We start from the raw sequence: 55,649 nt of genomic DNA, 5'->3' as shown, positions 1-55,649 counted from the left end.
TCGCGGTCTTCCGGCTCGCGGCTGCGGGCCAGGGCAAGAAGCTCGGCGGTCTGTACGGCTTGGCTCACGACCCTCCTCGGGCGCCAAACGAGACTTTGGCTACCTTGGTGTTCCCAGATGAAAACATGCTTAAACAGGTCAAGCCACGGAACCCGGAGACTAGCGGCGCTCTGTCGCAGGTGAATCCGGGGATGTGAAAGAGGAAACGCGTATGGGGCGAGCACTGATCCTGGCTCTGGACCAGGGAACGACCAGCACCCGAGCCATCCTGTTCGACCACGAGGGCCGGGCGGTCGCCGAAGCCGGGCGTCCGCTGCGCCAGAGCTATCCCCATGACGGATGGGTCGAGCACGACGCCGAGGAGATCGCCGCCGCCTGCGTGGCGGTTATCCGTGAGGCGGTCGAAAAGTCCGGCGCGGACTTGGGCGATGTCGCGGCCCTGGGCATCACCAACCAGCGCGAGACGGTGGTGGTTTGGGACAAGGTCACCGGTCGTCCGATTCACCCGGCCATCGTCTGGCAGGACCGCCGCACCGCCGAGGCCTGCGAAAAGCTGCGCAATGAGGGCAAGGAAGCCCAGGTGACGGCGGTCACCGGCCTGCTGCTGGATCCGTACTTCTCGGCCACCAAGATCGCCTGGCTGCTGGACAACGTGCCCGGTGCCAGGGCTCGCGCGCAGGCGGGCCAGCTGCTGGCCGGCACCATGGACACCTGGACGATCTGGAAGCTGACGGGCGGCGCGCGCCACGTGACGGACGCCACCAACGCCTCGCGCACCCTGCTGTTCGACATCCAGGCCCAGGACTGGTCGGACGAGATGCTGGAGCTTTTCGGCGTGCCGCGCTCGCTGCTTCCCGAGGTGCTCGACTGCGCCGCCGACTTCGGCGAGGTCGGCGCGCAGGTGCTGGGTCGGCCGCTGCCGATCCGCGGCGTGGCGGGCGACCAGCAGGCGGCGCTGATGGGGCAGGGCTGCATCCGCCCCGGCGAGATGAAGGCCACCTACGGCACCGGCTGCTTCATGCTGCTGAACACGGGCGCGACGCGTCCGGTGTCGGCCTCGCGCCTGCTGACCACGGTGGCCGCGCGGGTGGGCGGCCAGGCGACCTACGCCCTGGAAGGCTCGATCTTCGTGGCCGGCGCGGCGATCCAGTGGCTGGGGGAGGGGCTGGGGATCACCGGCGGTCCGCGCGCGGCCGAGGCCCTGGCGCGCGCGGCCAAGGCCGACCACGGCGTCGTCGTCGTGCCGGCCTTCACCGGCCTCGGCGCGCCCTGGTGGGACGCCAAGGCGCGGGGCGCGATCTTCGGCCTGACCCGGGACGCCGGCCTGCCCGAGATCGCCGCGGCCACCTACGACGCCTGCGCCCTGCAGAGCCGCGACCTGATCGAGGCGATGCGCGCCGACGCGCCCGACGCCTTCCTCGGCGAGGCCCAGCTGCGCATCGATGGCGGCATGTCAAAGAGCGCCTGGTTCAGCCAGCGCCTGGCCGACCTGACCGGCCTGCCGGTGGCCCGCTCCAGCTACCAGGAGACCACGGCCCTGGGCGCGGCCCTGTTCGCGGGGCTGGGGGCGGGGCTCTACGACTCGCTGGAGGCGGCCGCCCAGGCGCGCCCGTCCGCCGAGGACCTGAAGCCCGCCATGGCCGTCCACGCCCGCGAGGCGGCCTACGCCCGCTGGCTGGACGCGGTGCCGCGCGTCCGCTCCTGAAATCTCAAATCGCGTTGCACGTCGCCGAAGACGTCTCGCCAACCTGGGCGGGCATTGCTATGACATCGCTGTCATAAGCAAGAACCACAAGCGAGGCCTCAACGCATGACCGCGACGCGCCGCACCGTCACGCTGGCTCTGGGAGCCGGCGCCGCCATTGCCGCCGGAGGCCTTTCCATGTCCGCTCAAGCCGCCATCCAGACCCTGGGCTCAATCCGCCGCCTGTCGCCCGCGCTGGACGCGGTGATCGCCCCCGACGCCAAGATCGAGAAGCTGGCCGACGGCTTTACCTGGTCGGAAGGGCCGGTGTGGGTGAAGAACGGCCAGTACCTGGTCTTCTCCGACGTGCCGGCCAACATCATGTACCGCTGGAGCCAGAAGGACGGCAAAAGCGTCTTCCTTTCGCCCTCCGGCTACGACGGCCCGCCGACCAAGGTCTTTCGCGAGCCGGGCTCGAACGGCATGGCCCTGGACGCCAAGGGCGACCTGCTGGTCTGCAATCACGGCTATCGGGCGATCACGAAACTCGATTTGAAGACCAAGGCCCGCTCGGTCGTCGTCGACCGCTACCAGGGCAAGCGCTTCAACAGCCCCAACGACCTGGCCGTCGCCAGGTCGGGCGCGATCTACTTCACCGACCCGCCGTACGGCCTGGAGGGCCTGGACGCCTCGCCGGTCAAGGAACTGGCCTTCAACGGCGTCTATCTGCTGGCCGCCGACGGCTCGCTGGCGGTGGTCGACGACAAACTGACCTTCCCCAACGGCGTGGCCCTGAGCCCCGACGAGAAGCACTTGTACGTGGCGGTCTCCGATCCGAGCGGGCCGGTGATCATGGCCTATGACCTGGGCGCGGACGGCCTGCCGACCTCGCGCAAGGTGTTCTTCGACGCGGCCGCCCTGCACAAGGCCGGCGGTCCTGGCCTGCCCGACGGCATGTGCCTGGACACCGAGGGGCGGCTCTACGCCACCGGCCCGGGCGGCGTGCTGGTGATCACCCCTGCGGGCGAGCTGATCGGCGTCATCGAGACGGGCGGTCCGATCGCCAACTGCGCTTTCGGCGAGGACGGCAAGACGCTGTTCCTGACCGCCGACAAGACCCTGGCGGGGGTGCGGCTGAAGACGACCGGACTGGTCTGGTAGCAGGACAGGGAGAGGCGAGGGTGATGAACAAGCGCACGTTCATGCAGGCCGGCCTCGCGGCCGGCGCCATGGCCGCCACGGCCCCAGCGGCCGCGCTGGCCCAGGCCAAGGCCGAAGGCCGCAAGCTCGGCTACGCGATGCTGGGTCTGGGCTACTACGCCACCCAGATCATCATGCCGCGCTTTTCCGAATGCGAGCACTCCAAGCTGACCGCCCTGGTCAGCGGCACGCCCGAGAAGCTGGCCAAGTATGGCGCCCAATACGGGATCCCGGAAAAGAGCCGCTATTCCTACGACACCTTCGACAGGATCATCGACGATCCGACCGTCGACATCGTCTATGTGGTCACGCCCAACAGCCTGCACCGCACCTTCACCGAGCGGGCGGCCCGCGCGGGCAAGCACGTGATGTGCGAAAAGCCGATGGCGACTTCGGTCGCCGACGGCGAGGCGATGATCGCCGCCTGCAAGGCCGCGAAGCGCAAGCTGATGATCGGCTATCGCAGCCGCTTCGAGCCGCACAACCTGGACGCCATCGCCCTGGCGCGGGGCGGGGCGCTGGGGCCGGTGGCCACCATCGTCGCCGACCACGGCTGGACCGCCAGCGATCCGAACATGTGGCGGGTGAAGAAGGCGCTGTCGGGCGGAGGCAGCCTGATGGACATCGGCATCTACAGCCTCAACGCCGCGCGCTACCTGACCGGCGAGGAGCCGATCGCGGTCAACGCCATGGAGTCGACCGATCGCTCCAACCCGGTGTTCGCCGAGGTCGAGGACACCATCAATTTCCAGCTGCTGTTCCCGTCGGGGGCGACGGCAAACTGCGTCTCGACCTACAGCGCCAACTGCAACCGCTACCGCGTGTCCGGCCCCAAGGGCTGGGTCGAGATCGATCCGGCCACCAGCTATGGCGGCCAGGCGATGCGGGCCAATCTCGACGGCCAGGCCAAGCCCCGCACGCCGCCGGCGGTAAAGAAGAGCCAGTTCGCTGGCCAGCTCGACCACCTGTCGGAGTGCATCCTCACCGGCCGCGACCCGATCGTGCCGGGCGAGGAAGGGCTGAAGGACCTGCGGATCATCGAGGCCATCTACCAGGCCGCCCGCGAGGGGCGGACGGTGAAGCTCTAGAGGCTTTGCGTCCTTCGAGGCTTGCCTGCGGCTCGCACCTCAGGATGAGGACGATAGTTGCTCTGATTTCCTCATCCTGAGGCGCCCGCGTAGCGGGCCTCGCAGGACGCACAACGACAACAGCAGAACGGAAACGCTATGACCCGTAGGCTTGCCCTCGTTCTTGCCGCCGCCCTGACCCTGCCCGCGCTGGCCCAGGCCCAGCAGCGCGTGGCCCTGTGGCCCAACGGCGCGCCGGGCTTCGAGGCTCGCAAGGCCATCCCCGAGCAGTCGGCCGAATACTGGGCCAAGTCGATCAACGATCCGTCGGTGATCGCCTACCTGCCGCCGGCCGACAAGGCCACGGGCGCAGCGGTGATCGTGCTGCCGGGCGGCGGCCACAAGATGCTGGTCATCCACCCGGAGGGGACCGACGTCGCCAAGGTGCTCAACCCCATGGGCGTGGCGGTGTTCGTGCTGAAGTACCGCCTCAGCCAGGAGGAGCGCTCGCCCTACACGATCGACCATGCTCGCCAGGACGCGGTGCGGGCCGTTCGCGTCGTCCGCTCGCGCGCCGCCGAGTTCGGCGTGGACCCCAAGAAGATCGGCCTGATGGGCTTTTCCGGCGGCGGCGAGGTCGTCGACCTGGCGGTCTACGGCTCGACCGCCAGGGATCCCAAGGTCGACGCTGTCGACCGGGTCAGCGGCCGGCCGGACTTCCAGGTGCTGATCTATCCCGGCCCGACGGGCATTCCCGACAAGATCCCGGCGGATGCGCCGCCGGCCTTCATCCTGGCGGCCGACGACGACGAGTGCTGCTCGGCCCCGCCGGTGGAGCTGCTCGCGAAGTTCCGCGCCGCCAAGGTCCCGGTCGAGTTCCACCTGTTCCAGAGCGGCGGCCACGCCTTCAACATGGGCTTCCGCACGGAAAAGGCCGCGATCAAGGTCTGGCCGGAGCGGCTGCGCGACTGGCTGGCCGACAACGGTTGGCTGGGGAAGCGGTAAAACCCGCCTCGGCTTTCTTTCATTCGCCTCCCTGGGCCCTCGCCACAGGGGCGAGGGGAGGCGGTTACAAGGTGGGGCGCGGCGTCTCAGTCCGCCGCGTCCACATAGGCCCGCACTCGCGCGAACAGTTCCTCGAACATCGGCGTCGTCAGCCGCCCGGTGTTCGTGTTGAGGCGCGAGCAGTGATAGCTGTTGAAGATGCGGTAGGGACCGGCCTGGAACTCCGAGCCGTGGCCGGGAATGCCGGCCGAGGCCTTCAGGCCCAGGGTCTTGAGCACATTGCGGCGCGAGACGTCGCCCAGGGTGACGATGGCCTTGAGGTTGGGGAACATGTCCAGCCGCGCCTTCAGGAACGGGCGGCAGGTGTTCTCCTCGCTGGTCTCGGGCTTGTTGCCGGGTGGGGCGCAGCGCACGGCGTTGGTCACCGCGCTGCCGACCAGTTGCAGGGAGTCGTCGATGCGGGCCTCGAACCTGCCCGTGGCGAAGCCGTACTTGATCAGCGTCTCATAGAGCAGGGTGCCGGCGTAGTCGCCGGTGAAAGGGCGGCCGGTGCGGTTGGCGCCCTTGCGGCCGGGGGCCAGGCCCACGACCAGCAGGCGGGCGTCCTTGTCGCCGAACGACGGCGCGGGCCCGTTGAAATAGTCGGGATAGAGGTCCTGGTTCTCGCGGCGATAGGCCACCAGGCGCGGGCACAGCGGGCAGTCGCGCGGCGGCTCGGCCGGGGAGGGGACGACCTCGCCGGCGATGTTGGAATGCTGCATGTCGTCGGCCCTTAGTATTCGTCTTCGGCTTCGCGCTCGGCCGGGGTGCGCTGGTCGGCCGAGGTGTAGCGCTGTTGCGGCGCGCGTTGCGGGCGGCCGATGATGTTTCCCAGGTCGTTGAGGTCGACGAAGTTGTCGGCCTGGCGGCGCAGGTCGTCGCTGGTCATCGGCGGCTGGCTCTTCATGGTCGAGACGACGGTGACGCGGCGACCCTTGCGCTGCACGGCCTCGACCAGGGCGCGGAAGTCGCCGTCGCCCGAGAACAGCACCAGATGGTCGACAGTGTCGGCCATCTGCAGCATGTCGACCGCGATCTCGATGTCCATGTCGCCGCGCCAGCGCTTGCGGCCCTGGCTGTCGGTGTATTCGCGCGCCGGCTTGGTCACCAGGGTGAAGCCGTTGTAGTCCAGCCAGTCCACCAGCGGACGGATCGGCGAGTAGTCGTCGTTCTCGGCGATGGCGGTGTAGTAGTAGGCGCGCACGAGCAGGCCGCGCTTCTTGAACTCGTCGAGGAGCTTTCGATAGTCGATGTCGAAGCCCAGCGCCTTGGCGGCGGAATAGAGGTTGGCGCCGTCGATGAAAAGCGCCAGCCGCTCGGTCGGATAGAAGGTCACGGATCAAATTCCTTGAAAAATCGGCTGGATAAAAATGGTCGGGACGCGGCCGTGGTCGTCGCCCTGGGCTGTAATCTGCCGGGAGCCTACACGAGTCGCGAGGCTCTGTTGGAGGCGGCCGTGGCGGCGCTGGCGGGCGAGGGGCTGGCGGTGGTCGCCCGCTCGGGCTGGTGGACCTCGGCCGCCTGGCCCGATCCCGCGGGGCCGGCCTACCTGAACGGCGTCGCGCTGGTGGAGACCGACCTTTCGCCTGCCGAGACGCTGGCGGCCCTGCATCGCATCGAGGCCGAGTTCGGACGGGCCAGGTCCGAGCGCAACGCCGCCCGCACCCTCGATCTGGACCTGATCGCCCATGGGCGGACGGTGACGGACGGAAACCTCGTCCTGCCTCATCCTCGGGCCCACGAGCGCCTGTTCGTCATGGGGCCGCTGGCCGAAGTGGCGCCGGACTGGGCCCATCCGCTGCTCGGGGAGAGCGCCGCGGCGCTGGCGGCCAGCGCCAGCGTGGGGGCGGATGCAAAGCCCCACCACCCGTAAAATCCCCGCGAAGGCGGGGATTTTACGGAAGGGTGGTGTAAGGCCCGTTCGCCGAACCAAGCCTTTCCCTTGTTCCGACTGGACTTTGCCTCCTGGAGAAGGCATACACGCCGCCTCGCGAAAGCTGGGTGACAACCGAAGCGGCGTTGCGTGACGCCGCACGGAGCCCTATTTTGCAAGAGCCAACGCTCAGACCGAGGAATTCATGGCCCGCGTCACCGTCGAAGATTGCGTCGAGAAGGTTCCGAACCGCTTCGCGCTCGTCCTGCTGTCGGCGCACCGCGCTCGCGGCATCTCGGCCGGCGCGGCCCTGATGGTCGACCGCGACAACGACAAGAACCCGGTCGTCGCCCTGCGCGAGATCGCTGACGACGTGATCGATCACGAGGGGCTCAAGGAGCACCTGATCACCACGCTGCAGCGCGTCGACGAGCACTCGGAAGCCGAGGAAGAGGCTGAAACCCTCGCCCTGCTGGCCGATCCGACCCACATGCAGATGAGCGAACTGGAACTCGTTCGCGCGCTGCAAAGCGACCGCGACGGTGGTCAGGAGGAGCGGTACTGAGCCCCGACGGCGCAGACCCTCTAGCTATCGAAGCGGCGTTCGCCGCCGCTCCGTCCGAACGCGCGCCCGAATCCTCTCCTTCGCCTGGGGGGGAATCGGGCGCGTCTTCATCTGAGCCCCAGGCCCAACCGGCGCCCGAGGCTCCGCCGGCTCCCAAGCCGCGCAAGTTCCTTCGCCAGTACGAGCTGATCGAGCGGGTCCACGCCTACGACCCGACGGCCGACGAGGCCTTGCTCAACCGCGCCTACGTCTTCGCCATGCGCATGCACGGCAGCCAGACGCGCGCCAGCGGCGACCCCTACTACGCCCACCCGATCGAGGTGGCGGGCATCCTCACCGAGTACCGGCTGGACACCGCGACCATCGTCACGGCGCTGCTGCACGACGTCATCGAGGACACGCCGGTCACCAAGGAGGAGATCGGCAAGCTGTTTGGCGAGGAGATCGCCGAGCTGGTCGAGGGCGTCACCAAGCTCTCGAAGCTGGAGCTTCAGGCCGAGCACACCCGCCAGGCCGAGAACCTGCGCAAGTTCATCCTGGCCATCTCCAAGGACGTCCGCGTCCTGCTGGTCAAGCTGGCCGACCGTCTGCACAACATGCGGACGCTGCACTTCATCAAGAACCAGGCCAAGCGCGAGCGCATCGCCCGCGAGACGCGCGACATCTACGCGCCGCTGGCTCGGAACATCGGCTGCCATCGCATCTGCACCGAGCTGGAGGAACTGTCCTTCCAGCACACCAATCCGGTCGCCCGCGACGCCATCGTCCGGCGCCTGGACGCCCTGCGTGTCGAGCAGGGCGGGGCCGTGACCCTGGTGAATCAAGAGATCATGGCCCGTCTGGAGACGGCCAACCTGCCGGCCCGGGTCTTCGGCCGGGAAAAGTCGCCCTACTCGATCTGGCGCAAATTGCAGCGCAAATCGATCGGCTTCTCGCAGATGTCCGACATCTACGCCTTCCGCGTGATCGTCGACAGCGAGGAGGACTGCTACCGCGCCCTGGGCGTCGTGCACCGGGCCTGGTCCAGCGTGCCCGACCGCTTCAAGGACTTCATCTCGACGCCCAAGCGCAACAACTACCGCTCGCTGCACACCACGGTGGTGGGGCCGCGCGGCATGCGTATCGAGATGCAGATCCGCACCGAGGCCATGGACCGGGTCAACGAAGAGGGCGTGGCCGCCCACTTCCGCTACAAGGACGCCTCCTACGGGCTCGACCTGGAAGGCATGGAAGCGGCCGGCGGCCGCGACCCGCTGGCCAACCTGCGCCAGCTGGTGCAGGTGCTCGAGCATGGCGGCGACAGCGAAGAGCTGGTCGAGCACGCCAAGCTCGAGATGTTCCTCGACCAGGTGTTCGTGTTCACCCCCAAGGGCAAGCTGGTCAGCCTGCCGCGCGGGGCCATGCCTCTCGACTTCGCCTACGCCGTCCACACCAGCGTCGGCGACACCTGCATCGGCGTGAAGATCAACGGCGAGCTGAAGCCCCTGCGCACGATCCTGACCAACGGCGACGTGGTCGAGGTGATCCGCGGCTCCAAGCCGGTGGTGCCGCCTGACTGGCGCTCGCTGACGGTGACGGGGCGCGCGCGCTCGGCCATCCGCCGTCACATCCGCCAGACCGAGAAGGAAGAGTTCCTGCGCCTGGGCCGGGTGTCGGTCGAGCAGACCTTCGAGCGCGCCGGCAAGAACCTCAAGGACGTGTCGCTGCGGCCGATCCTCGAACGCTTCGCGCTGGAGAGCGAGGAGACCCTGTTCGACGCCGTCGGCCGTGGTCGCGTGACGCCCAGCCAGGTGCTGGAGACGGCGTTCCCCGGCATGGTCGACGCCGATCGCGAGGCCGCCACGGCCCGCCGCAAGATCGAGGGCGGCAAGGGCGCGCGGCTTTATGTGCGCGGCGGCGGCCTGACCCCCGGCGTCTCGCTGCACTTCGCCCACTGCTGCAGCCCGGTGCCGGGCGACCGCATCGTCGGCATCCTGCGCGAAGACGGCGCCAAGGAGCAGGACGGGGGCCTGGACGTCCACACCATCGACTGTCCGAAGCTGGCCGAATACGAGGACCGCGAGGATCTCTGGCGCGACCTCAACTGGACGCCCGAGGCCGAGCGCGACACCGTCTCGCTGGCCCGCCTGCACGCCACCATCGGCAATGCGCCGGGCGTGCTGGGCCAGGTCTGCACGATCATCGGCGAGGCGGGCGGCAACATCGTCAATCTGCGCATGCACCATCGGCAGAGCGACTTCTTCGACACCGACATCGACGTCGAGGTGCGCGACGCCAAGCACCTGACCAACATCTCGGCGGCGCTGCGCACCTGCCCGTCGGTCGAGACGGTGGATCGGACGCGGGGGTAGAACCCCTCTCCCGGAGGGGAGAGGGAGGGGCCCATGCGAAGCATGGGATGGTGAGGGGTTACCACCTCACCACATTGATTTAGGCTGTGCCGGCACACCGGCTGACCTCGTAGCCCCTCATCCTCCCGCGCCTGCGGCGCGGGCCCCTCCTTCTCCCTATGGGAGAAGGAACGTTTAAGCCGCCGCCTTCGCCGGCTGTTCGATCCAGAGGCCAAAGCCCACCGCCAGGCGGTTCCAGCCGTTGATGACGTTGATCATCAGGGTCAGCTTGACCTGTTCTTCTTCCGTGAACTCGGCCGCCAGCGCGGCATGGGCGGCTTCGTGCGTATGGCCTTCCGACAGGCGGGTCAGGGCCTCGGTCCAGGCCAGGGCGGCGCGTTCACGCGGGGTGTAGCAGGGCGCCTCGCGCCAGGCCGACAGCAGGTAGATGCGCTGCTCGGTCTCGCCCTGGGCGCGGGCTTCGACCGTGTGCATGTTGATGCAGTTGGCGCAGGCGTTGATCTGCGAGGCGCGGATCTTGACCAGTTCGACGAGGCTGGGTTCGAGGCTGGCGGCGATGGCGGTCGAGGCGGCGAACCAGGGCTTCATCACGGCCGGAGCGGCGGCGAAGGGATCGAGCTTGGCGGTCATGGCGGGTCTCCTTTGAGAGGGTTGCGCCGACATGACGAGGCAGGGGCCGCATGTGTGACGCGGCCCGCCGAAAAAAGTTCAGCTCTCGCCGCGCAGGGCCGCCACGGCGTCTTGCGTCGCCTGGGTCAGGGGCGAGGGCAGGGCGTCCAGCGCGAACCAGCCCCAGTCGGCGATGGCGTCGGGCTCCTGGATGGCCGGCTCGCCCACGCAGCCGTCGGCGCGATAGGTGACGGCCAGCCAGTGGCTGTCGGCGGCGATCATGTCGGTCACCGCCAGCACCGGGCCGGCGACGATCTCGATGCCCAACTCCTCGCGGATCTCGCGCTCGGCGCAGGTCCGGCCCGGCTCGCCCCAGTCGAGCTTGCCGCCCGGCTGGCCCCAATGGCCGGCTTCCGGCTGGCGGCGGCGCTGGACCAGCAGGATGCGGCCCTGGCCGTCGATGATGGCCGCGCCGCAGCCGACACGAGGGCGGGGAGGGGAGTCGTTCATGGCCGCTGTCCTACGCCCCTTTGAGGGTGGTTTGTAGACTCGCCGCGCTGGTCTATATCCACGCCTCATGACCAACGACGACGTCCTCGAAGAATTCCGCGCCGCCGGCGCCCTGCGCGAAGGCCACTTCGTGCTCTCCAGCGGCCTGCACAGCCCGGTCTTCCTGCAGAAGAACCTGGTGTTCATGCGCCCCGAGCGCTGCGAGCGCCTGTGCAAGGCCCTGGCCGACAAGATCGTGGCCACGGTGGGCCATGTCGACGTGGCGGTTTCGCCCGCCGTCGGCGGCATCATCCCCGGCTACGAGACCGCCCGTCACCTGAACGTGCCGTCGATCTATGTCGAGCGCGAGGGCGGCGGCTTCAAGTTCCGTCGCGGCTTCCACATCGAGCCGGGCCAGAAGGTCGTGATGGTCGAGGACATCGTCACCACCGGCCTGTCGTCGCGCGAATGCATCCAGGCGATCAAGGACGCCGGCGGCGATGTCGTGGCCGCGGCCTGCATCGTCGACCGCTCTGGCGGCAAGGTCGATGTCGGCGTGCCGCTGATCGCCCTGGCCAGCCTGGAAGTCCCGGCCTATCCGGCCGACGCCCTGCCGCCCGAACTGGCCGCGATCCCGATCGAGGATCCGGGCAGCCGCCGGCTGAAGGGCTGAGCCCCATGCTCCGGCTCGGCGTCAACATCGACCACGTGGCCACGATCCGCAACGCGCGCGGGTCGAGCTATCCCGAGCCGGTGCGCGCCGCCGAGCTGGCGCTCGCGGCGGGGGCCGACGGCATCACCGCGCACCTGCGCGAGGACCGCCGCCACATCAGCGACGCCGACATCGCCGTCCTCACCGACCTCTGCCTCAAACGCGGCAAGCCGCTGAACTTCGAGATGGCGGTCACCGACGAGATGGTCGGCATCGCCATGAACGCCAGGCCGCACGCCGCCTGCCTGGTGCCCGAGCGACGCGAGGAGGTGACCACCGAGGGCGGCCTCGACGTGGTCAAGGGCGGCAATCGCATCGCCGACGCCACGGCCCGCCTGCGCACCGTCGGCGCGCGGGTCTCGCTGTTCATCGAGCCGGACCACGCCCAGATCCAGGCCTCGGCCGATGTCGGGGCGCAGGTGGTCGAGCTGCACACCGGCGCCTATTGCGACGCCGCCCGCGCGGGCGAGACGGAGCGCGCCGCCGCCATCCTGGAGCGCCTGAAGTCGGGCGCGGCCTTCGCCGCCTCGCTGGGCCTGGAAGTCCACGCCGGCCACGGCATCGACTACGCCACGGTCAAGCCGGTGGCGGCGATCCCGCAGATCGTCGAGCTGAACATCGGCCACTTCCTGATCGGCGAGGCGATCTTCGTGGGCCTGCCCCAGGCCATCCTGCGCATGCGGACCCTGATGGACGCCGCACGGTTGGAGACAGCGGCGTGATCATCGGCATCGGTTCGGACCTCAGCGACATCCGCCGGATCGAGAAGACCCTCGAACGGTTCGGCGAGCGCTTCACCAACAAGGTCTTCACCGAGATCGAGCGCAAGCGGTCCGAGCGCAAGCCCGACCGCGCTTCCAGCTACGCCAAGCGCTTCGCCGCCAAGGAAGCCTGCTCCAAGGCCCTGGGCACGGGCCTTAAGCAGGGCGTGCACCTGGGCGACATGGGCGTCGTGAACCTGCCTTCGGGCAAGCCGACCATGGCCCTGACCGGCGGCGCGGCGGCCAAGCTGGCGCAGCTGATCCCCGAGGGCATGGTCCCGGTGATCCACCTGTCGCTGACCGACGACCACCCCTACGCCCAGGCCTTCGTGATCATCGAGGCCGTGCCGGCAAGCTAGGCCCCGGGCGCCGCCTCCCGCCGGTACCGCGATCCGCCGCCCTCGTAGCCGACCGCCTCGAAGGCGCTGACCGCGCCTTTGGCGTCGCGCTCGAACACCACCCGGCGACCCGACTCGCCCGCCACCGTGAAGGTCTCGCCGCCCAGAGGCAGCAGCACGGTCAGCGGACGGCGGCCGCGCTTCATGGCCAGGCGGCCGTCGACCTGCACGATCTCGACCGCGCCATAGGCGCCGACATAGTCGGCCAGCGGCTTGGCCGTCGGCGGCGAGGCCTCGGCGCGCAGGGCCTCCAGCGCCCAGCGGGCGTCCTGGGCGGCCGGGCCGGTCGCGGTCTTCAGCACGGTTTCCAGCGCCAGGGCGCGGGCGGCGTCCAGCGCCTTGGCGGCGGGAACGGCCACGTCGGGCTGCACCCCGTCGCCTTCCCAGTTGGTCTTGGTGATCGGGCTGACGGGCGAGCCGTTGGAGACGAAGATCGAGAAGCCGCCGGCCACCGGCACGGGGCCGCCCGGATTGGCCGCGCCGCCGCTGGCCTCGCCGACGATCACCGCCCGCCTGGCGTTCTTCAGGGTGTAGGCCAGGGCCTCGGCCGCCGAACCGGTGCGGCCGCTGATCAGCACATAGAGCGGCGTTTCCAGGCGCGGGGCCGGATACCAGTCCTTGGGAGCCTCGCTCTCGGTCCCTTCGCGATACTTGAAGGTGTTGTAGATGTCGGCGCCCCTGGGCGTGAAGGCGCTGGCCAGATAGCCGACCATGGCGGGCGAGCCGCCGCCATTGTCGCGCAGGTCGATGATCACCGCGTCCGCATTGGCCACGGTCTGCAGCGCCGCCTCGATGGCCTTGCGGGCCGGCGCGTCGGGCTGGCCGAACTCGAAGTGGGCGAACATCCGCATGTCGATGTAGCCGAGATTGCCGTTCAGGATCTCGACCCGGCGGATCCCGTAGTTGGCGCGCCTGATCGGATCGACGCGCGGCGGGCCGGGAGCCGCGGCGGCTGACGGACCCGGCGCGGGACGCGGTGCAGGTGGCGGCTGCGCCGACCACGAGACGTTGAAGTGATGGTCCAGCGGCCGCAGGCGCTCGCTCAGCGTGGTGGCCAGGTCGCGCGGGTCGGTGAGGCGGTCGTAGGTTCCCTTGGCGGCCTCGGCCCGCAGCTCCGCCGCGACGGCCGCGCCCTTGGCGGCGTCGTAGTAGTTGTCGGCGATGGCCTGCGCCACGCCCTCGACCACCGGACGGGGCGCGACCTCGGCGGACTTGGCCTGCCAGGCCGCCATCAGGCCTACAGCGAGGATGAACAGCGGGGCGAGCGAGCGCATCGGCGAGGTCCTGGGCGAAATCGGCGCCGGGAGAACATCACTCGCCAAACCCGGCGGCCAATGAATAATCTTTAAGGCGAGCCGGCGGCCCGGCGCCAAACGGGCGCCACGAAGCGTCACTATCGCCGGCGGTGCTTGCCCGAGACGACAACCGCGTCTAGCAAGACCTGTCGGGCTCGCCCGACCCCCATTCGCAAAGAGCCCCGCGCGCATGACCGAAGCCGTCGAGACCACGCCCCCCGAAGAAGAAAAGGGCGGCGCCGTCAACGAATTCATCGAGATCATCAAGACCGTGGCCTACGCCCTGGGCATCGCCCTGGTGCTGCGGGTGCTGCTGTTCCAGCCGTTCACGATCCCGTCGGCCTCGATGGAGCCCAACCTCTATCAAGGCGACTACATCATCGTCTCGAAGTTCTCGTACGGCTATTCCAAGCACTCGATCCCGTTCAGCCCGCCGCTGTTCAAGGGCCGCATTCTCGGTGCGGCGCCCAAGCGCGGCGACATCATCGTCTTCAAGCTGCCGCGCGACGGCCATGTCGACTACATCAAGCGCCTGGTCGGCCTGCCGGGCGACAAGATCCAGGTCCGCGGCGGCGCGCTCTACATCAATGGCAAGGCGGTCAAGCGCCAGGAGCAGGCCGACGTCCTGGTCGACAGCGGCTACGGCTTCACCCAGCCGATGAAGCGCATCCAGGAAACCACGCCGGAAGGCCGCACCTACCTGACCCAGGCCGACGCCGGCCCCGACACGCAGGGCGACAACACCGGCGTCTATGAAGTGCCGGAAGGCTGCTACTTCTTCATGGGCGACAACCGCGACAACTCGGCCGACAGCCGTTTCAACCCGGGCATCTCGCCGTTCAAGACGGACTCGGGAACCTGCAAGTGGAACTACGAGAACGACCAGTTCACCGGCGACGCCATCGGCGTGGGCTTCGTCCCGGCCGAGAACCTGGTCGGCAAGGCGCAGATCATCCTGCTGTCGTGGAACGCCGACGCGCACCTGTTCAAGCCGTGGACCTGGTTCATGGACGCGCGTCCGAGCCGCTTCTTCCGCGTGTTGAAGTAAAGCCATGGCCGTGAAGGACAGACGGGTCGCCGCCGTCGGCGACCTGGAGCGCCGGATCGGTCATCGGTTCGAGGATCGCGAACTGCTCGAGCAGGCCCTGACCCACGCCAGCGTCGGCGACGGCGCCAAGGCCAAGGTCCGCGACAACGAGGTGCTGGAGTTCATCGGCGACCGGGTGCTGGGGCTCCTGGCCGCCGAGGCCCTGGCCGAACGCTTCCCCAAGGCCAAGGAGGGCGAGCTCGCCCCGCGCCTGAACGCCCTGGTCAGCCGCGAGACCTGCGCGCGTGTGGCCAAGGGCGCCGAGCTTGGTCCGGCCCTGCGCCTGTCGGCCTCGTCGAGCAAGATCGGCGGCCGCGAGACGGAATCGATCCTGGCCGGCGCCTGCGAGGCCTTGATGGCGGCCTTGTACCAGGACGGCGGGCTGGAGCTGGCCCGCAAGGTGTTCCTCGACCTGTGGTCCGAGGAGTTCGACCGGGCCGGGCAGGGGCGTCCTCGCGATCCCAAGACGGCGTTGCAGGAATGGGCGCAGAGCAAGGGTCGGCCGCTGCCGAGCTATCGCGTGCTCGACCGCACCGGTCCCGACCACGCGCCGGAGTTCACCGTCGAGGTCAGCGTCAAGGACGTCGATCCGGCCATCGCCAAGGGCAAGTCGAGGCAGGAGGCCGAAAAGGCCGCCGCCAAGGCGCTGCTGGAGCGGGTCCAAGGCACTTAAGGAGGCATCTCCCTTCCCCCTTTGATGGGGGAAGGGTCGGGGATGGGGGTTATGCGGCGGTTCAGCCGGCAAGGCCCGAAAACACCCCCACCCAACCCTCCCCCATCAAGGGGGAGGGCTTTTGCAGTGCTCTGTGCTACACGCACGCCCAATGACTGAAAACACCTCCAACACCCGCGCCGGGTTCGCCGCCATCATCGGCGCGCCGAACGCCGGCAAGTCCACCCTGGTCAACCGCATGGTCGGGGCCAAGGTCTCGATCGTCACCCAGAAGGTGCAGACGACGCGCTTCCCCGTGCGCGGCGTCGCCCTGGCCGGCGACACCCAGATCGTCCTCGTCGACACCCCCGGGATCTTCAGCCCGCGCCGCCGCCTCGACCGCGCCATGGTGCGCTCGGCCTGGGCCGGCTCGGAAGAGGCCGAGGTCACCGTCCACCTCGTCGACGTGCAGGCCGAACTGGCCGACCGCGCCCGCAACGCCACCCCGGCCGAGCACCGCGCCGTGCAGGACGTCCAGACCATCATCGAGGCGCTCAAGGAGAGCGGCCGCAAGGTGATCCTGGCGCTCAACAAGATCGACGGCATCAAGCGCGACACCCTGCTGGCCGTCGCCAAGGACTTCTTCGACACCGGCGTCTATACCGACGTCTTCATGATCAGCGCCGAAACCGGCGCGGGCGTCGACGACCTGACCGCCAAGCTGGCCTCGATGATGCCCGAGAGCCCCTGGCTCTATCCGGAAGACCAGACGGCCGACCTGCCGGCCCGCCTGCTGGCCGCCGAGATCACCCGCGAGAAGATCTATCTGCGTGTTCACGAGGAGCTGCCCTACGCGGCCTCGGTGGAGACCACTTCGTTCGAGGAGCGCGCCGACGGCAGCGCCCGCATCGAGCAGACCATCTATGTCGAGCGCGAGGGCCAGCGCGCCATCGTGCTGGGCAAGGGCGGCCAGGTGCTGAAGTGGATCGGCCAGGCCTCGCGCGAGGAACTGCAGGACATCCTGGACCGCAAGGTGCACCTCTTCCTGCACGTGAAGGTCAAGGAGAACTGGGCCGAGGAACGCGGCCTGTTCAGCGACATGGGCCTCGACTTCGATGTTTGACGCTCCGGCGGTCGCCGCGGTGGACCTCGACGCCTATTTCGCGCGGATCGGCCACGCCGGCCCGCGCGAGCCGACGCTTCAGACCCTGCGGGCGATCTGCCAGAAGCACCCCGACGCCATCCCGTTCGAGAACCTCGACGTGCTGCTGGGCCGGGGGATCAGCATCGTTCCGGCCGACGTCGACGCCAAGCTGATCACCGCCGGTCGCGGCGGTTACTGCTACGAGCAGAACAGCCTGCTCAAGCGGGTGCTGGCCGCCCTCGGCTTCCAGGTCGAGGGCCTGATGGCGCGGGTGCTGTGGATGGCGCCGGAAGGCGCGCCGCCGCGTCCGCGCTCGCACCAGGTGCTGGGCGTGACGATCGACGGCGAGACCTGGCTGGCCGACGCCGGCTTTGGCGGCTGCGTGCTGACCGCGCCGCTGCGCCTGTTCGCCGCCGGCGACCAGGCCAGCCCCAACGGCGCCTTCCGCGTCGTCGATGCCGAATGTGACGGCGTGGTCGAGCGTCAGGTGCAGGCCGATCTCTCGGGCCGCTGGGCGCCGCTCTACCAGGTGGCCCAGGGCGCCTGGGCGAGCGTCGACTACGAGCAGGCCAACTTCTTCACCTACACTCATCCCAGCTCGCACTTCACCTGGAGCATGACGGTGGGGCGCACGACGCCGACCGCTCGCTACGCCTTGAAGAACAATCGCCTGACCCACCGCGACGCCACCGGAGCGCTGGTCGAGCAGCGCGACCTGTCGGTGGACGAGCTGGAAGCGATCCTGCGCGACGTCATCGGCCTGCCGGTCGAAGCCGACTGGCGTCCGGTGCTGGAGAAGGTCGTGGCCTGGGGGACGCCGGCCTAAGGCCGCTTCAGACCCCCTTCGGCGGCCTGGCCCAGCTCTGCGCCGGCAGGCGCTCGTCCGGCTGGTGATGCAGGTCATAGCGGGTGAGCTTGGCGTTGCGCAGGTGGGATTCCAGTTCGTCGATGTCGGACTGGCGGGCGAAGAACAGCTTTTCGCCGTCCGATTCCCACCGGCCGCGCGAAGCTCTCAGCACGTCGAGGGCCGCCAGGGTTTCCTCATAGGTGCTGCGGCGCAGGTCGGCGCGGACATTGCCGGCCGCCGCCGCCGCGCGCTCGTCGGCGGTCAGGCGGGCGTAGATGTGGTCGCGCACCAGCGCGGGCGCGTCGGCCTTGCGCACCGCCGCCTCGATGGCGGCCCTGGTCCTGGCCTGGCGGGCGACGTCTTCGGCAGCGGTCTGTTCCATCAGATCGAGCGTCTTGCGCAGACGGGCGCTGGCGGTCTGGACTTCGGCCTGCGAGGCGATGGTGATCGGCGAGATCACCAGCATGCGCTCGGTGGCCTCGTAGTGCGGCTTCAGGGCTGCGATCGCCGCGGCGTCGGCGGCGCGCTCGCTTGCGGCTATGGCCAGCAGCTCGGCCTTCAGTTCGGGTTCGGCGTCCCAGGCCTTTCGAGCCTTGCCAAGCGCGATCTGCTTTTCGACGTACCAGACGCCGTGCACCGACATCGGCGCCAGCACCGAGGTCGCGAAGATCGCGATGGCGATGACGTTGAAGCTGGCCGGGCCCATCGAGGCGTCGCGAGAGCGCACGTAGCCGAAATAAAGGCCGGCCCAGAGCGCCACGGCCAGCACGCCGCAGGGCACCAGCGAGAACAGGAAACGGGTATTCAGCAGCTCCGACGGGTCGAACACGCGGCTGTCGCCGCGCATCTGGGCCAGGCTGTAGGCCGCAATGATCGCCACGCCGATCAGGGCCGTGACGATCACCGCCGGCCAGACGTTCTTGGGCTTGTCCAGCTTGCGGCTGTAGATGTGCGAAGCGATCAGAGATTCATCGGTCATGGCGCCCCCCGGCTCGATGCGACCTGCTTAGTGTCTCGACCATGGGGCGTGCAATGGCGGCGTGCTCGCCTTTCGCGCGTCGGGGGGTTTTGCGGTCGTCGCCGGGGCGTCGTATGCACGCTCATGCCCTCGATGCGAACCGCGCCGCCGACCCTCATGCCCCGATTGGGAGCCGCCCGATGATGGAGTGGGAGGACGACGCCTTCGTGCTGTCGGCGCGGGCGCACGGCGAGACCGGCGCCATCGTCGAGCTGCTGACCCAGGACCGCGGCAAGTTCGTCGCCCACGTGGCCGGCGCGGCCTCGCGGCGGATGAAGCCGTTCCTGCAGGCGGGCGCGCGGGTCATCGCCCGTTATCGCGCCCGGGTCGCCGACCAGATGGGCTCGGCCCAGCTGGAGCCGATGGGGGAGGGGCCGTCGTCGCTGTTCGACGATCGCCTGGCCCTGGCCGGCCTGCAGTCGGCCGCCGCCGTCGCCGCCGGGGCCCTGCCCGAGCGCGAGCCGCATCCCGGCGCGTTCCTGGCGCTGGAAACCCTGATCCGGGTGCTGGAGATCCCCGACATCTGGCCGGCCGTCTATGTGCGCTACGAGGCGGGGCTGCTGCAGGACCTGGGGTTCGGCCTGGATCTGTCCAAGTGCGCGGCCACCGGCGATGTCGACGATCTGGTCTATGTCAGCCCGCGCACGGGGCGGGCGGTCAGCCGCAAGGCCGGCGCGCCCTATCAGGACAAGCTCTTGCCGTTGCCGCCGTTCCTGCTGTCGTCGCAGGGGGGGCTTTCCGAGGGCGACGTGAAGGCCGGCCTCGACATCACCGGCCACTTCCTCGAGCAGTTCGTGTTCGGCCCGCTGAACCGCCCGCTGCCGCCGGCCCGCATGTGGCTGCTGGACCGGCTGGGCGAGGCGGGGCGGCTCTAGAGGCCGCCCCGGCCAGTCCTAGAAGAACACCTTGCGCACGCTCAGGCGCACGCTGCGGCCGAGCGGGTCCAGGTAGTCTTCCTGGTAGGTGATCGGCGTGCCGCCGGCGGCGTTGCGCACCTGCTGCTTCTCGTCGAACAGGTTGGTGACGCCGAAGGTCACCCGCGCGCCGCGCAGCACCGGGTACTTGGCCACCAGCTCGCGACGGGCGCCCAGGTTGGCGAACAGGCGCAGGTTCACCGTCGTCAGGTCGGAGAATTTCAGCGTGCCCGTCGAGCTGCCGGTGGTTCCGCCGGTGACCTCGGTGCCTTCCTTCCAGTTGGCGGTCAGGCGCGCCCCCATCCCCTGCTTGGTGAAGCCCAGCTGGGCCTCGAGCTCGTTGCGGGGCGAGCCGCCGCTGTTGCCCAGGGCGTCGCCGTCAAGCAGGTCCAGCGGGGTTCCGCCGTCGGTGATGTAGATCCGGTCGCGCAGGCGCACGGTGTGGAACAGCGCGAGCTGCAGGCGCGCCGCGCCGAAGCCGGGGGGCGGGCCGCCGAAGCCGCCGCCGGGACCACGACCGCCGAAGCCGCCGCCCGGACCGCCGGGACCGCCAAAGCCGCCGCCGGGACCGCCCTGGTCGCCGCCCGGACGCGGGGCGTCGGAGGACGGCTGGGCGTTGTCGCCGCCGGCGCGCTGTTCGCCGCCGCGGTCGCCGCCCTGGCGCATGGCGCCTTGCAGCAGCTCCATGCCCGGAGGCTGGGCGCCTTCGGTCGCCTGGGCCTGGGCCTGGCCTTGCGTCGCCTGGGTCTGAGCCTGTTGACCGCTCGTGGCCTGGCCGTCCTGGCCGCGACGGCCTTCGCCGCGTCCTTCGCCACCCTGGCCCTGGCGTTCGCGCCAGCGCTGCATCTCCTCGGGCGTCGGGGTGGGGCGGGGCGGCGTCTTGCCGATCTGGCGGCTGTAGTTGAGGCCCCAGCGGATCTGGTCGCTTTCGCGCTTGGCGAAGTTCACCGGGCGGGCATCGATGCGGACCAGGCGGCCGTCCTCGTCACGCACGAAGCGGTCGGGGAAGGCGTCCTCCGTGGCGGCCGTGGCGCTGGGGAAGGACGAGATCGGATTGTCGGTGCGGGTGCGCATGTAGCTGGCGTTGATCGACAGCCCTTCGACGACCGGCGGCTTGAGGGTGAAGCCCAGTCTGACGACGTTCTTTTCCTCGGCCTTCAGGTCCGGATTGCCGCCGGTGATGCGCGAGATCAGCACGCTTTCGCCGCGGACATAGTCGAAGGTGGTCACGTCCAGGGTCGTGACCTGGGCCCCGCCCAGCTGCGACATGCTGGGCGCGGTCTCCTGGTTGTTCACCGAGACGATGAAGCTGATCGGCTTGAGCGGCGACCAGTTGAGCCCGTAGCCCACCGAGGTCAGCGTCCCGAAGTCCGAAAGCTGGTTGGCCGACAGGTTGAGATTGGCCGACAGGTCGCCGACCTTGGCCATGAAGTTGTTCTTCCGGCTGGTGATCGGCACGTCGAAGCTGACTTGGCCGCTGGCCGTGCCGCGCGACAGGTCCGCGCTGCTTTCCGTGACGCCCTGGGCGCCGTTGCGGCGCGACCAGGAGTCGACCCAGGCGCCTTCGGCCCCCAGCTTGATGCTGGTGGAAATGTCGCCCGCAGGCAGGCGCGTCAGCGCGCCGTTCATCACCAGCTGGGTGTTGAGCGTATCGCTGGTCGAGCTGGCGCGGTCCTTGAGGAAGCTGCCGGTGGGCAGGCCCGCGCGCGGATCGAAGGTCGGGTCCAGATCGTCGAGCCTGTCCTGCAGTTCGTCGATGCGGGGGGCGCGATCGGTGCTGGTGCGGCTTTCGTCGTGATCGTAGTTGCCGGTCAGGTTCCAGCGCCACGACTTCATCGAGCCGTCGAGGGTGAAGCCGCCATGGGCGTTCCAGGACCGGCTCCACTGCTCCATGGCGCCCAGGTCGGTCAGATAGCGATAGACGCTCTCGTCGCCGCCCGACAGCGAGAACGGGCTGGCGGCCGGCACGTCAAATTCGGCCCGCGCCAGGCCCGACAGCGACTGGCTCTGGTCGTAGGACAGGCTGCCGTTGACCGTGGCCGAGATCCCGTTCTCGAGAATGCGGTTGTAGACGCCGTTGTACGACAGGCTGTCGGTGCGCGGCCGCAGCGTGCGGTAGGGCGTAAGGTCGCCGACATAGTTGTCGCTGGCCCCGCGCGAGATGATGTCGCGGTCGCTTTCGAGCAGCTTGTCGCTGTGGGCGTACTTGAAGGCGGTGTTCAGGCGGCCCTGGCGGTTGAGGCGCAGGGTGCTGGAGTCGAATTGCTCGGTGGTCTGGCCGCCGTCGGTGGGCGAGGCGACGCTGATCTCGCCGGTGCGGGCGCGGAAGCGCTGGCGCAGCACGATGTTCACCACCTTCTGGTCGGCCGAATAGCCGTACTTCAGGGCCACTTCCTCGGGCAGGATCTCGACGCGCTGGATGGCTTCGGTGGGGATGTCGCGGATTTCGCCCATGCCCGAGATGCGCCGGCCGTTCAGCAGCGTGACGGGCGCGCCGCCGCCGGCGCTGGCGGTCTGGGCCGACAGTTCCGACAGGAGTTCGGTCACCGAGCTGACGCCCAGCGAGCGCACGTCGGCGGCGTTGAAGGTGGTCTCCGGCTGGATGTCGCCCAGCACCGCGCCGTACTGGCGCTGGCCGGTGACGACGATGCCCTCGACCTCGACGTCCAGGTCGGCGTCCGACGCGGCCTGCTGGGCGGGCTGGCGCGGGGGCTGGGTCGGCGCGGCCGTTTCCTGGGCGTACAGCATCGTCGGCGTGATGCAGCCCAGCAGACCCGCCAGGAGGGCCATCTTCCTCGTCATTCCAATCCCCAAATCTCGAACCGAATCCCTCGATTGCAGCCTCTGTAACGCACGCAACCTCGACGTAGCCTGAACGAACTGGTTCAGGTTCGGTTTGGGTTCGTCGGCTATGGATGAGGCATGCGCATCCTGTTGGTCGAAGACGACGCGCCGCTGGCCGAAAGCATCGCCCAGGCCCTGCGCGAAGAGCAGTTCGCGGTGGATATCGCCGCCGACGGCGAGACCGGCGCGCACCTGGGCGCCACCGAAACCTACGCCGCCGCCGTGCTGGACCTGGGCCTGCCCAAGCAGGACGGCCTGTCGGTGCTGCGTGGCTGGCGGGCCCAGAACCGGCCGCTGCCGGTGCTGATCCTCACCGCCCGCTACGGCTGGACCGAGAAGGTCGAGGGCTTCAAGGCCGGCGCCGACGACTATCTGACCAAGCCGTTCCGGGTGGAGGAGCTGGTGATGCGCCTGCGGGCGCTGGTGCGGCGTTCGGCCGGCCATCACGGCCCGCGCATCGTCTGCGGCCGCCTGACCTTCGACGCCCAGATGGGCGGGTTCGAGTTCGACGGCATGCCGCTGAAGCTGACCAGCTTCGAGTGGCGGGTGCTGTCGTGCCTGATCCTGCGCAAGGAGGTGGTGGTCGAGCGGATGGACATCCTGGAGCAGGCCTACGAGGGCGACGCGGGCGGGGATTCCAACTCGCTGGAGGTCATCGTCGGCCGGCTGCGGCGCAAGATCGGCCACGAGATGATCGAGACCGTGCGCGGCCGCGGCTATCGCCTGACGGCGGGGGCGGCGTGAGGGGCGTGCTGAACTCCATCCGGGCCCGGCTGCTGATCAGCGGCGTGCTGTTCACCATCGTGGCGGTGGTGCTGGCTGCCCTGACCATCCGCCCGACGCTGGACCAGTTCGTGCGTCGCAACGTCGACGCCAGCCTGGAATCGCAGATCTCGGTGCTGGCGCGGGCGGTGAAGTCCGATGGCACGCTCGATCAGGACCGCATCCAGTCGGTCGGCCCGTTCATCCGCCGCGGCGCGGGCTGGGCCTGGGTGGTCAGGGGCCCGGCGGGCGTGCTGCGTTCGCAGACCGTGGCCTCGGTCGAGCCCAGGCAGGGCGAGGGGCCGCCGCCCTGGCCGCGTCCGGAGCGTGACCGCGACCGGGATCGCATGCCCCAGCGCGAGATGCGGCCCGACAAGCCGCCGACCGCGCCGCTGAAGGAGTCGCGTCGCTGGCGTTCGCGCAGCGGCTGGAACGAGAGCTTCTATTTCCGCACCCTGACCATCAGCACCAGCCGCGGGCCGGTGACGGTCACCGCCGGCGCGCCGCGCTACATCCGCGACCGCATGCGCGACGAGGGCCTGAGGCCGCTGCTGCTGTCGCTGGGCGTATTGGGCGTGGGCTTGCTGGCGGCGATGATCGGCCAGCTGGAACTGGGTCTGAGGCCGCTGCGCAAGCTCGGCGCCTCGCTGGCGGCCGTGCGCGCGGGCGAGCAGCGCCGGATCGACGACAAGCAGCCGCGCGAGCTGGAGCCGGTCGTCGCCGAGCTCAACGCCCTGCTGGACCACAACGAGCAGGCCCTTGCGAAGGCCCGCAGCCACGTCTCCAACCTGGCCCATGGCCTGAAGACCCCTCTGGCCACCCTGGCCGTGCGCCTGGCCGAGCCAGGGCGCGATCCCGACGGCAGCCTGGCCAGCCTGATCGCCCAGATCGACGGGGCGATCGGCCATCACCTGGGCCGGGCCCGCGCCGCCTCGCCGGGCGCGCCGGGACGGCCGGCCCTGCCGGTGCGGTCGCGTCTCGACGACCTGGTGGCGGCGCTGTCGCGGATCCACGCCGCCGCCGGCGTACGGGCCGAGCTGGACGTGGCCGACGACCTCTATGTCGCCTGCGACCCGCAGGACTTCGACGAGATGACCGGCAACCTGCTCGACAACGCCTGGAAGTTCGCCGAGCGCACGGTGCGGGTCACCGGCCGTCGCGAGGGCGCCCGCGTGGTGCTCGACATCGACGACGACGGGCCGGGCCTGACCGACGAGGCCGCCGCCGCCGCCCTGGTGCCGGGCAGCCGCCTGGACGAGCGCGGGGCCGGTCATGGTTTCGGCCTGCCGATCGCTCTGGAACTGGCCGAACTGCACGACGGCGCCCTGACCCTGGGTCGCGCCCCGATCGGCGGCCTGCGCGTGACCCTGGCCCTGCCGGCCCGCAGCGCCGAGGCCTGAGAAGCGCCAGTGTTCCCAATGCCGTGATCGGTCGGGCAGGCGACCAACGGCCGCGCTTGGCGTGGTAAAGTCACGGTGAGGACCGTGATGAAAACCTATACCTTTGTCTGTTTGGCCGGAAACCAGGTCGCCACGGCGGTCGATATCCAGGACCTGGCCGAGGACGCCTACCGGCGCCACGCCTTGTCGCTGCTGCGTGACCACGCCAGCGCCGAGACGATCGAGGTGTGGCGGGACGAGGCCGTGATCGCCCTCGTCGAGCGGGCAGGGGCCTTTCTGGGGGCGCCCGCGGCGGGATAAGCCGCAAAAACCCCGTCGCGCCTCGAATCGAGCGCCGCATATCTGCTAGGCTGACGGGCCGAAACGAATCTGACTGATGAACAAGCCCGTCCTTCCTCCCCCCGGCGGTCCCGGCGACGGCGACCGCATCCTCGAAGAGCCGCTGACCGAGGCGCTGTCCAAGCGCTATCTGGCCTATGCGCTGTCGACCATCGGCTCGCGGGCGCTGCCCGACGTCCGCGACGGCATGAAGCCGGTGCACCGTCGCGTGCTCTACGCCATGAGCAACATGCGCCTGAACCCCGAGTCCGCCGCGCGCAAGTGCGCCAAGGTGGTCGGCGAGGTGATGGGTAACTTCCACCCGCACGGCGACCAGTCGATCTACGACGCCCTGGTGCGCTTGGCCCAGGACTTCTCCCAGCGCATTCCGTTGGTCGAGGGGCAGGGCAACTTCGGCAACATCGACGGCGATAACGCGGCGGCCATGCGTTACACCGAATGCAAGATGACGGAGGCGGCGACGCTTCTGCTCGACGGCATCGACGAGGACGCGGTCGACTTCCGCCCGACCTATGACGGCCAGGACGAGGAGCCGGTGGTCCTGCCGTCGGGCTTCCCCAACCTCTTGGCCAACGGCTCGGCCGGCATCGCCGTCGGCATGGCCACCTCGATCCCGCCGCACAATCCGGCCGAGCTGATCGACGCCTGCCTGCTGTTGCTTTCGAACCCCGAAGCCACGACCGCCGAGATCCTCGAGCGCGTGCCGGGACCGGACTTCCCGACCGGCGGCGTCATCGTCGAGCCGGCCGCGTCCCTGCTCGAAACCTACGAGACCGGTCGCGGCGGCGTCCGCACACGCGCCAAGTGGGAACGCGAGGAGACCGGCCGCGGCACCTACCAGATCGTCGTCACCGAGATCCCGTATCAGGTGAAGAAGTCGGATCTGGTCGAGCAACTGGCCGACCTGATCGAGAGCAAGAAGGCAGCCCTCTTGGGCGACGTCCGCGACGAGAGCGCCGAGGACATCCGTCTCGTCCTCGAGCCGAAGTCCAAGAACGTCGAGCCCGAAGTGCTGATGGAGAGCCTGTTCAAGCTCTCGGCGCTGGAAAGCCGCTTCTCGGTCAACATCAACGTGCTGGACGCGCGCGGCACGCCGGGCGTCATGGGCATCAAGTCGGCCCTGATGGCCTTCCTGGCCCACCGCCGCGAGGTGCTGACCCGCCGGGCTCGCCACCGCCTGGCCAAGATCGAAGCCCGCCTGCACATCCTCGACGGCCTGCTGATCGCCTACCTCAATCTCGACGAGGTGATCCGCATCGTCCGCTACGAGGACAAGCCGAAGGAAAAGCTGATCGAGGCCTTCGGGCTCTCGGACATCCAGGCCGACGCCATCCTCAACACTCGCCTGCGCCAACTGGCCAAGCTGGAGGAGATGGAGATCCGCCGCGAGCACGCCGAACTGGTGGAAGAGCGTGACGGCATCCTGGCCATGCTGGCCAGCGACAAGAAGCAGTGGGATCTGGTCGGCACGGGTCTGCGCCAGGTGCGCGCCAGCCTCATCAAGATCAAGCACCCGCTGGACAAGCCGCGCCCCACGGGCGTGACCGGCCGCTCGGTGTTCGACGTGGCGCCGGTGGTCGACGCCGACGCCGCCATCGAGGCGATGATCGTTCGCGAGCCGATCACGATCATCCTGTCGGAGCGCGGTTGGATCCGCGCCGCCAAGGGCAAGATCGACGACCCGTCGGAGCTGAAGTTCAAGGAAGGCGACAAGCTGGGCTTCCTGGTCCCGGCCGAGACCACCGACAAGCTGCTGCTGTTCACCTCGGACGGCCGCTTCTTCACGCTGGGCTGCGCCAACCTGCCGTCGGCGCGGGGGCATGGCGAGCCGGTGCGGATGATGATCGAGCTCGACGACAAGGTGAAGATCATCGACGTCTTCCCGTTCAAGGCCGGCCGCAAGCGCATCCTGGCCTCCAAGCAGGGCTACGGCTTCCTGCTGCCGGAAGAGGAGGCGCTGGCCAACCGCAAGGCGGGCAAGCAGGTGCTGACCGTCGACTCCGCCGGTGCGGCCTTCTGCCTGGAAGCCGTCGGCGACCAGCTGGCGGTGGTGGGCGACAACGGCAAGATCCTGATCTTCCCGCTGGAAGAGCTGCCGGAAATGCCGCGCGGCAAGGGCGTCAAGTTGCAGGCCTACCGCGAGGGCGGACTGCGCGACGGCCTGTCGTTCAACGCCGAGACCGGCGGCTACTGGATCGACACGGCCCTGCGCCGTCGCGAATGGACCGACTGGCAGACCTTCGTCGGCCGCCGGGCCGGCGCCGGCAAGCTGGCGCCCAAGGGCTTCCCGACCCAGAAGCGTTTCCGTCCCAAGTGATGTGATATGGCGAGAGCCGGCGTCTTCGGCGCCATGCTCTCGCCAACCCTCTGAGAGAAAAGTCGACTTATGAGCTTGTGGCGCAAGTCCGTCGGGGCCCTGGCCGGGTTCCTGGGCCTGACCGCCGCCCATCCGGGCGTGGCGAGCGCCCTGCCGCGCGCCAAGCCCGAGGCGGTGGGCTTTTCGTCCGAGAAGCTCAAGCGCGTCGACGAGACCATGCAGCGCCTGGTCGACCAGGGGCAGATCGCCGGCGGCGTCACCTTGCTGGCCCGCCACGGCAAGGTCGTCAGCCAGACGTCCTACGGCAAGCGCGCTCTGGACCAGCCCGAGGCCATGCCGGCCGACGCGATCTTCCGCATCCGCTCGGAGACCAAGCCGGTCACGGGCGTGGCCATGCTGATCCTCTATGACGAGGGACGCTGGAAGCTCGACGACCCGATCACCAAGTTCATCCCCGAGTTCGAGGGGCTGCGTGTCGCGAGCGGCGTCGACGCCTCGGGCCGTCCGATCCTGTCGCCGATCAGCCGCCCGCCGACCATGCGCGAGCTGATGACCCACACGGCTGGCTTCGCCTACGGCATCGCCGACGACCCGGGCAGTCAGGCCGACCAGGCCTACTACCGCGCCGGCGTGCTGCAGTCGGACTCGCTGTTCTCGATGGTGCAGAAGATCGCCGGCCTGCCGATGTACGCCGAACCTGGCAAGCTGTGGCGCTACAGCGTCGCGGCCGACATCCAGGGCCTGATCATCGAGCGCCTGTCGGGCCAGGCCTTGCCGGTGTTCATGCAGCAGCGCATCTTCAAGCCGCTGAAGATGAAGGACACCGCCTTCTGGGTTCCGGCCGACAAGGCCGCGCGCCTGGCGGCGATCTACGACGCCGATCCGGTGACCGGAAAGCTCGTGCCGGCGGTAGAGGGCGGCTGGCGCGACGTCACCAAGCCGCCCCCGGCGCCGTCCGGCGGCGGCGGCCTGCTGTCGACGGCCGGCGACTTCGCCCGCTTCGCCCAGATGATCCTCAACGGCGGCGACCTGGACGGCGTGCGCATCCTCGAGCCCGAGACGGTGGCGATGATGCGGCTCAATCATCTGCCGCCCAGCTTCCAGGTCACCACCGACGGCACGTCGGGCGTGCTCAAGCCCGGCCAGCAGAAGGCCTTCCCCTTCGCGCTGGGCATGGGCTACGGCATCGACGTGGCGGTGGCCGTCGATCCGGCCGCCTCGGGCGCGCCGGTCGGTCCCGGCACGATCAGCTGGGGCGGCAGCGCCGGCACCTGGTTCTGGATCGATCCGGCCAACGACCTGTTCTTCGTTGGCATGATCCAGCGCCTGGGCGGGGTGGGCCCGGGCCTCGACGCCGAGACCCGCAAGTGGGTCTATCAGGCCCTTGAAAGGCCGCCGGTCCGCCAGGCCGCCAACGCGCCGCCTCACGCTCCGCCGGCGCCCGCCAAGGGCGGCTCCAGCGGCCGCGCGCCTTCCATCCGCTGAGGCTTTCGGCCCAAGCGCTTGGATTTCCCGTCTTTCCTCGCTATCACGCCCGCTTCGGCGGGCCGTCCCGCCCCAAGATCTCGAAAGCCGACCCGATGAGCGATACGCCTCCCGACCGCCTGTCCGCCAACCCCGACAGCCCGTACTACGACGCCGAAGCGCTCGAGCGCGGCGTCGGCATCCGCTTCAAGGGCGTCGAGAAGACCAATGTCGACGAATACTGCGTCAGCGAAGGCTGGGTGCGGGTGACCGCCGGCAAGACCGTCGACCGCAAGGGCAACGCCATGACCATCAAGCTGCAAGGCGAGGTCGTGCCGTACTTCCGCGACGCCGAAACCTCGGCCGAGTAGGACGCGCGTGAGCGATCCCGACCTGCAGGCCATGGCCGACGACGAGCTGTCGCGGGCCATGACCCTGTCCTGGCGCGAACTGTCGAAGGTGATTCCCTGGGGAGACACCTTCGACGGCATCTCGCCCGCCGGCCGCAACGTCGAGGTCGAGCGCAACTACCTGTGGGCCGCCCAGGATGGCGGCGACATCCTGTGCGAAGTCGCCGTCTATGGTGGCGAGACCCGCTATGACCAGGGCGCCCGCGCCCGCGGGGTAATTTCCCGCCGCTGATCCCAACCTTGGCCGTGCAAGCGTCACGCGCATGCGTTAACCGTAACGTTGCTCGTCGAACGATGCATGCGGGAGGGTGGGGTGTATCAATCCGAGTTTCCGGTCGAGACGCCGGTGCCGATCTTCGATCCGACCTTGCTGGCCGGCATCGCCCTGATCACCCTGGCCGTCGCGGCCCTGGCCTTCTGCGCGGGGCGCTTCACCGGCCGCAAGGGGAGGGACGAGCGCTGGCGCGACGTGCCCAAGACCATTCACAAGGCGATTCTCGCCCGCTGCGTGGCCGCCACCAGCGCGCCGACGGGCGAGCTGCTGCGTCGCGCCGAGGAGCTGGTCGCCGAAGTCGAGGCCCGGGTCGGAGCGCTGATCGAGTTCGCCGCCTGCGGCAAGGCGCTGAAGAGTCTCGATAAGGCCTGCCAGGGCCATTTCCCCAAGCCCGAGGCCAAGCACGAGCCCAAGGCCAACAAGTCCTGCACCTGCGGCCACAAGGCCAAAGACGAGGGCAAGCATGGTCACGAGGCCGGGCCGGCGTCCGCACCGTCCTCCACATGCAAGGCCCCCGCGCCCTGCCAGTGCGTGATCTGCTGCGTGCCGGTCACCGTCGGCGGCCTGGCCCTGGCCACGCCTCAGGTGAAGATCAGCAGCAAGCAGACCGTCATCGTCAACGCCAACTGCGCGCCCGTGGCCGCCCCGGCCGCCACGCCGCAGCATCACGCCTGCACTTGCGGAGCCGGCGTCCACGGCAAGGACCAGGAGGACGAGCACAAGCCCGAGCCGCCGCTGGAGTGGAGCGAGCACATGCGCCGCCTGCGGCTGGCCGTGGTCGAGTTCGCCGACGTCTGGAACAGCCCTGACAACCTGCGTCTTCTGGAGCGCTGCCAGAGGCAGCTCACCCATACCGAGGCCGCGCCAAAGGTCGGCCACGGGCGCGACGACGGCCACGGCGGCGGTCACGACCACTAAAGGCGCCGCTTGGTTGAGCGCGGTTAGGTGCGTATGCTCATGCGGCGGGCGAAACGCCCGCTTTCCGCCATGGTTGAAGGCGGTCGATTGAGAGCGTTTTCATCGCGGCGCCAGATCGAGGTGCGCCTGCGGTGGGTTGCCAGGGCGTGATTCGGCGTAGAGACGGCTCCGTCTTCGCGGGCCGCGGGCCGGAGCAGGAGGAAAGGAACAGGCATGGCCGCGACGGTCTCATCCCTGACGCCGGGTACGCCGGACGTCGCCAGTGAACAGCTGTCGCTTTCGGACTATGTGCCGTATCGCCTTGCGACGGCCTCCAGCGCCGTCAGTCGCCTGATCGCTCGCGCCTACGAGGACCGCTTCGGTCTGTCGATCCCGCAATGGCGTCTGATGTCGATCCTGATCGAGGGCCCGCTGACCCAGCACCAGGCCGTGGCCCGCACCGCCATGGACAAGGTGCGCGTCAGCCGCGCCGCCCAGGACCTGGTCGAGCGCCGCCTGGTGGCGCGGATCACCAACCGCACCGACCGCCGCTCGCACACGCTGGAACTGACCGCCGCCGGTCGTCGCCTGTTCGCCGAGATCCGTCCGCTGGCCCTGGCCTACGAGGCCGCGCTGCTGGCCGGCCTGGCGCCGGGCGAGGTGGCGACCCTCAAGCGGCTGATGGGCCGCCTGGAAGCCGCCGCCGTCCAGCTCTACGGCGCCGACGCCCCGCCGGAAGTCCCGCCGGTCTCCGAGGACTGAGTTTCGGAACGCTGGGCTTCGTAGGCTCCGCGAGCAATGGCTCGCGCCAGGGTGTCGGCCGCCGCCGAGCCCAGCCGAGCCAGAGCAATGGATCGGCCCGGACCGTCGCCCAGGCTCTGCGCGCCTGACGCCAGGGCGAAGACGATGTCGCCGTCGAAGGGCGTGTGGACCGGCCGGATCGCCCGCGCCAGCCCGTCCTGGGCCATCATCGCCAGCCGCGTGCATTCGGCCGTCGTCAGGTCGGCGGTGACGGCGACCACGGCCAGGGTGGTGTTGGCCCCCGCCTGAAGCCGGCCCAGCGCGGCCAGCTTCGAGTTCTCCGGGATCGGTTCGGCATCGACGGGGGCGTCGGGCGCGGGCCGCCTGCCGCCGAACTCTCCATCGATCTCCCAGGGCCAGGCCCAGAAGGTCTCGCCGTCTGCCATCCGCACCGAGCCCACCGGATTGACCGCCGCCAGGGCGCCGACGACCAGGCCCTCGCCGAGGTCGAGCGAGGCGCTGCCGATCCCGCCCTTGGCCAGGCCCGCCATGGCTCCGAGGCCCGCGCCGACCGAGCCCAGGGCGAACACCTTGTCGGCGGCCGCCGCGGCCTCGACGCCCAGCCAGCGGTAGGGCGGATCCAGGCCCCAGTCCTTGTCGCCGCCGTTGCCCAGGTCGTGCAGCACGGCCGCCGGCACGATCGGGATGGCGGGCGAGGTCGGGGCCAGGCGGATGCCGCGTCCCGCCGCCGACAAGGCCGCCACGACGCCGTCGGCCGCGCCCAGGCCGAACACCGAGCCGCCCGAAAGGCAGATGGCGTGGGCCTTGCTGAAGTTGTTCTCGGGTTTGAGCACATCGGTCTCGCGGGTGCCCGGTCCGCCGCCGCGGACGTCGACGCCGGCGGTCCAGGCGTCGGGGCAGAGCAGGGCGGTGACGCCAGACCGCACCGCCTCGTCCTGGGCGTGGCCGACCAGCAGGCCCTCGACGTCGGTGATCAGGTTGCGGGGACCGGGACGAGGCATGGCGGGGCTCCGATGAGAACGCCCCCGTGTTTGAGACGAAAACCTCGTCCTTCGACAAGCTCGGTATGAGGTTTTTTGAGCGTTGTGTTTCGCCTCCCACCTAACGATCGTCATCCCGGGCGAAGGCGCGTAGCGCCGTAGACCCGGGACCCAGGGGAACCGCATTGCGCCGGCTCCTGGGTCCCGGCTCTCCGCTCCGCTGCGGCCGGGATGACGACGAGGGGAGGCAGGCGCCCCTAAACCGCCGGCGCGTAGCTCAGCCGGCAGACCGTCCAGCCGTCGACGCGGGCCATGGTGAAGGCGCCGCCCAGTTGGCGGGCCATGGCGTGGACGATGCGCAGGCCAAGGCTGGGCGAGGCGGCGGGCTCGAACCCGGCGGGCGGACCCGCGCCGTTGTCGCGGATGGTCAGCACGTGGCTGTCGCCTTCCTGCTCCAGCGCCACGACGATGCGACCGTCGCTGCCGGCCTCGAAGGCATGCTCCAGGGCGTTGTTGAAGCACTCGAGCATGACCAGGGTCACGGGCGTGGCCTGCTCGGGATGCAGCGGATCCTCGCCGCCCTCGACGCGGATGGCGTGGCGGGCGCCGAAGGCCTGGCCGGCGTCGTCCAGCAGGGCCTCGGCGAAGGCCCGGAACGGGGTCGGCTCGCCGGTCTGGTCGTGCAGCTGGCGCTGGATCTTGGCGATGGTCTCGATGCGGCCGCCGGCCTCGACCAGGGCGTGGCGGGCGTCCTCGTCCTTCATGCCCGACGATTGCAGGCGCAGCAGCGCGCCGACCATCTGCAGGTTGTTGCTCACCCGGTGGTGCATTTCGCGATAGAGCAGGTCGCGGCTGCGGGCGAGCTGCGCCTGGGCCTCGCGCTCCCGCGACAGGTGGCGCATGGCCTTGCGCATTCCGTCGATGAAGAAGATGTCGACCGCCGCCACGAAGACGTAGAACGTGATCGCCACCGTCGTGGCGAAGTCGACGTGGAAGCTGTCGTACGGCGGGATGAAGAAGTACCAGGCGCAGAGGCCCGACAGGGCGGCGCACAGGATGCCCGGGCCGCGCCCCGCGAAATAGGCGGTCAGCACGATGGCCGGAAAGAAGGTCAGGTACGGAAAGCCGGGCGGGAACCAGCTGTTGAGCGCCAAGCGCACGCCGAAGGCCCCGCCGGCGGCGGCGACCGCCAGGGCGTAGCCCCACGCGGCAGGAAGAGGCGTGCTCGCCCGCGACATGATCTTCGAAGAGCCCCGACTCGTCCGGCGACGAACGTTCCGCCACCGTGGGGAGAATATTTCCTAAAAAGACTTTCGGGTCACGGCAAATCCCCGTGTCGGTCTCCGGAGACGGAAAAGCCCGCCCATCGTGAGATGGACGGGCCTCCGAAGTCATCTTCCGGGCGGTGATCAGAACCGCTTGGAGATGTTCATGTACCAGTAGCGGCCGGTCGAGTTGTGCAGGGCGCCCGAGTAACCGAAGTTGCTCGAGGTGACTGGCGGCTCCTTGTCGGCGATGTTGCGCACGCCGACCCGCAGGGTCGAGCCGTCGAACTGGCCGCTGCTGAAGGCGTACTGGCCGTACAGGCTGACCGTGGTCCAGTCCGAGATCGGGAAGTACTGGCCGTTCACCTGTGCGGGACCGGTGTCGTAGGTCTCGCCGACATAGTTCACGAAGGCGCCCGCGCCCCAGCCGTCCTTGCGCCAGGTGAAGCTGGCCGTGCCGCGGAATTCCGGGAAGCCGTCCATCTTGATCTGGCTGCCGGCCGACGAGACGGTCAGGCCCGCCAGGGCGCCGCTGGCGATCGCCTCTTGCAGGATCTGCTCGATCGGGCTGGCCGACTGGTCGTACTTGGTCAGCTTGGCCACGTTCAGGTTGAAGCCGAAGTCGCCCCAGGGGGTGTCGTCCAGGTCGTAGGCCAGCGAGAAGTCCACGCCCTGAACCACGCGCGGCTGCAGGTTCATGTAGGTGTCGCTGATGTACGAGATGGCGCCGACGGTGTTCGTGCCGACCGGGGCGTCACGCACGACGTTGGGGTTGAAGCTGCCCTGCTGGCGCAGCAGCAGGTCGTAGGCGATCTGGTTGTAGCCGCCCAGGATGCCGATGACGTTCTTTTCCCGGATCGACCAGAAGTCGGTCGTCAGGGTCAGGCGGCCGTATTCCACCGGAATGAACTTGGGCTGGTAGACGAAGCCGATCGAGGCGTTGTCGGCGTCTTCCGGCTTCAGGTCCTTGTTGCCCTGGCGCACTTCCAGCGTCGAGGTGCTGGCGCAGGTCGTCGCCGTCGGGTTGTTGATCCGGCAGAAGGCGTAGTCGGGACGGCCGTTCGAGACGGTCGAGCCCTCGCTGTAGAATTGCGGCAGGTTCGGCGCGCGGAAGCTCTGCGACACCGAGGTGCGCAGCGACAGGCCCTGGCCGACCTTCCAGAGCAGGGCGCCCTTCGGCTTCAGCACGTTGCCGAAGTCCGAATAGTACTCGTCGCGGGCGGCCAGCTGCAGGGTGACTTCCTCGACGAACGGGATGTTCATCTCGGGCGAGATGATCGGCACGGCCAGTTCGGCGAAGGCCGAGCTGATGACGCGGTCGCCCTTGATGTCCGGCGAGCCGGAGGCCCCCAGGACGTCGCTGTTGTAGGTCACGCCGGTGACGCTGTTGGTGTAGGTCGTCGTGCCGTCCAGGCGGTCGTCACGGTCGTCCTTGTAGGTCTCGCGGCGCACTTCCACGCCCGAGGCGAAGCCGACGTCGCCGCCCGGCAGGGAGAAGAGGTCCTTCTTGGAGACCTTGAAGTCCCACATCGCCAGCGAGGTCTCGCTGATGCGATAGACGTCGATCAGGAACGAATTGATCGTCGCCTGGCTGTTGGGCGTGCCGTCCTCGCCCGACCAGTTGGTCTGCGAGCCGCCGTTGAACGGGTTGTAGGCGGTCGAGTCCGTACGGTTCAGCGCCTGCTGGAAGAGCGTGCTGCTGATGGCGTTGTGCGTCTTGTCCTTCGTGCGGGCGAAGGAGTAGAGGCCGGCCGACTCCCACTTCCAGCCGTCGCCGAACGCGCCCTTCAGGCCGCCCAGCAGGCGGTAGCTGTCCTCGGTGACGGTGTAGGTGCGCGGGCCGGCGTCCACCGGGCGATAGGTGGTGATGTTCATCGCCACGCCCGAGGCGCCGACGCCGGTCAGGCCCGACAGGCGGTTGGGGTTGGCGCTGCCGTTGGCCAGGGTGGTCGGGCCGAAGGGGTTCCAGTAGGCGTTGGCCGCGATGCTGATCGGGGCCGACGAGATCGGCGCCGACTGCTCGCGCTGGCCGGTGAACAGGGCGTGGTAGTAGCCGGCTTCACCGAAGAAGGTCATGCCGTTGTCGAGATCGCGCTCGACGGTGCTGAAGAGGTTGGTCCGCTCCAGGCCGCCCTTGAGGGTGCGCTGGGGGTTCTCGTCGTAGCGCAGGTCGCGGTCGGCGGCGCCGGTGATGGTGCCCGACCTGATGCAGATGTCGCCCGACAGGGTCGCGCTGCTGCAGCCGGCGGCGGTGTTGGCGATCGGCTCGATGTGGAACACGCCGGACGTGGTCAGGGCCACGCCGTTCTGGCGGGGCGCGGTCGACGACGGGATCAGCGTGAACGAACCCCAGGGGCTGGAGGTCGAGCGGTTGTCGAAGCTGGTGTTGCCGGCCCAGGGGGTGTTCGCGACGCGGTCGCGATGGTCTTCGCTGGCGGCGTAGTCGCGCTCGTCGGCCATCATGCGGCTGTGGGCGGTGTATGAGCCGAAGAAGGTCAGGCGGGTGCCGTCTTCCAGGCGCGTGCCGGCCTTCAGGTTGACCGTGCCTTCGCGATAGCCCGTGCCTTCCGAGCCGCCGACCTGGGCTTCGACGCGCAGGCCCTGGAACTTGGTGTCGAGCACGGTGTTGACCACGCCGGCCACGGCGTCCGAGCCGTAGAGGGCGCCGGCGCCGTCACGCAGCACTTCGACCCGCTTCACGCCGGCCACGGGCAGGGCGTTGGTGTTGACGGTCTGCACCGGCACCAGGTTCTCGGTCTGGGTGCCCGGGTGCAGCACGGCGCGGCGGCCGTTCAGCAGGGCCAGGGTGTTGCCGGTGCCCAGGCTGCGCAGGTTCAGCGACGAGACGTCGCCGCGGGCGTCGTTGAGGTTGCCGGTGGTGCGGGCTTCCTGGAACTGGACGTCGCCGGCCTGCGGGATCGAGCGGAACAGCTCGTCGCCCGACACGGCGCCGGTGGCGATGATGTCCTTCTCGGTCACGACCGAGACGGGGAGGGCTTCGGTCGTACGGGCGCCTTCGATCTGGCTGCCGACCACGATGATGGCTTCGACTTCGGCGACTTCTTCGGGAGCCGCGTCAGTCGCGGCGGCTTCCGACTGGGGGCGGGCGGCCGGCGCGGCGCGCAGGGTGATGGTCTTGCCGTCGTCCGAGGCGACGACCAGGCCGGCGGCGTCGGCCAGGCGCTTGAGGGCCTCGGCGTCCGACAGGTCGCCGGTCACGGCGGGCGTGGTGCGGCCGGTGGCGGCCTCGTACGGGAACAGCACCTGCTTGCCGGTCTGCTTGGCGTAGGTCTGCAGCGCCGACACCGCGTCCTGCGGCGGGATGTTGAAGGTGTGGCGCGAGCCCTGGGCGGCGGCCTGACCGGCGATGGTCAGAACGGCGGCCGAGGCCAGCAGCAGGCCGCGGACGGTCCGGCGGCGTTGGTTCGTACGCATGGACAAGTTCGAATTACCCCTTTGTCCGCCGCGCCCCCTCGACGCGGCGTTCTTATCGCCTTCGACGGGGGACCGTGGGGAAACCTCCAGTCGGCGACCGAAATTTTGTGGCGGCGGTGTGACGAGTGTGGCGCCGGCGCCACTTTCGGAGGAACTCCCCCTGTGGGGGAGGCGATCGCGTAGCGATCGGTGGGGGGATGACTTTCAAACGTCTCGAAAGCTGAAAATGGCCCCCTCCGTCCGCTTCGTCCAAGATGCTCCCCCTGAAGGGGGAGCTGTCGCCCCCGGGGTCCGGCCAAAGGCCGGCCCGAGGATAAACTCCGCCGACTGAGGGGGACGGGAGTGCGGGTGTCGGGGATGTGCTGACCTCATCAGGACCTTCCCCCTCCGGCCCTTCGGGCCACCTCCCCCTTCAGGGGGAGGATCTTTGGCGAGGAACCTCCCCCTCTGGGGGAGGCGGCCGAAGGCCGGTGGGGGGGCGGTTTCAGCTTTCGGGGTGGTGGGCGATTTCGCAGTCACTCCCCCCACCGATCGCTGCGCGATCGCCTCCCCCATAGGGGGAGGTTCCTTGAGACACGGGTTCTTGGTCTCCCGCGTTTGCACGCGTTAGTTCGGGGAGGCGCGGAGCGGCCGGGCGGAGCCCGGGGACCGTGGGTTTGTTTAGCGTTTCGGCTTCGTCGACCGCTCCGCCGCGTCGTTATTCCGAAGGGCCGGAGGCGCGGGTGCTGTTTCAACCCTGGACCCGGCTGTCCCACGGACGGGCAGGACCAATAGCCCCGCGGTAATCCGGCGGCGGCCTCGGCTGATCCTGTTAGGCCGGTTTGAACGATCCCGGCCCTGTCGACCCGCTCGTTACGCCATGGACGGCTTGGCGGCCCAATCACGCCTCGTGAGCGCTCCTGCAAACCCGCCTTTTCCCACGACGCTCCGAGCGGCCCCGCTCGATGCGGTCCTCGCCACGCTTGGGCCGGTACCAAGAGCCCTCCCCATGGCGGGGACGGGTTTGATTATGACCCAGGGCTGGGCGCGTCTGATAAGTTTGGCTGAGAAAGTTGCAAGGGATTGGATTGGTTCAGGAGTTTTCGGCCAACGCCGGGGATCCACGCTGCTCTATCCCCTTCGGAGACTTCTCCCTTCCCCCCTTGATGGGGGAAGGGCCGGGGTTGGGGGTGGTTGCGGCGGTCAGGCTTGAAAGGACGTACGGGCTGAACGCGCGGCGTCACCCCCATCCCAACCCTTCCCCCATCGAGGGGGAAGGGCTTTGAGGCGCCGCGGCCGGCGCTTCGGCAGCTGAAAACGGCCCCCCTCCGTCGCCTTCGGCGACACCTCCCCCAGAGGGGGAGGATCTTCGGCTATCCCTTGCGGGCCAGGCGGATCACGCCGTCCTCGCCTTCGCTGGCCCGCACCGGGAAGGTGTGGGTGACGGCGGTGACGAAGGCCATGGGTTCGGTGCTCTGGAAATAGCCGGCCAGGCGCAGGTCGGCGATCGACGGGTCGGCGATGCGGACCTTGCGGCGGTTGTAGCGGTTGAACTCGGCCACGGCCTGGCTAAGCGACTGGCCGTTCAGGGCGATCGCGCCCTGGCGCCAGGCCAGGGCCCGCTCGATCTCGGCGTCCGACAGCGGCTGGGCGTGGCTGCCGGCCGGGCCGTAGACCATGGCCGTGCCGGCCGCGACCTTGGTTTCCTTGGCCGGGCCCTTGCCGTCGGGCTCGACCTCGACCGCGCCGCGACGCACGGTGACGGCGGCGTTCTCGGCGCCCAGGCGGACGGACAGTTCGCCGCCGGTGGTTTCGATGCGGGCGTCGCGGGCCTTGACCACGAAGGGGCGCTTGTCGGCGGCGGCCTCGAACAGGGCCTCGCCCTTGACCAGCTTCACCTCGCGCACGCCGCCGCGATAGCGCACCACGACCTTGCTGTCGGTGTTGAGCTCGATGCGGCTGTTGTCGGCCAGGACCACGACGCGGCGCTCGCCGATGTCGGTGGCGTAGGCGGTCGAGGCGGTGGCGGTCATCACGCCGGTTCCGACCACGCCGGATATGGCGGCGAGCGCGGCCATCAGCGTCCAGGGTGAGCGGCGGTCGAAGGCGTGGCGCGGGGCGTCTTGCGGCGCGAACAGGTCGGCGTCGGGTTTGGCAAGGCCCGGCTTGAAGGCGCGCAGGCGTTCGGTCCGCTCCCAGGCGGCGTGGGCGCGCTCGAACGCGGCCTCGTTCTCGAAGCTCTCGGCGCGCCAGGCCTCGAAGGCCGCGCGCGTATCAGCCGCGCAGGCGGGATCGGACAGCCGCACCGCCCATTCGGCGGCGGCCGCTCTCACCGCTTCGCGTCGCGATCCCGCTTCCCGGCCCATGAACGCCCTTCGTCGATACGCACTGCTTGGGTCGCGCCCGCGCGGCCCAGCTTTTCGGAACAATAGCGAAGCCCCTTGATCAGGTGCTTCTCCACCGTTGAGACGGACAGACCCATGCGGACCGCTATCTCGCCCGGCGACAGGCTATAAACTTTCCGAAGGGTGAATACACGCCGACATTGTGTCGGCAGTTCCGATATCGCCTCGCGAAGCTGGCGCAGCTCGTCGCGCGACACCAGCGTGGCTTCGGGGCCGGGCGTCTCGTCCATGCCGCCGATCAGCTCGAAGTCGGCGACGGCGGTGATGGTCAGCACCTTGCGGCGGCGCAGGCCGTCGAAGGCCACGTTGCGCAGGGTGCGCGAGGCGAAGGCGGCCGGATTGGTGATCTCGCGCCAGGTCTTGCAGGCGATCACGCGGGTGAAGGCGTCGTGGACCAGATCCTCCGGATCGGTCTCGCCGTCGCGGCAGAACTTGCGCGCATAGGCCAGAAGCCTCGGCTCCAGGGGCAGGATCTCCCTCCGGAACCAGGCGCGCCGCTCTTCGTCGTCTGCTGTCATCGCCCCTCTTCCCCGGCCGGGAACCAACCCCGGCAGCGCCGTCGTGGCAAGAGGCGATGGAGCGCCCCGGGCGGCGGGGAGGGCTTATGCGCCTCGTTCCGGCGCTGAGTATTACGAGGCGGGGCAAGGGATTGCGCGCGAACGGGCGTCGCCAAAAGATTGAGCAGAATTTTTGCGCGCAGCGCTCGCCGGGTGGGCGGCTTTGCTCGCTTCAGTCGATCAGTCTTGCAAGCTCGCCCGCAAGGCGCAGGTCGCCGACGAATTCGGCCCGGGCCCGCTCGCGCGCGTCGGCGTCGGGCAGCCGCAGCAGGAACGAGGGGTGGTAGGTGACGACCAGTTGCGCCTGGTCGGGCAACTGGAAGGGGCGGCCGCGGTTGTCGCCGACGGACGTGGCCTTGCCCGTCAACGCCATGGCCGCCGTCGCGCCCAGGGCCACGATCACCCGAGGGCGGACCAGCCGCCGCTCGGCGTCCAGCCACCAGCGGCAGGCCTGCACCTCGCCGCGATCGGGGGTCTTGTGGATGCGTCGCTTGCCGCGCGGCTCGTGCTTGAAATGCTTGACGGCGTTGGTGACGAAGGCGCGATCGCGCGGCGCGCCGGCCTCCTGCAGCGCCGCGTCGAACACCTGGCCGGCGGGGCCGACGAAGGGCAGGCCGGCCAGGTCTTCGTGGTCGCCGGGCTGCTCGCCGACGAACATCAGCGGCGCATGGGCCGCGCCCTGGCCCGGCACGGCCTGGGTGCAGTTGCGCCAGAGGTCGCAGCGGCGGCAGACCTGCACGGCGGCGGCCACCTCGTCGAGGCTGGTGGGCAGGTCGCCATTGTAGGATCCGTCGCGAGCGTGGCGCAGGGTGGCCTTCAGCACCCGGTCGGGCGGCGGCGAGGGCGCGGCGGCGACCATGGCGGCGGCGCGCGCCTGGGCGGTCTCGACCAGCTGCGGGATCAGCCGGGCCTCGGGCAGGTTGCGCCAGTACCGCTTGGGCATCTCCTGGCGCATCATCCTCTCGTTCAGCCGGGCGGGATTGAAGATCGAGGCGTAGTAGGTGCGCCAGAGCTCTTCCTGGGCGTCTTCGGAAGGGGCGTCGGCCGGATCGGCGCCTTCGGAGACCTTCAGGCTCGCGCCGTCCCACGCGACGCAGGCGTCGGGGGTCAGGATCGTCCAGGTCATGTTGGTGAAGCGGCGGGCGAAGAACGGGGCTGCTGCCTCGGTGACGCGATGGGCCGGCTCGAACCAGGCGGCGTACGTCTCCGGCTCGGTCTCGACGAGGCGAAAGCGCGCGAAGGCGTGCATCTTGTGGATCGCCCGGGCGACGGCCTTCTGCATGTCGTGGGCCCTGGCGACGTCGGGATCGGCGGGATTGTCGATCAGCCGGGGTTCGCGCTCCAGCCGCCACAGCAGCCGATAGAGCAGGGCGAAGCGCTCGCCGGAGCGGTGCAGGATCACGGAGCGCGCGAGGTCGACGAAGGCCGGCGGCACGGTGAAGCCCCTCCCCCTTGCGGGGAGGGGTGGAGGTGCTGGCGCCGTCGTGGAGGGCAGGCCAATGGCCAATTCTGAGCCGACACCCCCACCCCCTGCCCCCTCCCCGCAAGGGGGAGGGGAGAAGAGGTCGGGTTCCGTTGTCCAGATTACGGTGTCGGGCGCGACGCCCTCGGCGCGCAGCCGTCGGGCGGCGGCTCGCCAGCCGTCGAAGTCGATCTCCGACGAAAGCCGCACCACGCGCATCAGAACAGGCTCAGTTGGGCCGGTTCGACGAGGCGGGCCTTCAGGTGCTCGCCGTCGGTGACCGCGCCCGGCGTCCAGCCCTCGGCGACGACGAAGGCCCTGGCGCGTTTGACCACCGCGCCCACGCGCTTGAGGTCGTCGATGGTCAGGCGCGCCTGCCTGCGGGCTGCAAGGATGCGGTCGACGGCCTTGGCGCCCAGGCCCGGCACGCGCAGCAGGGTCTCGCGGTCGGCGGCGTTGACGTCGACGGGGAACCTGTCGCGGTTTCGCAGCGCCCACGCGGTCTTGGGATCGACCGACAGGTCGAGATCCTCGCCCTGTCCGATGATCTCGGGCTGGGCGAAACCGTAGAACCGCATCAGCCAGTCGGCCTGGTAGAGGCGGTGCTCGCGCAGCAGGGGCGGGCGGGCCGAGGGCAGGCGGTGGCTGGCGTCCGGGATCGGACTGAAGGCCGAGTAGTAGACCCGGCTGAGGCGATAGGCGCCGTAAAGCGAGGCGCTGCGGGCCAGGATGTCGCCGTCCTTGGCCGCGTCGGCCCCGACGATCAGCTGGGTCGACTGGCTGCGGGCGAAGCTCTTGCGGGGCGCCTTGCGGGCCGGTTCGGCCTTGTCCTCGATCGCCAGGCGCATGCGGCCCATGGCCCGCTTGATGTCGCCGACGTCCTTTTCCGGGGCCAGGGACTTCAGGCTGTCGTCGCGCGGCAGTTCGATGTTGATCGACACCCGGTCGGCATAGAGCCCGGCCTCGGACGCCAGTTCGGGCGAGGCTTCCGGGATGAGTTTCAGATGGATGTAGCCGCGGAAATCGTGCTCCAGCCGCAGGCTTTTGGCGATGCGGACCATCTCTTCCATCGTGTAGTCGCCGCTCTGGATCACCCCCGACGACAGGAACAGGCCCTCGATGTAGTTGCGCTTGTAGAAGTTGAGGGTGAGGTCGACGACTTCCTTCACCGAAAACCGCGCCCGGGGCGTGTTCGACGACACCCGGTTGATGCAGTAGGCGCAGTCGTAGATGCAGAAGTTGGTCAGCAGGATCTTCAGCAGGCTGATGCAGCGTCCGTCCGGCGCGTAGGCGTGGCAGATGCCCATGCCCTCGGTGGAGCCGACGCCCTTGCCGCCCACCGAGTCGCGTTTTTCGCCCCCCGAAGAGGCGCAGGAAGCGTCGTACTTGGCGGCGTCGGCGAGGATGGCGAGCTTGCGGCGGATATCGAGAACGGCCATCCACACAGACTATAGTTCTTCTTTTGTTCCGTCGAGTTCGTCGATGTCGCATCCGCCGCGGAACCGGGGCGAGGCCTCGCGCGATCCCTTTGCAGGCAATGGAGACCCGCCATGGCGCGCCGCAAGGAAGACTGGCCCTCGACGATGCTGGACGCCTGGGCCCTGGGCCTGGAGGCCTCGACCGTCATCGGCCTGCGGACCATGGTCCTGGCCGGCGGCGGGGCCAGGGCCCAGGCCGAGGCGGTGCGGATGACCACCGAGAAGATGGCCGCCGCCGCCGACATCGGCCTGAAGTTCTGGACCGGCGGCCTGCCCCAGGCGCCCGACGCGGCGACGCGGGCGGTGGTCAAGCACTATCGCGCCAAGGTGCGGGCCAACCGCAAGCGGCTGGGGCGGTCCTAGTCGGCGATCATCAGTTCCGACGCGAGAAAGTCGACCAGGGCGCGGACCTTGGGCGTCAACAGCCGGTTGGACGGCCAGACGACGCGGAACATCCCCGTGCTCTTCAGGAAGGGCTCCAGCACGCAGACCAGGGCGCCCGAGGCCAACTGCGCGCGCACCGAGAACAGCGGGACGCAGGTGACGCCCTGTCCCTGTTCGGCGAGATAGATCAGGGGCTCCAGCGTGCTGGCGGTCACGGCCGTGGGCAGGCCGTCGCCGACGAAGACCTCGTCGCGATACAGCGGCCAGCGTTCCAGCTTGCCGGTGGAGGGGTAGCGGTGCTGGAGGCAGGCGTGGCTGGCGAGATCCTCGGGCGCCTGGGGCGTTCCATGGCGTTCGAAGTAGCTGGGAGCGCCCACCACCCGGTGCTCGAACGAGCCGAGCGAGCGGGTCATCAGGCGGGAATCGGAGACCTCGCCCGTGCGGACGACGGCGTCGAAGCCCTCCTCGATGACGTCGACGATGCGGTCGGTGAAATCCAGGTCGAGCTCGATCTCGGGATAGGCCCGCATGAACGCCGACAGGGTGGGCATCAGCAGCATGCCGACCAGCGGGAAGCTGACGCGCAGGCGGCCGCGCGGCGCTTCCCGCGAGGCCGAAAGCTCGCCCGTCAGCGCATCGATCTCGGCGAAGATCCGCCGGCAGCGGTCCAGCAGCAGGCCGCCCTCGGCGGTCAGCGCCACCGAGCGGGTGCTGCGGTGGAAGAGGCGCGTTCCAAGCTGGGCTTCCAGCCGCGCAATGGCCTTGCCGACCGCCGAGGGCGAGACGCCGAGGCGGCCGGCGGCGGCGGTGAAACTGCGGGTTTCGGTGACCCGAACGAAGACGTTCAGCGCGCCCAGGCTGTCCATGGCGATATCCATTGCGGACTTGGACGTCCGAATTGAATGAAGGTGTGGCCTGTTTTTCGCTGATTGTCGCGCGGCCAGTGTCCGGGGCGCGGCCGATCGGGCCGCTTTCTTCGGACACTCCGTCATGCTCACGCCCGCCTTCAGCGCCGCGCCCACGCCGACCGTCTTCATCGTCAACGTCATCCATGCCCGGCCAGGCCTGCAGGACGAGGCCTTCGCCATCATCCAGGACGTGGTCCGCCTGGCCTCGGGCAAGCCGGGCTTCCTGTGGAGCAACCTGGCCAAGAGCACCGACGGCCTGACGGTGGTGAACATCGAGGCCATCGCCGACGAAGGCAATGTCGGCGAGTTCTTCTCCGATCCCGTGTTCGTCGAGAAGTTCCGCCGCCTGGACGAGGTCTCCAGCAGCGAGTTCCATACCTATCGCGTCACCGACCTGATCCTGCCGAGCCTGGAGCAGGCCTCGTGAGCGAGGCGGTGATGGAAGGGCCCAGGGCGGGGTTGCCGCTGTGGAGCCTTTCGGCCCTGGCGACGGCGGGGTTCCTGACCATCCTGACCGAGGCCCTGCCCGCGGGACTGCTGCCCGAGATCAGCGCGGATCTGGCGGTGTCGCAGGCCATGGCCGGCCAGCTGGTGACGGCCTATGCGCTGGGCTCGCTGGTCGCGGCCATTCCGCTGACGGCGGCCACCGGGACATGGCGCCGGCGCCCGCTGCTGATGCTGGCGGTCGGCGGCTTTCTGGTGACCAACGCCGTGACGGCCCTGTCGCACAGCTATGTCCTGACGCTGGCGGCGCGCCTGGCCTCGGGCGTGTTCGCCGGACTGGTCTGGGCGCTGCTGGCCGGCTATGCGGGCCGCATGGCGCCGGAGCACCTGCGCGGCCGGGCCATAGCGGTGGCCATGGTCGGCACGCCGCTGGCCCTGGCGATCGGCATTCCGGCCGGGACCCTGCTGGGCTCGGTGATCGGCTGGCGCGCGGTGTTCATGATCATGAGCGGGCTCAGTCTTCTGCTCGTCGGCTGGGTGGCCTGGGGCGTTCCCGACTTTCCCGGGCAGGCCGACGCGCGGGGAAAGACCTTGAAGCAGGTCATCGCCCTGCCGGGCCTCAAGACCATACTGGCCGTGACCCTGGCCTTCGTCCTGGCCCACAACGTGCTCTACACCTACATCGCGCCGCTGTTGCAGAGGGCGGGGCTGGGCGATCGCGTGGACGCGGGTCTGCTGCTGTTCGGCGTCGTGGCGCTGGGCGGCATCTGGGTGGTGGGCGCGCAGGTCGATCGCCGCCTGAGAGGTCTGACGCTGGCCAGCATCGGGCTGTTTCTGGCGGCGGCGCTGGCGCTGGGCGTGTTCGGCGCAAAGCCCTGGCTGGTCCTGGCGGCGATCGCCGTCTGGGGGGCGGCCTTCGGCGGCGCGGCCACCCTGTTCCAGACGGCGTCGGCTCGCGTCGCTGGGGAAGCGACCGATGTCGCCCAGTCGATGATCGTCACCGTCTGGAACCTGGCGATCGCCTGCGGCGGCGTGATCGGCGGCCTGATCCTGCGAGAGCAGGGGCCAGAGGGCCTGCCATGGAGCGGCGTCGTGCTGCTGGCGGCCGCCTGGGTCCTGGTGAAGTCCGATCGGCGCGCGGGCTTTGGGGACTAGGCAGGGGGCAACGCCCTGGGCCGGGACGAGGCAACGGGGGCTTGGGGTGGGCGTTCCTCCCCCGATCGCCGTCCGCGCTCTTTACCCGCGCTCGGCGAGCCCTTACGCAGGGCGCTCTTCCCGGCCGCGTGGGGCGGCCGAATCCACGCAAGGTCCTTTCATGCCCTCGGGTCTCGTCGCGCTTCTGGATGACGTCGCCGGCATCGCCAAGATCGCCGCCGCCTCGGTCGACGACATCGGCGCCGCCGCCGGCAAGGCGGGGACCAAGGCCGTGGGCGTGGTCGTCGACGACGCCGCTGTGACCCCGGGCTACGCCATGGGCTTCACGCCCGACCGCGAGCTGCCGATCGTCGCCAAGATCGCCGTCGGCTCGCTGCGCAACAAGCTCTTGTTCCTGCTGCCCGGCGCGCTGGCGCTCAGCGCCTTCGCGCCCTGGGCGGTGACGCCGATCCTGATGCTGGGCGGCGCCTATCTGGCCTTCGAGGCCACCGAGAAGATCATCGAGATGTTCGTCCCCCACGGGGACGAGGTCGCGACCGACGAACTGGCGCTGAGCGGGCCGGAACTGGAAAAGCAGAAGGTCGCCGGCGCCATCCGCACCGACCTGATCCTGTCGGCCGAGATCATGGCCATCGCCCTGGCCGACGTCAGCGACAAGCCGCTGGCGATCCAGGCCGCCGCCCTGGCCCTGGTCGGGGTGGTGATCACCATCCTGGTCTATGGCGTCGTCGCCCTGATCGTGAAGATGGACGACATCGGCCTGCACATGGCCAAGAGCCCGCGCGCGCCCACCCAGAAGTTCGGCCGCGGCCTGGTCAAGGCCATGCCGGTGGCCATGAGCAGCCTGGCCTATATCGGCACCGCGGCCATGCTGTGGGTCGGCGGCGGCATCATCGTCCACGGCCTGCACCACTTCCACCTGACGCCGATCCCGGCCTGGGTGGAGGGCGCCTCGCACTTCGCCGGCCAGGTTCCGGGGGTCGGCGCGGTCACCGGCTGGCTGGCCACCGCGATCGGCTCGGCCATCGTCGGCCTGATCGTCGGCGGCGTCATCGCCGGCGTGCTGCACTTCATTCCGCGCAAGAAGGCGGCGCACTAGGAGAGGGCGGTTGGCCGAACCCAAGCCCAAGGCCGTCAAGAAGGCCGCGCCGCGCAAGTCGGTCAACGCGGCCAATCTCGCGCATCTGGGCCCCGAGGCCCTGGCGGCGCTGCTGATCGAGGTCGCCGATGGGCATGCCTCGATCAAGCGCCGCCTGAAGCTGGCCCTGCTGGGCGAGGTGGGCGCGGCTGACCTCGCCGCCGAGATCGACAAGCGCATCGACGCCATCGCCGGCAGCGGCGCGCGCATCAACTGGCGCAAGTTCAAGGACTTCGTCCGCGACCTGGACGCCCACCGGGCGGCCGCCGGCGGCAAGCTGGGCGAGCTGGATCCCAACATCGCCGTGCCGGTGCTGGTGCGGCTGGTGCGGGTTTCCGAAGACCTGGAAGGGCGGATCAAGGATCCCAAGGGCGAGCTGCAGGCCGTGTTCGACCAGGCCGTCGCCGACGTCGCCCGCCTGTCGCCCAAGGCCCTGACGCTGGACAGCCGCTACCTGGCCGATGCGCTGCTGGCCTTCGTCGAAAGCGCCTCGACCAAGCTGTCGGTGGATTTGCTGCGCGCCGCCGCGCCGGCCCTGGCCGACGACGCCGTGGCCGTGCTGCGCGGCAAGGTGCGCGAACGCCTGGCGGCCCAGCGCCGTCCCGACCCGCGCCTGCGCGCCGCCGCCCAGGTGCTGGCCGACCTGGAAGGCGACGTCGAGGGCTTCGCGGGCCTGTTCACCGCCTCGCAGCAGGTGCTGCCGCCGATCGGGGCCCAGATCGCCCGGCGCTACTTGGCCGTCGGCCAGGTGGCCCAGGCCCTGGCCGCGCTCGATCGATCGGCCCCCGGACCGAGCCTGGCCGAACAGGCCGATGTCGGCGCCGTCGCCTGGAGCGAGGCCCGCATCGCCGCGCTCGAGGCCGCCGGCGAGACCCTGGAGGCCCAGGCCATGCGCTGGGCGAGCTTCAAGGCCACCCTTTCGGTCGAGGCCCTGCGCGCCTTCCTCAAGGGCCTGCCAGATTTCGAGGACGTCGAGGCCGAGGAGCAGGCCCTGGTCTACGCCCAGACCTATCCCGACCCGTACAAGGCCCTGGCCTTCCTGACCGCGTGGCCGTCGGCGATCGAGGCGTCTCGGCTGGTGATGGAGCGCGGCCCGGCCCTGCACGGCGACCGGCCCGAGGTGCTGGAGCCGGCCGCGCGGCTGCTGGAGCACCGCTATCCGCTGGCCGCCACCGTGCTGCTGCGGGCCATGGTCGACGACGTGGTGCGCTTTGGCCGCGCCGATCGCTACGCCGACGCCAACCGCTGGCTGCTGGAGGCCGAGTCGCTGGTTCCCGGCCTGCCGGACGACGCGGCCATCGACGACCACGCCGTCTGGGCGCGGCGGGTGGCGGGTTACCGGCGGCTGTAGCCGCGACATCGCGCCACACCGGGCGCAAGTGGCTGATCATCAAGCCTTAAAGATGCGGGGCGCACGACGGAGCGACAATCAACGCGACCGCTCGATGCTCCGATTCCCCTGGCCAAGACCCGTCCCGTCGACCCCCGAGCTGCTGAGGGCCCAGGTGCGCGCCTTCTCGCGCCAGGTGCCGATGATGTACGCCCTGGTGCTGGTCAACACGATCGCTCTGTCGGCCACCCACCTGCACAGCTCGCCGCCGGTGCTGACCTTGGGCTTCCCTGGGCTGCTGGCGGTGGTCAGCCTGGCGCGGCTGGTGATCTGGTGGCGGGCGCGCCGGACGGCGATCGACACGGCCGGGGCCGAGCGCCTGCTGCGCCAGACCATGGTGTTCGCCGGCATTCTGGGCGCGGGCTTCACGCTGTGGGCGTTCAGCCTGTTTCCCTATGGCGACGCCTTCGCCCAGGCGCACGTCGTGTTCTACATGGCCATCACGGCCATCGGCTGCGTCTTCTGCCTGATGCACATGCGGGCGGCGGCTTTCCTGCTGACCGGCATCGTCGTGGGGCCGATCACCGTCTTCCTGATCGCCAGCGGCAAGCCGGTGCTGGCGGCGATCGGCTTCAACATGGCCCTGGTGGCGGTGACCATGCTGGTCATCCTGCTGATCGCCTATCGCGACTTCTCGCGGCTGGTGGAATCGCGGCGCGGCCTGGAGGAGCGCCAGGCCGAGATCCAGAGCCTCAGCGACGACTACCTGCGCCTGGCCAATCTGGACGTCCTGACCGGCCTGCCCAACCGTCGCCAGTTCTTCGCCCGGCTGCAAAGGGTGACCGACGCGGCGGCCGCCTCGGGCGCGCGCTTCGCCGTCGGGGTCATCGACCTGGACGGCTTCAAGCCGGTCAACGACGCCTATGGCCACGCGGTGGGCGACAAGGTGCTGGTCGAGGCCGGCGACCGCCTGAGCCGCGATCACGGCCAGCCGCTGTTCGTGGCCCGGCTGGGCGGCGACGAGTACGGCCTGATCATCGAGGCCGACCTCGACGCCGACGCCCTGCAAGCCCTGGGCGCGGAGCTTTGCGCGGCCCTGCGCGAGCCCTACTGCTTTCCCGGCGTCACCGCCCAGGTCTCCGGCTCGGTGGGCTTCGCCGTCTATCCGAGCGCGGCCGCGGCGCCGAACCTGCTCTACGAGCGCGCCGACTACGCGCTCTATCACGCCAAGCAGAACGTGCGCGGCGCGGCGGTGGTGTTCTCGGCCGACCACGAGACGGCGATCAAGGCCTCGGGCCTGATCGAGCAGGCCCTGCGCCATGCCGACATGGACGCCGAGTTCAGCCTGGCCTTCCAGCCGCTGGTCGACATCAGGAGCGAACGCACCGTCGGCTTCGAGGCCCTGGCCCGCTGGACCAGCCCGACCCTGGGCGTGGTGTCGCCCGGCGACTTCGTGCCGGTGGCCGAGCGTTCGGGCCTGATCGCGGCCATGTCGCCGGTGCTGCTGTCCTGGGCGCTGAAGGCGGCGGCGACCTGGCCCGACGACGTGCGGCTGTCGTTCAACCTGTCGGTCCGCGACATCGCCTCGCCCGAGCAGATCGCCCGCATCGTGGCGATCATCGAAGAGAGCGGCGTCGCCCCCGAGCGGATCGACCTGGAGATCACCGAGACGGCGGTCATGCGCGACTTCGACCAGGCCGCCCGCTCGCTGGCCACCCTGAAGGCGCTGGGCGTGCGGATCGCTCTGGACGACTTCGGGGCCGGCTATTCCAGCCTCAGCTACGTGCACCGCCTGCCGATCGACAAGCTGAAGATCGACGGCAGCTTCATGCGCGGCCTGCAGGCGGCCGACAAGCGCCGGGCCATCGTCAAGACTATCCTCGACCTCTGCCGCAACCTGGGCCTCGACTGCGTGGTCGAGGGCGTCGAGGCTCCGGAACAACTGGTGCTGCTGCAGCCGCTGGGCTGCCGCGTGGTGCAGGGCTTCCTGTTCGCCCGGCCGATGCCGCTGGAGGCGGTGGCCGCGTACCTGGCGGCCGAGCGGGGCGAGGGCGTCGCGCTGAGGTCGGCGGGGTAGGGTTATGTTTGACCCTCTCTCGAAGAGAGAGGGATTCTAGACCTAACGCCGATCGACGAAATCGTACCCGTTTTCCCAAACTGAGTGGCGCCGTCCGCGAACCTGTGATTGCATCGTCAAAAAACAGGGTGGAAACAAATGCAGATGGCTCAATGGCCGGCGCTGATCGTATTGGCGCTCAGCGTCATCGTGTGGGGCGGCATCATTCTCTATCGTGGAAGACGGGACGGCCCGCAGACGGCCGAGGAAGATCTCGACCCGCTTTCGGGCGACTGAGACGCCCGTCGCTTCCGGCGAACAGATCCGAGGATTTCAGCCGGCGCGAGCCTTGCCAGGGCAGGGCTCGCGTCTTGGCGTGCGTGAGGAGGCGCTTGCGAATCCTGGCGTCGGCCGGCGGCCTCGCCTAGCTTGCGGCCATGACCACGACGCCGCTTTCCGCTCTCAAGCCCATCGTCCTGACCAATGAGGCCGGGGTCGCCTTCCTGCGGCGGCACCCGGCGACTCGCGAGGTGGCGACCAGCGACTCGGGCAACGGCCTCTTGCAGGCGGCCCTGCATTTCGTCGACGCCATGGAGCCGCCGCCGGCGGATGACTGGGTCATGCCCAATGCCGGCGTGCCGGAGGACCGAGAGCACGACCTGAGTTTCGAGAACGACGGCCACGCGCCGCCCTATGGGTTCTGGATCACCCATCCCGACGTGCTGGCCTGGACCACGGAGATGACCAAGGACGATCGGCCCGACTGGTGGGTCAGGGTCTGGCTGAAGGAGGCTTTGCCGCTGCTGAGACCGTGAAACGGAAGTAGGCGCTGTTGTTTGGCTAGCGATGGCTACGCGTCGGTTACCTGTAATCGGCGGGGTCGATACACGCGTCGTATTCTTCGCGGCTCAGCTTGATCCACTGTGTGCCGTTAATGCCGCGAGCATTAGTCGTGCCAGGACCAACCGGATAAGCGCACGCAACCTCAACGGCTCGATCAAATTGTCTTGCGATCTTTTTCACTTCGTCAGTCGCCTCTGAAAGGTCTTGGTCCTGAGTGAATAGCACCGCTACGTCGTATTCTGCGTCGAGCGCGCATCTGATCACATCAATTGCTATTCGGACATCGACACCTTTTTCCTCGCCAACGGTAGTCTCGATCTCTGACCCGTCCTTCAGCTTAATCGTCTTTTTGCGGTAGCGGAGCGGACGGCTAAATTTCTTCACCCCTTGGCGACTAATGGCGAGCAGTTTTTTCTGCCAAAAATTCGCCCAAAATGGATCATCCTCCGCTTTGGGGTAGCCCGTGTAAAAACGAACCTGTTTCAAAAGCCAGCCATGCTTTTCGCAGACCAAGCGGGCCAACTTGAGCGGATCGTAATTAGGGTGCGTGCAGGAATAGGCCTCGCGGGCGCAATGATAAAGATTCTGACCGTCAATAAAAACGATCGCACGTTTCTTTGCGGGAGCGTCAGCGACCTGAAGTGTCATCGCTGAAAATAAAACCCCTCCGGGGCCTTTCGGCAAGTCCGGAGGGGAGCAATTAGCGCACCAGATATGGTGTGCCGGTTGATTAAGTGTCAACTCATTATGGCTGCATCAAGGAAAATCCCGCAGCGCATCGAAAATCTTGTCGTCACCCCCTCGAAGGAGGCAGGTGAGGGAGCGGCGCATAGAACATCGACGGGGCCATCATGCGCCGGGTGTGCGCTAGAAATTCAGCGATAACCGCGAATAGTCCTCGAAATGAAAGCGGGCTGCAATCGTAGCTAAATGCGCAAGTTCGGCCTGCATGCTACGCCGGAACTGTCGTCAAAGCCCTTTTCAGATAAGGTGGTGCGGGCGGTCGGGGTCGAACCGACACTCCTTTCGGAACCGGATTTTGAGTCCGGCGCGTCTACCAGTTTCACCACGCCCGCGCTGCGCGTTCGGCGTTGGGGCCGAAGCGGAGGACGGCTTTCCTAGCAGCGGTCGCCAGCGAGCGCCAGAGGCGTTTGTCGTGCGTGGTCCTCGTCCTTCGACAAGCTCAGGATGAGGACCAGTTCACCGGCCTTGCGGTAGAAAACCTCACCCTGAGCTTGTCGAAGGGCGAGGTTTTCGGTCCCGAACTCATCCCAGCCACGGCGCCTTGGCCAGCCGTTCGGCCAGGAACTCCATCAGCACGCGCACGCGCGCGGGGCGGATCGGGTTGGGCGGGGTGACCAGGTGCATGGCGATGGCCGGCGGGGTCCAGTCGGCCAGCACCTGCTCCAGCCGGCCAGCGGCGACGTCGTGCCAGGCCATGAAGTCGGGCTGCATGGCCAGCGCCTGGCCGTCCAGCAGCAGGGCGCGGAAGACGTCGGCGTTGTTGGCCCGTAAGGGAGCGGGCACGCTGATGGCGTACTGGCCGTGGGTCTTGTGCTCGAACCGCCAGGCGTCGCGCGAGCGGCCGCCGGTGTAGAAGAGGGCGCGGTGGCGGGCGAGATCCTTGGGGTGCTCTGGCCGGCCATGCTTGTCGAAATAGGCCGGCGAGCCGACCAGCATCACCCGCACCGGGCACAGCCGCCGGGCCAGCAGGCTCGAATCCTCCAGCGCCGAGATCCGCAAGGCCAGGTCGAAGCCGTCCTCGACGATGTCGATCAGCTGGTCCGACAGCGAAAGCTCGACCGACACCTCCGGATAGAGGGCGAAGAAGTCCGACAGGGCAGGGCCCAGGTGGGCGATCCCGAACGACATCGGCGCGGCCATCCGCACCAGTCCCCTGGGCGTCGCCGACTGGGCCGAGGCCTCCAGTTCCAGGCTCTCGCCGTCGGCCAGCAGGCGGCTGGCGGCCTCCAGCGAGCTCTGGCCGCTGTCGGTCAGCGACAGCCGGCGCGAGGTGCGGTGGAAGAGGGTGGCGCCCAGCCGCTGCTCGAGGCGTGAGACGGCCTTGGACACCGTGGCGTTCGACAGGCCCAGGTCCTTGGCGGCCCGGGCGAAAGAGCCGGTCTCGGCCACCTTGGCGAACACGGCCCAGGCCTCGAAGTCGGGAAGTTTCATGATGTCGTTTTTGGAAATGGTTTCTTTCGACCATTTCTATTTCGGATCAAGCGATCTGTCTCCATCTTCCTCGTCAACGGAGAGGCCAACACGGCCAGCCACACAAGACACTCCAGGAGATCGACATGATCGAAGTTCGCAAGTTCGACAGCCTGGGCGGCGCCAATCACGGTTGGCTCGACGCCAAGCACCACTTCTCGTTCGCCGGCTACCATGATCCCAAGCGCGTCCACTGGGGTGCCCTGCGGGTCTGGAACGACGACACCATCGCCGCCGGCACGGGCTTCCCGCCGCACCCGCACAACGACATGGAGATCATCACCTATGTCCGCGAGGGCGCGATCACCCACCAGGACAGCCTGGGCAACAAGGGCCGCACCGAAGCGGGCGACGTGCAGGTGATGAGCGCCGGCACCGGCATCCGTCACTCGGAATACAACCTCGAGCCGGGCGTGACCAAGATCTTCCAGATCTGGATCATTCCGGACCGCGGCGGCGAACCGCCCGCCTGGGGCGCCAAGCCTTTCCCGAAGGGCGACCGTTCCGGCAAGTTCGTGGCCCTGGCCAGCGGCTTCTCGGATGACACCGACGCCCTGCCGATCCGCACCGACGCCCGCGTCCTGGGCGCGACGCTGAAGGCCGGCGAGGAAACCGAGTACGCGCTGGGCGCCGGCCGCCATGCCTACCTGGTGCCTTCGACGGGCTCGATCGAAGTCAACGGCGTCAAGGTCGACACCCGCGACGGCGCGGCGATCGCCAACGAGAACACCATTCGCGTCAAGGCCCTGGCCGACGCCGAACTCGTCCTGGTCGACGCCGCTTAAGAAAAGCGTCGCGACATTCCTTCAAGACGCGGCTGTCGCAGCCGCGTCTTTTCCTCCCCAACCTCAAAGAAGACTTCTCTAGGAGACTCTCATGGCCAAGGTTCTGGTCCTCTATTATTCGTCGTACGGCCACATCGAGACGATGGCCAAGGCCATCGCCGAAGGCGCTCGCAGCACCGGCGCCACCGTCGACATCAAGCGCGTTCCGGAGACCGTGCCGGAAGAGATCGCCAAGGGCGCTCACTTCAAGCTGGACCAGGAAGCGCCGATCGCCACCGTCGCCGAACTGGCCGACTACGACGCCATCATCGTCGGCACCGGCACGCGGTTTGGCCGCATGAGCTCGCAGATGGCCGCGTTCCTCGACCAGGCCGGCGGCCTGTGGGCCCGCGGCGCGCTGAACGGCAAGGTCGGCGGCGCCTTCGTCTCGACCGCCAGCCAGCACGGCGGCCAGGAAACCACCCTGTTCTCGATCATCACCAACCTGCTGCACTTCGGCATGACGATCATCGGCCTGCCCTATAGCCACCAGGGCCAGATGAACAATGACGAGATCGTCGGCGGCGCGCCCTACGGCGCCACCACGGTCGCCGGCGGCGACGGCAGCCGCCAGCCGACCCAGATCGACCTGGACGGCGCCCGCCACCAGGGCGAGCTGATCGCCGCCGCGGCCATCAAGCTGCACGGCTAAGTCTGGCGCGTGGTCCTCGTCCTTCGACAAGCTCAGGATGAGGACCATGGCCAAGGCCGAGCCTTCGAGATCCTCACCCTGAGCCCGTCGAAGGGCGAGGGTCTCGCTCAAGACCCGGCCGGGTTCCTCCCCCCACGACCCGGCCCACCAGCCGCGTCGCGCTTCATCCTCCCCCCAAGGAAGCGCGGCGCGGCTTTTCTTTTGGAAAACGGTCGCTTAACCGCGTTTGGAAGCATCCTCTTCAGCCTGCCGCGCGATAGTGGGGGCTCGCAGGGGACAGCGAGGCGGGCGTGGCCAAGAAGGAAAAGGTAGCGAAGCGGAGGTCGGGAATGGCCGACTTCATGACGCTCCTGGTCTGCATCGGCTGCACCGTCTGGGCCTTCAGGACAATCGTCGGCCTTGGCGGCTGATTAGCGCTTGGCCTGAAGGCCGGATGGCGGCACTTGAACGGTAAAGCCGTTTCAAGATCAGGATGCCGCCGCCCATGACGACCCAATCCCTTCCGGGCGTGACCATCGTCGACCACCCGCTGGTGCAGCACAAGCTGACCCTGATGCGGGACAAGGAAACCTCCACCAAGACCTTCCGCGCCCTGATGCGCGAGACCGCGACCCTGATCTGCTACGAGGTCACGCGGCAGCTCTCGATGGACGAGGTCGAAATCCAGACCCCCGTCGCCCCGACGAAAGCCAAGGTCATCGCCGGCAAGAAGCTGGTGTTCGCCCCGATCCTGCGCGCGGGCCTGGGCATGGCCGAGGGCATGCTCGACCTGGTTCCGGCCGCCCGCGTGGCCCACATCGGCCTCTATCGCGACCCCCAGACCCTGGAAGCCGTCGAATACTACTTCAAGACCCCCGAAGACATCGCCGACCGCCTGGTGATCGTCGTCGACCCGATGCTGGCCACCGGCCACACGGCGGTGGCGGCCATCGACCTCCTGAAGAAGCGCGGCGTGCGCGAC

53 protein-coding genes, 1 tRNA gene and 1 pseudogene (2 of these 55 only partly in view) are annotated in these 55,649 nt (G+C 69.0%); 35 read left to right on the top strand and 20 right to left on the bottom strand.

What is annotated here, in order from left to right; translation table 11 throughout:
- Positions 1-68, bottom strand: partial view of a DUF2336 domain-containing protein gene (locus DDF62_RS12470; protein WP_116489402.1) — the 5' portion only. Its footprint begins 1,054 nt before the window's first position; 68 of the gene's 1,122 nt are visible here — the first part of the coding sequence; its start codon is at positions 66-68; its stop codon lies off the left edge, out of view.
- A gap of 143 nt (positions 69-211) precedes the next feature.
- Between DDF62_RS12470 and glpK the strand changes: the two genes are divergently transcribed.
- From glpK to DDF62_RS12450, 4 genes are all read left to right on the top strand, one after another.
- Positions 212-1,705, top strand: a complete 1,494-nt coding sequence (gene glpK, locus DDF62_RS12465; RefSeq protein ID WP_116489401.1) for a glycerol kinase GlpK — start codon at positions 212-214, stop codon at positions 1,703-1,705.
- 177 nt (positions 1,706-1,882) lie between these two features.
- The gene (locus tag DDF62_RS12460) at positions 1,883-2,845 is read left to right on the top strand and encodes an SMP-30/gluconolactonase/LRE family protein (RefSeq protein WP_116489507.1); all 963 of its coding nucleotides are present in this window, start codon (positions 1,883-1,885) and stop codon (positions 2,843-2,845) included.
- Positions 2,752-3,972, top strand: coding sequence for a Gfo/Idh/MocA family protein (locus tag DDF62_RS12455; protein WP_165832248.1), 1,221 nt, complete (start codon positions 2,752-2,754; stop codon positions 3,970-3,972). Before DDF62_RS12460 ends, DDF62_RS12455 begins: the two co-directional genes overlap by 94 nt.
- A 138-nt stretch (positions 3,973-4,110) precedes the next feature.
- Entirely contained in the window at positions 4,111-4,956 is an 846-nt protein-coding gene (locus DDF62_RS12450) for an alpha/beta hydrolase (protein WP_116489399.1), read from the top strand.
- A gap of 86 nt (positions 4,957-5,042) precedes the next feature.
- On the opposite strand, the gene DDF62_RS12445 is transcribed toward DDF62_RS12450, so the two are convergent.
- Together DDF62_RS12445 and DDF62_RS12440 are read right to left on the bottom strand one after the other, a co-directional pair.
- Positions 5,043-5,717: a uracil-DNA glycosylase gene (locus DDF62_RS12445; protein WP_116489398.1), complete on the bottom strand. Its 675-nt coding sequence runs from the start codon at positions 5,715-5,717 to the stop codon at positions 5,043-5,045.
- Positions 5,718-5,728: 11 nt separating this feature from the next.
- Positions 5,729-6,331, bottom strand: coding sequence for a LabA-like NYN domain-containing protein (locus tag DDF62_RS12440; RefSeq protein WP_116489397.1), 603 nt, complete (start codon positions 6,329-6,331; stop codon positions 5,729-5,731).
- 51 nt (positions 6,332-6,382) lie between these two features.
- Between DDF62_RS12440 and folK the strand changes: the two genes are divergently transcribed.
- The 3 genes from folK (at position 6,383) to DDF62_RS12425 (ending at position 9,784) form a co-directional block, all read left to right on the top strand.
- Positions 6,383-6,868 carry a 2-amino-4-hydroxy-6-hydroxymethyldihydropteridine diphosphokinase gene (folK, locus tag DDF62_RS12435; protein WP_116489396.1) on the top strand — a complete coding sequence of 162 codons (486 nt, stop codon included), beginning with the start codon at positions 6,383-6,385 and terminating at the stop codon, positions 6,866-6,868.
- A gap of 205 nt (positions 6,869-7,073) precedes the next feature.
- Entirely contained in the window at positions 7,074-7,433 is a 360-nt protein-coding gene (gene rpoZ / locus DDF62_RS12430; protein ID WP_058350513.1) for a DNA-directed RNA polymerase subunit omega, read from the top strand.
- Between the two features lie 185 nt (positions 7,434-7,618).
- Positions 7,619-9,784, top strand: coding sequence for a RelA/SpoT family protein (locus DDF62_RS12425; protein WP_116489395.1), 2,166 nt, complete (start codon positions 7,619-7,621; stop codon positions 9,782-9,784).
- A 174-nt stretch (positions 9,785-9,958) separates the two neighbouring features.
- Here the strand turns inward: DDF62_RS12425 and DDF62_RS12420 are convergent, their stop codons facing one another.
- Complete coding sequence (locus DDF62_RS12420; RefSeq protein ID WP_116489394.1) at positions 9,959-10,414, bottom strand: carboxymuconolactone decarboxylase family protein; 456 nt, start codon at positions 10,412-10,414, stop codon at positions 9,959-9,961.
- A 78-nt stretch (positions 10,415-10,492) separates the two neighbouring features.
- The gene (locus DDF62_RS12415) at positions 10,493-10,903 is read right to left on the bottom strand and encodes an NUDIX domain-containing protein (protein WP_116489393.1); all 411 of its coding nucleotides are present in this window, start codon (positions 10,901-10,903) and stop codon (positions 10,493-10,495) included.
- 67 nt (positions 10,904-10,970) lie between these two features.
- Here DDF62_RS12415 and pyrE point away from each other — a divergent pair, with 67 nt between their 5' ends.
- From pyrE to acpS, 3 genes are read left to right on the top strand one after another with little or no spacing between them, the layout of a single operon-like run.
- Positions 10,971-11,555 (top strand): orotate phosphoribosyltransferase, encoded by a 585-nt coding sequence (pyrE, locus tag DDF62_RS12410; protein WP_101712026.1) that lies wholly within the window; start codon positions 10,971-10,973, stop codon positions 11,553-11,555.
- 5 nt (positions 11,556-11,560) lie between these two features.
- Positions 11,561-12,316, top strand: coding sequence for a pyridoxine 5'-phosphate synthase (locus DDF62_RS12405; protein WP_116489392.1), 756 nt, complete (start codon positions 11,561-11,563; stop codon positions 12,314-12,316).
- Positions 12,313-12,714 carry a holo-ACP synthase gene (gene acpS, locus DDF62_RS12400; protein WP_101712028.1) on the top strand — a complete coding sequence of 134 codons (402 nt, stop codon included), beginning with the start codon at positions 12,313-12,315 and terminating at the stop codon, positions 12,712-12,714. The genes DDF62_RS12405 and acpS overlap by 4 nt, the downstream gene beginning before the upstream one ends.
- Here acpS and DDF62_RS12395 read toward each other — a convergent pair.
- The gene (locus DDF62_RS12395; RefSeq protein WP_165832241.1) at positions 12,711-14,027 is read right to left on the bottom strand and encodes a S41 family peptidase; all 1,317 of its coding nucleotides are present in this window, start codon (positions 14,025-14,027) and stop codon (positions 12,711-12,713) included. The genes acpS and DDF62_RS12395 overlap by 4 nt on opposite strands.
- 211 nt (positions 14,028-14,238) lie before the next feature.
- Between DDF62_RS12395 and lepB the strand changes: the two genes are divergently transcribed.
- The 4 genes from lepB to DDF62_RS12375 all read left to right on the top strand — a co-directional run bounded on the left by lepB (position 14,239) and on the right by DDF62_RS12375 (position 17,757).
- Entirely contained in the window at positions 14,239-15,096 is an 858-nt protein-coding gene (gene lepB / locus DDF62_RS12390; RefSeq protein WP_116489390.1) for a signal peptidase I, read from the top strand.
- A 4-nt stretch (positions 15,097-15,100) separates the two neighbouring features.
- Positions 15,101-15,808, top strand: coding sequence for a ribonuclease III (rnc, locus tag DDF62_RS12385; RefSeq protein ID WP_116489389.1), 708 nt, complete (start codon positions 15,101-15,103; stop codon positions 15,806-15,808).
- A 151-nt stretch (positions 15,809-15,959) separates the two neighbouring features.
- A complete protein-coding gene (gene era / locus DDF62_RS12380) occupies positions 15,960-16,910 on the top strand; it encodes a GTPase Era (protein WP_058350501.1) in 951 nt (316 codons plus the stop codon).
- A complete protein-coding gene (locus tag DDF62_RS12375; RefSeq protein WP_116489388.1) occupies positions 16,903-17,757 on the top strand; it encodes an arylamine N-acetyltransferase family protein in 855 nt (284 codons plus the stop codon). The genes era and DDF62_RS12375 overlap by 8 nt, the downstream gene beginning before the upstream one ends.
- Positions 17,758-17,764: 7 nt before the next feature.
- Here DDF62_RS12375 and DDF62_RS12370 read toward each other — a convergent pair whose 3' ends face one another.
- Complete coding sequence (locus tag DDF62_RS12370; RefSeq protein ID WP_116489387.1) at positions 17,765-18,757, bottom strand: hypothetical protein; 993 nt, start codon at positions 18,755-18,757, stop codon at positions 17,765-17,767.
- A 182-nt stretch (positions 18,758-18,939) separates the two neighbouring features.
- Here DDF62_RS12370 and recO point away from each other — a divergent pair, with 182 nt between their 5' ends.
- On the top strand, positions 18,940-19,671 hold the full coding sequence (gene recO / locus DDF62_RS12365) for a DNA repair protein RecO (protein ID WP_116489506.1): 732 nt from the start codon (positions 18,940-18,942) through the stop codon (positions 19,669-19,671).
- Positions 19,672-19,689: 18 nt separating this feature from the next.
- On the opposite strand, the gene DDF62_RS12360 is transcribed toward recO, so the two are convergent.
- Positions 19,690-22,512, bottom strand: coding sequence for a TonB-dependent receptor (locus tag DDF62_RS12360; protein WP_133244920.1), 2,823 nt, complete (start codon positions 22,510-22,512; stop codon positions 19,690-19,692).
- A gap of 120 nt (positions 22,513-22,632) precedes the next feature.
- Between DDF62_RS12360 and DDF62_RS12355 the strand changes: the two genes are divergently transcribed.
- The 9 genes from DDF62_RS12355 (at position 22,633) to DDF62_RS12315 (ending at position 31,179) form a co-directional block, all read left to right on the top strand.
- Complete coding sequence (locus tag DDF62_RS12355; protein ID WP_058350497.1) at positions 22,633-23,298, top strand: response regulator transcription factor; 666 nt, start codon at positions 22,633-22,635, stop codon at positions 23,296-23,298.
- Positions 23,299-23,303: 5 nt separating this feature from the next.
- Positions 23,304-24,716 (top strand): ATP-binding protein, encoded by a 1,413-nt coding sequence (locus DDF62_RS12350; RefSeq protein ID WP_208866859.1) that lies wholly within the window; start codon positions 23,304-23,306, stop codon positions 24,714-24,716.
- Positions 24,717-24,803: 87 nt separating this feature from the next.
- Positions 24,804-25,016: a hypothetical protein gene (locus DDF62_RS12345; RefSeq protein ID WP_116489384.1), complete on the top strand. Its 213-nt coding sequence runs from the start codon at positions 24,804-24,806 to the stop codon at positions 25,014-25,016.
- Between the two features lie 76 nt (positions 25,017-25,092).
- Positions 25,093-27,372, top strand: a complete 2,280-nt coding sequence (parC, locus tag DDF62_RS12340; protein ID WP_116489383.1) for a DNA topoisomerase IV subunit A — start codon at positions 25,093-25,095, stop codon at positions 27,370-27,372.
- A gap of 69 nt (positions 27,373-27,441) precedes the next feature.
- Complete coding sequence (locus DDF62_RS12335; protein ID WP_116489382.1) at positions 27,442-28,857, top strand: serine hydrolase domain-containing protein; 1,416 nt, start codon at positions 27,442-27,444, stop codon at positions 28,855-28,857.
- Between the two features lie 95 nt (positions 28,858-28,952).
- The gene (locus DDF62_RS12330) at positions 28,953-29,207 is read left to right on the top strand and encodes a DUF3297 family protein (protein WP_101717660.1); all 255 of its coding nucleotides are present in this window, start codon (positions 28,953-28,955) and stop codon (positions 29,205-29,207) included.
- 31 nt (positions 29,208-29,238) lie between these two features.
- On the top strand, positions 29,239-29,478 hold the full coding sequence (locus tag DDF62_RS12325; protein ID WP_116489505.1) for a hypothetical protein: 240 nt from the start codon (positions 29,239-29,241) through the stop codon (positions 29,476-29,478).
- A gap of 81 nt (positions 29,479-29,559) precedes the next feature.
- Complete coding sequence (locus DDF62_RS12320; protein WP_208866858.1) at positions 29,560-30,438, top strand: hypothetical protein; 879 nt, start codon at positions 29,560-29,562, stop codon at positions 30,436-30,438.
- A 213-nt stretch (positions 30,439-30,651) separates the two neighbouring features.
- Positions 30,652-31,179 (top strand): MarR family winged helix-turn-helix transcriptional regulator, encoded by a 528-nt coding sequence (locus tag DDF62_RS12315; protein WP_101717662.1) that lies wholly within the window; start codon positions 30,652-30,654, stop codon positions 31,177-31,179.
- On the opposite strand, the gene DDF62_RS12310 is transcribed toward DDF62_RS12315, so the two are convergent.
- From DDF62_RS12310 to DDF62_RS12280, 8 genes and pseudogenes are all read right to left on the bottom strand, one after another.
- Positions 31,131-32,180, bottom strand: coding sequence for a P1 family peptidase (locus DDF62_RS12310; protein ID WP_116489381.1), 1,050 nt, complete (start codon positions 32,178-32,180; stop codon positions 31,131-31,133). The genes DDF62_RS12315 and DDF62_RS12310 overlap by 49 nt on opposite strands.
- 100 nt (positions 32,181-32,280) lie before the next feature.
- A pseudogene (locus DDF62_RS26200) lies at positions 32,281-32,393 on the bottom strand (hypothetical protein); the annotation flags it as partial.
- Between the two features lie 23 nt (positions 32,394-32,416).
- Complete coding sequence (locus DDF62_RS12305; protein ID WP_116489380.1) at positions 32,417-33,397, bottom strand: sensor histidine kinase; 981 nt, start codon at positions 33,395-33,397, stop codon at positions 32,417-32,419.
- A 171-nt stretch (positions 33,398-33,568) separates the two neighbouring features.
- A complete protein-coding gene (locus tag DDF62_RS12300) occupies positions 33,569-36,859 on the bottom strand; it encodes a TonB-dependent receptor domain-containing protein (protein WP_116489379.1) in 3,291 nt (1,096 codons plus the stop codon).
- A 1,352-nt stretch (positions 36,860-38,211) separates the two neighbouring features.
- Positions 38,212-39,171 carry a FecR family protein gene (locus tag DDF62_RS12295; RefSeq protein WP_244286804.1) on the bottom strand — a complete coding sequence of 320 codons (960 nt, stop codon included), beginning with the start codon at positions 39,169-39,171 and terminating at the stop codon, positions 38,212-38,214.
- Positions 39,168-39,761 carry an RNA polymerase sigma factor gene (locus DDF62_RS12290; protein ID WP_116489377.1) on the bottom strand — a complete coding sequence of 198 codons (594 nt, stop codon included), beginning with the start codon at positions 39,759-39,761 and terminating at the stop codon, positions 39,168-39,170. Before DDF62_RS12290 ends, DDF62_RS12295 begins: the two co-directional genes overlap by 4 nt.
- A 211-nt stretch (positions 39,762-39,972) precedes the next feature.
- Complete coding sequence (locus tag DDF62_RS12285; protein ID WP_116489376.1) at positions 39,973-41,481, bottom strand: UdgX family uracil-DNA binding protein; 1,509 nt, start codon at positions 41,479-41,481, stop codon at positions 39,973-39,975.
- Positions 41,481-42,701: a putative DNA modification/repair radical SAM protein gene (locus DDF62_RS12280; protein WP_116489375.1), complete on the bottom strand. Its 1,221-nt coding sequence runs from the start codon at positions 42,699-42,701 to the stop codon at positions 41,481-41,483. The genes DDF62_RS12285 and DDF62_RS12280 overlap by 1 nt, the downstream gene beginning before the upstream one ends.
- 111 nt (positions 42,702-42,812) lie before the next feature.
- On the opposite strand from DDF62_RS12280, the gene DDF62_RS12275 reads away from it, so the two are divergent.
- Positions 42,813-43,103 (top strand): hypothetical protein, encoded by a 291-nt coding sequence (locus DDF62_RS12275; RefSeq protein ID WP_208866857.1) that lies wholly within the window; start codon positions 42,813-42,815, stop codon positions 43,101-43,103.
- Here DDF62_RS12275 and DDF62_RS12270 read toward each other — a convergent pair.
- Positions 43,100-44,002 (bottom strand): LysR family transcriptional regulator, encoded by a 903-nt coding sequence (locus DDF62_RS12270; RefSeq protein WP_244286803.1) that lies wholly within the window; start codon positions 44,000-44,002, stop codon positions 43,100-43,102. The two genes, DDF62_RS12275 and DDF62_RS12270, sit on opposite strands and share 4 nt — an antisense overlap.
- 112 nt (positions 44,003-44,114) lie before the next feature.
- On the opposite strand from DDF62_RS12270, the gene DDF62_RS12265 reads away from it, so the two are divergent.
- From DDF62_RS12265 to DDF62_RS12240, 7 genes are all read left to right on the top strand, one after another.
- Entirely contained in the window at positions 44,115-44,459 is a 345-nt protein-coding gene (locus DDF62_RS12265) for an antibiotic biosynthesis monooxygenase (protein WP_116489374.1), read from the top strand.
- Complete coding sequence (locus DDF62_RS12260) at positions 44,456-45,631, top strand: MFS transporter (protein WP_244286802.1); 1,176 nt, start codon at positions 44,456-44,458, stop codon at positions 45,629-45,631. Before DDF62_RS12265 ends, DDF62_RS12260 begins: the two co-directional genes overlap by 4 nt.
- Positions 45,632-45,791: 160 nt before the next feature.
- Positions 45,792-46,730 (top strand): DUF808 domain-containing protein, encoded by a 939-nt coding sequence (locus tag DDF62_RS12255; RefSeq protein WP_116489373.1) that lies wholly within the window; start codon positions 45,792-45,794, stop codon positions 46,728-46,730.
- 10 nt (positions 46,731-46,740) lie between these two features.
- Positions 46,741-48,120, top strand: a complete 1,380-nt coding sequence (locus tag DDF62_RS12250; RefSeq protein ID WP_116489372.1) for a DUF6880 family protein — start codon at positions 46,741-46,743, stop codon at positions 48,118-48,120.
- 94 nt (positions 48,121-48,214) lie between these two features.
- Positions 48,215-50,176 (top strand): putative bifunctional diguanylate cyclase/phosphodiesterase, encoded by a 1,962-nt coding sequence (locus tag DDF62_RS12245; RefSeq protein ID WP_116489371.1) that lies wholly within the window; start codon positions 48,215-48,217, stop codon positions 50,174-50,176.
- Positions 50,177-50,314: 138 nt separating this feature from the next.
- The gene (locus tag DDF62_RS25595) at positions 50,315-50,452 is read left to right on the top strand and encodes a hypothetical protein (protein WP_165832240.1); all 138 of its coding nucleotides are present in this window, start codon (positions 50,315-50,317) and stop codon (positions 50,450-50,452) included.
- Positions 50,453-50,592: 140 nt separating this feature from the next.
- The gene (locus tag DDF62_RS12240; RefSeq protein ID WP_116489370.1) at positions 50,593-50,970 is read left to right on the top strand and encodes a hypothetical protein; all 378 of its coding nucleotides are present in this window, start codon (positions 50,593-50,595) and stop codon (positions 50,968-50,970) included.
- Positions 50,971-51,016: 46 nt separating this feature from the next.
- Here DDF62_RS12240 and DDF62_RS12235 read toward each other — a convergent pair whose 3' ends face one another.
- From DDF62_RS12235 to DDF62_RS12225, 3 genes are all read right to left on the bottom strand, one after another.
- Positions 51,017-51,646, bottom strand: a complete 630-nt coding sequence (locus DDF62_RS12235) for an NYN domain-containing protein (RefSeq protein ID WP_116489369.1) — start codon at positions 51,644-51,646, stop codon at positions 51,017-51,019.
- A 343-nt stretch (positions 51,647-51,989) separates the two neighbouring features.
- Positions 51,990-52,074, bottom strand: a tRNA-Leu gene (locus DDF62_RS12230).
- A 190-nt stretch (positions 52,075-52,264) separates the two neighbouring features.
- The gene (locus tag DDF62_RS12225) at positions 52,265-53,173 is read right to left on the bottom strand and encodes a LysR family transcriptional regulator (protein ID WP_116489368.1); all 909 of its coding nucleotides are present in this window, start codon (positions 53,171-53,173) and stop codon (positions 52,265-52,267) included.
- A gap of 125 nt (positions 53,174-53,298) precedes the next feature.
- On the opposite strand from DDF62_RS12225, the gene DDF62_RS12220 reads away from it, so the two are divergent.
- From DDF62_RS12220 to upp, 3 genes are all read left to right on the top strand, one after another.
- Positions 53,299-53,997, top strand: a complete 699-nt coding sequence (locus DDF62_RS12220) for a pirin family protein (protein ID WP_116489367.1) — start codon at positions 53,299-53,301, stop codon at positions 53,995-53,997.
- Positions 53,998-54,088: 91 nt separating this feature from the next.
- Positions 54,089-54,688 (top strand): NAD(P)H:quinone oxidoreductase, encoded by a 600-nt coding sequence (gene wrbA, locus DDF62_RS12215; protein WP_116489366.1) that lies wholly within the window; start codon positions 54,089-54,091, stop codon positions 54,686-54,688.
- A gap of 484 nt (positions 54,689-55,172) precedes the next feature.
- On the top strand, positions 55,173-55,649 hold the 5' portion of the coding sequence (gene upp / locus DDF62_RS12210; RefSeq protein ID WP_116489501.1) for a uracil phosphoribosyltransferase. Its footprint extends 168 nt past the window's final position; only the first 477 of its 645 coding nucleotides appear in the window; its start codon is at positions 55,173-55,175; the stop codon falls past the right edge of the window.

Origin of the sequence: Caulobacter radicis (assembly GCF_003094615.1) — a bacterium.
Lineage (GTDB): Bacteria > Pseudomonadota > Alphaproteobacteria > Caulobacterales > Caulobacteraceae > Caulobacter > Caulobacter radicis.
Note: the sequence above shows the minus strand (reverse complement) of the source record. Positions and strands in the feature narration are given on the sequence as shown.

Bases quoted from the DNA above. Each gene is read 5' to 3' on its own strand.
- glpK (WP_116489401.1), top strand. From the start codon at position 212: ATGGGGCGAGCACTGATCCTGGCTCTGGACCAGGGAACGACCAGCACC.
- DDF62_RS12460 (WP_116489507.1), top strand. From the start codon at position 1,883: ATGTCCGCTCAAGCCGCCATCCAGACCCTGGGCTCAATCCGCCGCCTG.
- DDF62_RS12450 (WP_116489399.1), top strand. From the start codon at position 4,111: ATGACCCGTAGGCTTGCCCTCGTTCTTGCCGCCGCCCTGACCCTGCCC.
- DDF62_RS12445 (WP_116489398.1), bottom strand. From the start codon at position 5,717: ATGCAGCATTCCAACATCGCCGGCGAGGTCGTCCCCTCCCCGGCCGAG.
- rpoZ (WP_058350513.1), top strand. From the start codon at position 7,074: ATGGCCCGCGTCACCGTCGAAGATTGCGTCGAGAAGGTTCCGAACCGC.
- DDF62_RS12420 (WP_116489394.1), bottom strand. From the start codon at position 10,414: ATGACCGCCAAGCTCGATCCCTTCGCCGCCGCTCCGGCCGTGATGAAG.
- DDF62_RS12415 (WP_116489393.1), bottom strand. From the start codon at position 10,903: ATGAACGACTCCCCTCCCCGCCCTCGTGTCGGCTGCGGCGCGGCCATC.
- pyrE (WP_101712026.1), top strand. From the start codon at position 10,971: ATGACCAACGACGACGTCCTCGAAGAATTCCGCGCCGCCGGCGCCCTG.
- DDF62_RS12405 (WP_116489392.1), top strand. From the start codon at position 11,561: ATGCTCCGGCTCGGCGTCAACATCGACCACGTGGCCACGATCCGCAAC.
- DDF62_RS12395 (WP_165832241.1), bottom strand. From the start codon at position 14,027: ATGCGCTCGCTCGCCCCGCTGTTCATCCTCGCTGTAGGCCTGATGGCG.
- lepB (WP_116489390.1), top strand. From the start codon at position 14,239: ATGACCGAAGCCGTCGAGACCACGCCCCCCGAAGAAGAAAAGGGCGGC.
- rnc (WP_116489389.1), top strand. From the start codon at position 15,101: ATGGCCGTGAAGGACAGACGGGTCGCCGCCGTCGGCGACCTGGAGCGC.
- era (WP_058350501.1), top strand. From the start codon at position 15,960: ATGACTGAAAACACCTCCAACACCCGCGCCGGGTTCGCCGCCATCATC.
- DDF62_RS12375 (WP_116489388.1), top strand. From the start codon at position 16,903: ATGTTTGACGCTCCGGCGGTCGCCGCGGTGGACCTCGACGCCTATTTC.
- DDF62_RS12370 (WP_116489387.1), bottom strand. From the start codon at position 18,757: ATGACCGATGAATCTCTGATCGCTTCGCACATCTACAGCCGCAAGCTG.
- recO (WP_116489506.1), top strand. From the start codon at position 18,940: ATGGAGTGGGAGGACGACGCCTTCGTGCTGTCGGCGCGGGCGCACGGC.
- DDF62_RS12360 (WP_133244920.1), bottom strand. From the start codon at position 22,512: ATGACGAGGAAGATGGCCCTCCTGGCGGGTCTGCTGGGCTGCATCACG.
- DDF62_RS12355 (WP_058350497.1), top strand. From the start codon at position 22,633: ATGCGCATCCTGTTGGTCGAAGACGACGCGCCGCTGGCCGAAAGCATC.
- DDF62_RS12345 (WP_116489384.1), top strand. From the start codon at position 24,804: ATGAAAACCTATACCTTTGTCTGTTTGGCCGGAAACCAGGTCGCCACG.
- parC (WP_116489383.1), top strand. From the start codon at position 25,093: ATGAACAAGCCCGTCCTTCCTCCCCCCGGCGGTCCCGGCGACGGCGAC.
- DDF62_RS12335 (WP_116489382.1), top strand. From the start codon at position 27,442: ATGAGCTTGTGGCGCAAGTCCGTCGGGGCCCTGGCCGGGTTCCTGGGC.
- DDF62_RS12330 (WP_101717660.1), top strand. From the start codon at position 28,953: ATGAGCGATACGCCTCCCGACCGCCTGTCCGCCAACCCCGACAGCCCG.
- DDF62_RS12325 (WP_116489505.1), top strand. From the start codon at position 29,239: ATGGCCGACGACGAGCTGTCGCGGGCCATGACCCTGTCCTGGCGCGAA.
- DDF62_RS12315 (WP_101717662.1), top strand. From the start codon at position 30,652: ATGGCCGCGACGGTCTCATCCCTGACGCCGGGTACGCCGGACGTCGCC.
- DDF62_RS12310 (WP_116489381.1), bottom strand. From the start codon at position 32,180: ATGCCTCGTCCCGGTCCCCGCAACCTGATCACCGACGTCGAGGGCCTG.
- DDF62_RS12305 (WP_116489380.1), bottom strand. From the start codon at position 33,397: ATGTCGCGGGCGAGCACGCCTCTTCCTGCCGCGTGGGGCTACGCCCTG.
- DDF62_RS12300 (WP_116489379.1), bottom strand. From the start codon at position 36,859: ATGCGTACGAACCAACGCCGCCGGACCGTCCGCGGCCTGCTGCTGGCC.
- DDF62_RS12290 (WP_116489377.1), bottom strand. From the start codon at position 39,761: ATGACAGCAGACGACGAAGAGCGGCGCGCCTGGTTCCGGAGGGAGATC.
- DDF62_RS12285 (WP_116489376.1), bottom strand. From the start codon at position 41,481: ATGCGCGTGGTGCGGCTTTCGTCGGAGATCGACTTCGACGGCTGGCGA.
- DDF62_RS12280 (WP_116489375.1), bottom strand. From the start codon at position 42,701: ATGGCCGTTCTCGATATCCGCCGCAAGCTCGCCATCCTCGCCGACGCC.
- DDF62_RS12275 (WP_208866857.1), top strand. From the start codon at position 42,813: ATGGCGCGCCGCAAGGAAGACTGGCCCTCGACGATGCTGGACGCCTGG.
- DDF62_RS12270 (WP_244286803.1), bottom strand. From the start codon at position 44,002: ATGGATATCGCCATGGACAGCCTGGGCGCGCTGAACGTCTTCGTTCGG.
- DDF62_RS12265 (WP_116489374.1), top strand. From the start codon at position 44,115: ATGCTCACGCCCGCCTTCAGCGCCGCGCCCACGCCGACCGTCTTCATC.
- DDF62_RS12255 (WP_116489373.1), top strand. From the start codon at position 45,792: ATGCCCTCGGGTCTCGTCGCGCTTCTGGATGACGTCGCCGGCATCGCC.
- DDF62_RS12245 (WP_116489371.1), top strand. From the start codon at position 48,215: ATGCTCCGATTCCCCTGGCCAAGACCCGTCCCGTCGACCCCCGAGCTG.
- DDF62_RS25595 (WP_165832240.1), top strand. From the start codon at position 50,315: ATGCAGATGGCTCAATGGCCGGCGCTGATCGTATTGGCGCTCAGCGTC.
- DDF62_RS12240 (WP_116489370.1), top strand. From the start codon at position 50,593: ATGACCACGACGCCGCTTTCCGCTCTCAAGCCCATCGTCCTGACCAAT.
- DDF62_RS12235 (WP_116489369.1), bottom strand. From the start codon at position 51,646: ATGACACTTCAGGTCGCTGACGCTCCCGCAAAGAAACGTGCGATCGTT.
- DDF62_RS12225 (WP_116489368.1), bottom strand. From the start codon at position 53,173: ATGAAACTTCCCGACTTCGAGGCCTGGGCCGTGTTCGCCAAGGTGGCC.
- DDF62_RS12220 (WP_116489367.1), top strand. From the start codon at position 53,299: ATGATCGAAGTTCGCAAGTTCGACAGCCTGGGCGGCGCCAATCACGGT.
- wrbA (WP_116489366.1), top strand. From the start codon at position 54,089: ATGGCCAAGGTTCTGGTCCTCTATTATTCGTCGTACGGCCACATCGAG.